The sequence below is a fragment of the Bradyrhizobium sp. B124 genome (genome assembly GCF_038967635.1).
Classification (GTDB): Bacteria; Pseudomonadota; Alphaproteobacteria; order Rhizobiales; family Xanthobacteraceae; genus Bradyrhizobium.
In genome coordinates, this window is record NZ_CP152413.1 from 1531140 (window position 1) to 1586466 (window position 55327).

Consider the following 55327-nt stretch of genomic DNA (forward strand, 5'->3'; position numbering starts at 1 on the left):
AGCAGTCCTCAAAGTCCTTCTTGATCAGCGTCCGCACCTTCTGCGCACGCAGATAATAGGCATCGTAGTAGCCGGCCGAGAGCACATAGGTGCCGATCAGCACGCGGCGACGCACCTCGTCGCCAAAGCCGTCGGCGCGGGAGTTCTCGTACATCTCGATGATGTTCTTGGCCGGCTCGCGCAGCCCATAGCGCACGCCGTCATAGCGCGCGAGGTTCGACGAGGCCTCCGCCGGCGCTACGATGTAATAGGCCGGCAGCGCGTATTTGGTGTGCGGCAGCGACACCTCGACGAGCTCCGCACCCGCGGCCTTCAGCCACTGCGCGCCCTCGCTCCAGAGTTTTTCGATCTCGGCAGGCATGCCGTCGAGCCGGTACTCCTTCGGGATTCCGATCTTCATGCCCTTCACGGACTTGCCGATCGCGGCCTCGTAATCCGGCACCGCGATGTCGACCGACGTGGTGTCCTTGGGATCGTGACCGGCCATCGAGCGCATCAGGATCGCGGCATCGCGCGTCGTGCGCGCGATCGGGCCGGCCTGGTCGAGCGAAGACGCGAACGCCACGATGCCCCAGCGCGAGCAGCGGCCGTAGGTCGGCTTGATGCCGACGGTCGCGGTGAACGCGGCGGGCTGGCGGATCGAGCCGCCGGTGTCGGTCGCGGTCGCGCCCATGCAGAGCAGTGCAGCGACGGCCGAGGCCGAGCCGCCGGACGAGCCGCCCGGCACCAGCGTGGTGTTGGAGCCTTCGCGCCGCCACGGGTTGGTCACCGGGCCGAAGCACGAGGTCTCGTTCGACGAGCCCATCGCGAACTCGTCATTGTTGAGCTTGCCGAGCAGCACCGCGCCGTCGCGCCACAGCTGCGAGGTCACCGTCGACTCGTAGGGCGGAATGAAATTGCCGAGGATCTTCGAGCACGCCGTGGTTCGGATATCGCGGGTCGCGAACAGGTCCTTGATGCCGAGCGGAATGCCGGCCAGCGGTCCGCCCTCGCCCTTTGCAATCTTCTCGTCGGCGGCCTTCGCCATGTCGCGGGCGCGGTCCGGCGTCTCGAGCACATAGGCATTGAGCACGCGCGCGGCCTCGATGGCGGCGAGATGCGCATCGGTCAGTTCGCGGGCGGTGAAGGATTTGCTCGCCAGGCCCTCGCGGGCCTCGGCGATCGTCAGCGATGTCAAATCGGTCATTTATTGATCGGGCTGCAGAAGAACGGAGACAGGGTCTTGTCGTTGGCGGGGTCGTCCTGCCGGGGGCTCATATTTCTCTGGGCATTTTCCTTGGCGCGGGCGGCATCGAGCGCCTCGAGATGGTCGAGCACGGCGTCCATCGCCGCATTGGGATCGGCGACCTTCCCCTTGCGCTCCATCGCATCGAGGAAGTCCATATAGGCCTTGTAGGCCTTCTCATCGTCGCAGAGCAGACACATTGGGACCGTCCCAGAACAGAGAACTACTCGACCACCTTCGGCACCAGGAAGAAGTGGTTGGTCGTATCGGGCGCATTGCGGACGATGTCGTCGGCGATTTCGCCGTCATTGACCACGTCGGCGCGCTTCTTCATCTCCATCGGCGTCACCGAGGTCATCGGCTCGACGCCGTCGACATTCACTTCCGACAGCTGCTCGACAAAGGCCAGCATCGCGTTCAGCTCGCCCTGGAGATGGGGAACTTCGGCGTCGCTGACCGCAATCCGCGCCAGGTGCGCGATGCGGCGGACGGTCGTGGCGTCGACGGACATTATATAGGGCCTCGGGTCTCAAAAGGTCAGCCCGCCGTATAGCAGAGGCCGGTTTTGCGCCGCAACCGCGCGAATCCCGCAGCCCCGGGGCTTCGGCACCCTGCCGGGCACCCGGGCGAGCCATTCCGGCGCGCATTCGGGCCGCAAAAGCCTGCGACGAAACCACTTTGCGGCTGCCACGAAGTGGTGCCGAAACATTCGGGGCGCCTACTCCCTCCAAATCAAAAAGTTCGGAGTGCGTCATGCAAACACTGGAAAACCGCCCCCGGCCGGAGGGCTGGGATCCCGCCCTGTGGTCGATCGGCACGGTGCTGGGGATTGCGATCCTCTACGTGGCCTGCCTGGTCTGAGCGAGGCGAGCGATGGCCAAATCCCAGGCAAAAGCTCTGCAGGAAAAGGCCGAGATGTTCGAGCGCCGCGCCGAGCGCGCCGCGGATCCGATCTCCCGGCAGCATTACAGGGAAATGGCCGCGCATTATCGCAGGCTCGCGACCGAGCATCTGGAGATCAACCAGAGCGAGCCCGCACGCCAGGCCTGAGAGTGCGATCCGGCCCGCCGCGGTCGGCTAGGCCTGCTTCGGCAGCAACGGCCGAAAGAACGACCGCTCATAGCGGACAAAGCAGCGCGTCTCCCTCGCGAAGGCGATCGCCTTCTGAACGTCCGGATCGAGCGCTGAATCCTTGCGGTACTGTTCGTAGGCCGCAAGGCTCGGAAAGCTGAAAATCGCCAACGCGACGTCGCTGGCGCCCTCGGACGGCAAGAAATAGCCGTGATGAATACCGCCAAACCGCGGCACCAGTTCCAGCCACATCGCACCATAGGCCTCGAATTCGGCGAGCTTGTCCGCACGAACTTCGTATCGCAGATAACAGGTGATCATGCCGTGGTGCTCCTGCGCCAATAGAACTGCCGCCTCTCGATACCCGGATATCGGAGGTGGCAGTCCGGGGGCATACACCGAAATTGCGCGGACGGAGGTGAAATCAGCCCGCCATCTTGCCCATCCGTGCCAGCGCGGCACCTGCCAGCGCGCGGGTCAGCTCGGCGGCCGGCATTTCCTTGCCCATCCGCACCGCCTGCCCGGCCCAGAGGTTGGTGAAATCGACCTTGCCCTGTTTTTCGGCAGCCGCCTTCAGCGGCCCGAGGGCGGTCGCCGCGTGCGGGAACGCCGGCGCGTCTGGTGAGATCGGGCCGACCTCGCGCATCACGCGGTTGGCGACACCCCGCGCCGGGCGGCCGGTCATCACATTGGTGATGACGGTCGATTCATCGCTCGCCTGCGCCAGCGCCACACGGCCCGCCGCGCCGACCTTGGATTCTGGACAGCGCAGGAACGCGGTGCCGATCTGCACAGCGGATGCGCCGAGCGCGAAGGCCGCCGCGATCCCCCGTCCGTCCGCGATGCCGCCGGCCGCCACGACCGGCACCTTCACCGCGTCGACCACCTGCGGCAGCAGCGAGAACGTGCCGGGCTGCTCGGCGATATCATCGGTCAGGAACATGGCGCGATGGCCGCCGGCGTCGGCGCCTTGCGCGATGACGACGTCGGCACCGTTCTCCTCGAGCCAGATCGCCTCCTTCACTGTCGTCGCCGACGACATCACGATGGCGCCCGCTGCCTTCACCCGCTGCAACAGTTTTGGCTCCGGCAGGCCGAAATGGAAGCTGACGACCTCGGGCTTCAGCTCCTCGACCACTGCGCAGAATGCCGCATCGAACGGCGCGCGGTTCGCCGCGTTGATCGGCGCATCCGGATCGAGGCCGTGTTCGCGATAGTAAGGCCCCAGTCGCTGCCGCCATTGCGCCTCGCGCGCCGGATCGGCGTCGACCGCCTTGTGGCAGAAGAAGTTGAGGTTGAGCGGCGCAGACACGCGCTGGCGGATGATGTTGACCTGCTCACGCGCCTTTTCCGCCGAGAGCATCGCACAGGGCAGCGAGCCGAGCCCGCCGCCCTGCGCAACCGCAATCACGAGCTCCGCATCCATCACGCCGGCCATCGGCGCCAGCACGATCGGGAATTCGGTCTTGAAACGATCGATCAATCGACGGTCCGGCCACATGGTCTGTCTCGCGCTTGTTCAGGACAAAGAGGAAAGAGAGTTGCGCCGGCCCTGCAACGTCTGCTCGGCCTCGGCGACAATGCGGCCGACGATCTCGGCCACGGGAACGATATCATGGATCAGCCCGACGGACTCGCCGGCAAACACCGCGGCAACATCGAAATTGGCCGCTTCCCTCGCAGCGGCGTATTCCTCCGCGATCTCGTCCGCGCGCTGCATCAGCTCGATCTCGCGGCCGCTCCAGCGCCGCAGATGGTCGTTGGAGAGCGAGCGCGCGGTGAACGGCGCCGGCCACATCAGCTTGCGCGACCAGTCCATCACCACGCCGCGCACCGTCTCGCCGCTCTTTGCCGCGCAGATCAGCTGCTTCGCCCGCTCGGGCGCATCGGCCTCGACGCTGGCATGGAAGCGCGTTCCCATCAGCACGCCGGATGCGCCGAGCATCATCATCGCCGCGAGGCCGCGGCCATCCGCGATGCCGCCGGCTGCGACGACAGGGACGCGCCCTGCCGCGAAATCGATGATCGCAGGCACGATGTCGAGCGTGGTGCGCGAAGCGCCGTGACCGCCCGCCTCCGTGCCCTGCGCGATCAGGATGTCGGCGCCGCAATCGAGCGCTTGTTGCGCCATCTCCTCGCTCTGCACCTGGCAGATCAGCAGCGCGCCCGCGGCCTTGATCTTGGGCGCGAACGGCGCGGGATCGCCGAATGACAGCATCACCGCGCGCGGTCGCGCCTCCAGCGCGATATTGATCAGCTCCGGCTGCTTCGCGAGGCTCCAGGTGATGAAGCCGATCCCGAATGGACGGCGATATCGCCTGAGCACCGCCGTCTCCGCCTCGAGCCAGGCTTTATCTCCATAGCCGCCGCCGAGAATGCCGAAGCCGCCCGCATCGCTCACCGCCATGACGAGCCGGCTTCCCGTGATCATCGCCATCGGCGCCGCCAGGATCGGATGCGCGATGCCCAGACGTGCCGTCAATTCGGTGCCGGTCGGCATGCGTTGCTCCCTGTTCTGGATTTGCTGTTCTGGACTCGCAGCCTAAGCGGGCCTAACATTCTCGGAAAATGAATACTAGAGAACGCTACCATCTCTAAAATGAAACGGTGGTCCCAGATGGAATTGACCGACCTGCTCACCTTTTCCACGGTCGCCCGGCTCGGCGGCATCACCCGGGCCGCCGACGAGCTGAACACCGTGCAGTCCAACGTCACCCAGCGCATCAAGGCGCTGGAGGCCGAGATCGGCACGCCACTATTCGAGCGTCACAGCCGCGGCATGTCGCTGACCGGCGCCGGCCGCCGCCTGCTGCCGTATGCGCAGCGCATGGCGGCGCTGTCGCGCGAAGCTGTGCTCGCCGCGCGCGACGATGGCGAGCCGAAGGGGCCGCTGTCGATCGGCTCGATGGAGACGACAGCCGCGGTGCGGCTGCCGACGCTGCTTGCCGAGTTTCATCGCCGCTATCCGGCGGTGCGCCTGACCTTGCGCACCGCGCCGACCGCCGACCTCGTCGCCTCCGTGCTCGACGGCTCGCTCGATGGCGCCTTTGTCGCCGGTCCGATCGAGCACGCCGAACTGTCGGCGACATCAGCCTTCACCGAGGAACTGGTGCTCGTCACCGCGCAGCGCTGGAAGTCGCTCGCCGCGTTGCGCGCCGGCACGCCGGAGTCGGGCCCCACTGCGCTCGTGTTCCGCACCGGCTGCACCTATAGGCAGCGCCTCGAACAGGTGTTCACCGAGTTCGGCTGGCCGTCGGCCGCCCGCTTCGAACTCGGCACGCTCGACGGCATGGTCGGCTGTGTCGCCGCCGACATGGGCGTCACCTTGCTCCCGCGCGCGGTCGTCGAGCGCGACCACGTCCAGCGCGACATCAAGATCCACAAGCTCAGTTCGCAGCATGCGCATGTCGAGACGCTGTTCATCCAGCGCCGCGCCACGCACCAATCCAGCGCGTTGCAGGGACTTGCCGCATGCCTTGGCGGCGACGATCGGGTCATCGCCGCCTGACCGGCGTTTTCGCATGGACGGCCGCCCGCCGCCGGGCTTTGCCTCGGCGCGCGGGTGCGTGCTAAGCGCAGGCCATGCCCGCCCCCATCCTCCCCCTGATCGAAGCTGCGCCGCACTGGCCCGAGCGCGGCGCGCTTGTTGGCCTCGACCTCGGTACCAAGACCATCGGCGTCGCCGTCTCCGATCCGGACCGGCGGCTCGCGACCGGCGTCGAGACCATCCAGCGCAAGCAGTTCAAGGCCGACGCCGCGCGGCTGTTCGCGATCGCGGCCGAGCGCAATGCCGTTGGCTTCGTGCTGGGCCTGCCGATCAACATGGACGGCAGCGAGGGCCCGCGCGCGCAATCGACCCGGGCCTTCGCCCGTAATCTCTCAAACCTCACCGCGCTTGCGATCGGGCTGTGGGACGAGCGGCTCTCGACCGCCGCGGTCGAGCGCGAGCTGATCGGGATGGACGTCAGCCGCGCCCGCCGTGCCGAGGTGATCGACGAGCACGCGGCGATCTTCATCCTGCAGGGCGCACTGGACCGGCTGGCGAAGCTGCGCGGAGACCGCTGACGATGGCCGTGGTGATCGCGGCGCTGCTGCCGGTATTTTTGCTGATCGTGCTCGGCTTCATCCTGAGACGCACGCTGATGCGGCTCGACACCCAATGGCATGGGCTGGAACAGCTCACTTACTACGTGCTGTTCCCGGTCCTGCTGGTGCAGACGCTGGTCAAGGCCGATCTGACCAAGGTGCCAGTCGCGGGCGTCGGCGGCGCGCTGCTGCTCGCCGCGCTCGTGATGTGCCTGCTGTGTCTTGCGCTGCGGGCCCCGCTCGCCCGCGCCGGGGTCGACGGCCCCGCCTTCTCCTCCATCTTCCAGGGCGCCACTCGCTGGCAGACCTATGTCGCGCTGTCGGTGTCGGGCAATCTCTATGGCAAGGTCGGACTTGCGCTGGCCTCGGTCGCGATGGTCGCGATCATTCCGCTGGTCAACGTCTTCAGCGTCGCCGTGCTGGCGAAATATGCCTCATCCGGCAAGCGGTCCGCGGGCGCCATCGGGATGACCGTCGTGAAGAACCCGCTGATCTGGGCCTGCGTCGTCGGGCTCGCCATCAACGTCACGCATGTCCCGCTGCCGAAAATCTGGCACGACGTCGCCGACGCGCTCGGCGGCTCGTCGCTGGCGATCGGGCTGCTCGTGACCGGCGCCGGGCTGCATCTGGAAGGTATCTTCCGTCCCAGCCTCGCCGCCAGTATCGCGCTGGTCCTGAAGCTGGTCGCAATGCCCGTCCTGACCGTCGCGCTCGCCGTATGGTTCGGCGTCACCGGCGCCAATCTCGCCATCGTCGCGGCCTGCGCCGCGGTGCCGACCTCGCCGTCAGCCTATGTGCTGGCGCGCCAGATGGGGGGCGACGCCCCCCTGCTCGCCCAGATCATCACGCTGCAGACGATTTTGGCCGCGATCACGATGCCGATCGTGATCGCCGTCGTTGGGCCGTAGACGTTTCCTGAGATCACCGCCTCCGCCTTGCCCTCGGTGAGCGACTCTGAGCGAGCGCGGATACGTGTCGGCGTTGGGCCAGGCTCACATGACGTGCTAGAAAAGAGAAAATGGAGAGGAAGCCAGTCTGGGCAGACTATGGATGAACGGCCGAAACCGTTAGAAGTTATCGTTGGCGAAAAGCTGAGTGCCGTCACTTTCGTGTTGGATTATTGGCAGCTGCAATTCGACGGACCAAGCATCAATGCTCTTACGCGTCTGGAAGTAAGCGCCGACGGGGTGGTCCTGCGCGACGGGAATGACCAGTTCAGAAATCTCATCTGTGGTCAAATCGGGAAAGTCGTCGTAAGCGTTGCGCTCACACGGCCGGAAGCCTTCACGATCACCTTTGAAGACCGATCCGAGATAAGAATCTCACTGAAATGGGAGGATTATCGAGGGCCCGAAGCGATGATCCTCTTTGGTCAGAACTCACCGACCGTGGTAGTCCGGACAAACAATTGAGGCCTGCTGCGCTATTTTCCGGACGAACCGGTGAACGCCGTATCGAGCACGTCACCGATCGGCTGCCAGCTGCGGCCGTCAAACTGGAGCAACCGCAATTGCTCGACCGGACGGAACTGACCGGTATTGATCTTGATGCCGGGGAGCAAGGCGGATGCCTGATAATCCCTGAGTGCCGCAGCCTGCTTCATGACGTTTTCGCGCGACAGGTCGTTGCCGCATTGCCTGAGCACCTGGACCAGCGTTTCGGCGGCCGCATAGCCGTAGACTGCAGCAGCGTCATCCTTGCCGCCGGCTTTCGTATACTTGTCGAGGAAGCTGCGCCAGGCGCCCTGCTCTTCCCTCCAGGCCGGATCACTTGCATCCTTCAGGAAGGCGGCAGTGACGACCCCGGTCGCATTCTCCGTGCCGGCCGGCTTGAGCACCGTCTCGATCGATGACGCCATCTGGTTCACGATGAACACCGGTCGCCAGCCGTGCTCGGCCGCGGCCCGGATCACCTTCGAGGCATTTTCCGGCACTCCGGCAAACACAAAGACCTCGGCCCCCGATTGCTTCAGGATCGAGATGTGGCCGTCCAGATGCTGATCGTCGACATCATAGGCGATGTCGACCCTGATATTGTGGGCGACGTCTCCCAGACCTTGCACCAATCCCTTGAACAATTCCCGGCCGAACTGGTCGTTCTCCCAGAGCGCCACGATCTTCTTTCCGGGATAGAAGGCCTGGATGTAATTGGCGTAGATGCGCCCCTCCTCGCGGTATGAGGGCTGCCAGCCCATGGTCCACGGATAGACCGATGGCTCGCTGAGGTCCTGATCGCCGGAGGCAACAAAAAGCTGGGGGACCTGCCGTTCGTTGAGATACTTCCGCGCGGCGAGATTCCCCGGCGCGCCAAACGAACCGAACATCAAAAGCACATTGTCGGTCTCGACCAGAATGCGCGTGAGGTCCATGGCGTTGGAAGCATCCGACAGATCGTCGTAGGACATGAAGCGGATCTTGCGGCCGCCGATTCCGCCGCGTTCGTTGATCATCTCGAAATAGGCGGCTTCCGCCTTGCCGATCTGGCCGAAGATCTCCAGCGCGCCGCTGTACGGCATCAGATTGCCGATGCGGATTTCGGTATCGGTCACGCCCTGGTCTCGGACCTGCTGCGTGATGGCGCCGAGAGACGCCAGCGCGACGACGCTGGCCAAGAGCGTTCGGATCAACCTAGCCATGACAAGAGCTCGCACGACGGCAGCCGCCGCTGCCTAGTTTCGGTCCGGCCCGCGCTCATTCATTGATCTAGATCATAGCACTCGAGAGGGACGCTGGCATCCCCTCCGTCAGCTTCCCGAGCGGACGCCTACGCGCCGCTACGGGTTCCGGACCATCATGCTGCAAACGATCACGGCGGCCATTGCGATGCCGATCGCGATTGACGCGGTTGGGCTTTGAGGCACTGCTTCACCAGATCATCGCGCGTCACCGCCACGCCACTCGACAATTGTGCTGCGCTCGTGAGGTGATGTTGCAAAGCGGGCCTTCAGATACCTCGCCTGCGTGCGCTCAACCCGCAAGCGATCCCCAATTGCGGCCCTGAGAACCTCATGCCTCTCGCGATCTTCCGGCAATGCAGGGTGAGATTCGACAGAGACCTCGCCCCGCGCAAATGCTGAGTTCCAGCGCAGCCAAATGTCCCAGTCTTCGAGGACGAGGGCGAAAAGGCCTTCGTCGACCGGCGAAACAAAAAAGTGTCGCCGTATTCTTCTGAACTGTGGTCGAACTCAGCCTCGTGGATGTGCGGCACGCCATCGACGTCTGCGAGCCCCAGGCGGGGCCCGTCATAATATTCGTTGATCGTGTGGACGCGGTCCCAAGCCATTGAACGCCTCGCCTGTATCAGCCCGCCAGCCACCAGGTCTGCAGCGTCGCCGCAAAATTGTTCAGCCCGTGCAGCAGGATGGTCAGCCAGGTCGAGCCGGTGCGGAAGCGCAGGTAACCGAACAGGAACCCGATCGAAAGCACCTCACAGAGGAAGAACCAGTCGTACTGCAGGTGCATGAAGGTCCAGACGATCGACGACAGCAGGATCGCGCCATAGGGGCCGAGCCGGGATTCCGACCAGCCGCGATAGAGCCAGCCACGCGCGAACAGCTCCTCCCAGAGCGGCGCGGCCACGGCGAAGGCGATCACCAGAAGCCACAGCGCGCTGTGCTCCTGCGCCGATTTCAGCACATCGCCCATGAAGCCCGGCGTCACCTCGCGGCCGGCGGCGCGGGACACCATGTCCCAGGCGCCGACCAGCACGACGAGCGCGACGACGCCGATGATCACGTTCTTCCACGACGTTCCGCGCAGCCCGAGGTAATCGGCGAACGGGATCCCGGTCCGGCGGATCGCGAACCACAGCACCAGCAGCACCATCGGCAGGCCGGCGAGCACCGAGAGCGAAATCGTCAGACCGTCGGCGACCACATGGGTGATGCCGGCCGCCGACAGTTCTCCGCCCTGCTCGATGATGCGGTAGATGACGACGGCAACCTGGCCGACGAACATTGCGACGAAGATCAAAAGGCCCCACAGCGCGGTGCCCCAGAACTTCCAGACCCGCGGTGGTGGCGGCGGTTCGATAGTGGCAGTCGCGTCGTGCGGCGTGAGAGAATCCATCAGCGAACCTCGGCTCTATCAATTCGTCATGGCCGGGCTTGTCCCGGCCATCCACGTCTTTTCTTGCTCCGCCGAAGCAAAGACGTGGATGCCCGGCACAAGGCCGGGCATGACGGTGGTGAATATGGTCATGGCAGCGCCCGCGCCAGCAGCGCGCGCTGATCGGTATCGGAGAGGTCCACCGCGCCGTACATGCCGGCGTGGCGTTCGGCAAGCCGTGTCGCCGCGAACAGTTCGGCATTTTTCGGCGAGACCTGGTTGAGCGCCGCAGTGGCAGCCAAGAGCGCCAGCTTCTCGACTGCAAGCCGTGCGATACGCTCGCTGTCCGGGCGGCGGAACGATTGTCCGATCGACGCAAGTGCCTCAACGGCGCCCGGCAGACCCCTGGTCTCGTCGGCGAGCGTACGCAGCACAGCGAGCGCGGCATCGGCCTCGCGGCCGAGTGCGCGCAACACGTCGAGGCACATCACGTTGCCGGAGCCTTCCCAGATCGCATTGACCGGCGACTCCCGGTAATGCCGCGCCAGAATGCCCTCCTCGACATAGCCATTGCCGCCGAGGCACTCCATCGCCTCATAGAGGAAGCCGGGTGCGCTCTTGCAGGTCCAGTATTTGATCGCCGGCGTCAGCAGCCGCATATAGGCAGCCTCGCCCGGGTCAGTGGGCGCTCGATCGAAGGCGCGGCACAGCCGCATCACCAGCGCGATCGACGCCTCGACATGCAGCGCCATGTCCGACAGCACCGCCTGCATCAGCGGCTGGTCGGCGAGACGCCTCTGGAACACGCTGCGATGCCGCGCGTGATTGAGCGCATGCGCCAGCCCCGAGCGCATCAGGCCTGCGGAGGCGATCGCACAATCCTGCCGCGTCAGCTGCACCATCTGGATGATGGTGCGGATGCCCTTGCCCTCGTCGCCGATCAATTCGGCATGGGCGCCGTGGAATTCGACCTCCGACGATGCGTTGGAGCGGTTGCCGAGCTTGTCCTTCAGCCGCTGGAAGTGGATCGCATTGACCGTGCCGTCGGGCGCAAAGCGCGGCATGAAGAAGCAGCTCAGGCCCGCGCTCGTCTGCGCCAGCACCAGGAAGGCGTCGCACATCGGCGCCGACATGAACCATTTGTGCCCGGTGATGCGCCAGGCATCGCCGTCGCGCTCGGCGCGCGTCATGTTGGCGCGCACATCGGTGCCGCCCTGCTTCTCCGTCATGCCCATGCCGAGCGTCATGCCGCGCTTGGTCCACCATGGCGCAAAGCTCGGGTCGTAGGCGCGCGTGGCGATGACCGGCATCGTCTTCGCCAGAATATCCGGCTGCGAGGCCAGCGCCGCGACCGAGGCGCGCGTCATCGTGATCGGGCAGAGATGACCGGTCTCGACCTGGGAAGCGAGATAGAACCTTGCCGCGCGCACCACCTCGGCCGCCCCGCCGGCCGGCTTGCCGTCGGCGGTCCAGGTCGAGTTGTGCACGCCGGCATGGGCCGAGTGCGCCATCAGCTCGTGATAGGCCGGATGAAACTCGACCTCGTCGCGGCGGTTGCCCCTGGCATCGAAGGTTCGCAGTTTCGGTGTGTTCTCGTTGGCGACGCGGCCGCGCTCCGCCATGACGGCCGATCCCCAATGCTTGCCGAAATCCACCAGCTCTGCGCTAGCCGCCGCCCCGCCATTGGCGGCGACCGCCGCGGCTAGCGGCGCGTCCGCCGTGAAGAGATCGACATCCCAAAATGGCGGCGACTGGTTGAAGACATCGTGGGTGGCGAACGGAGCCTGCGTCATGGTCTCCTCGGCGATTGGTCGCACTGCGCGCGATGCCCGGACAACGGTCTTCGTTGGTGGCAGCAGCGCCGTAATTGGAATCGGGGGATCATAAGCCTGCGAGCCGGCGCGGGGCAGCGAAAAGTACGCGTCCGCTAGATGCTTCCGTGCCTCGGAGCGTGGCGGCCGAGCCAGCGGTCGACCCAGTCGTTGGCGCGGGTCCGGTTCGCCTCCCTCCTGGACGCCTGGACCGGAAAGATGTCGCCGCGGTTCAGTTGCCGGTTATCGGGGTACTCGGCCAATTGCAGGTTCGATTCATGCGCGGCGCCGTCGACCGGAGAGATGTAGGCAAACCGGATCTCGATCTTGTGCTTGATGTCGGAGCCCTGCCATTTTGGATGATGACGCGCCAGAAGCTCGACAAGCTCGCAAGGCAACAGATCCGAGGTCGAGCTCCGATTGTCCTCGGTCTTCTCCATATAGCATTGCTCCTTGACGCTGCTGACGCGCGCGTCGATCGGCCGGAAGTTCACCCGCTTGTCGAACTCGATGTAGGCATAGAGGCCCGCGACGCCGATAGCGATCATCCCGTAGAGCCCCAGACGCATGGTCGAACTCCCATCCTGTCGGACCGCTGTGACGGTCAGATCATGCGCGTCTTGTCTGCCTTGGTCTTGGAGGCCAGTACCGGAAAAACCTCGCCGGCGCGCAGCGGCTTGCCGCTGGGGAAGTACGACATCTCCAGGCTCGACTGGTGCGAGACGCCATCGACCGGCGAGACATAGACGACGCGCACCTCGATTTTGTGCATCACGTGATAGCCCTGCCACTTCGGATGCTCCTTCCGCAGCAGCTCGGCGGTTTCGCAGCGAGTGAGGTCGGACGTGAACGTCGTCTTGGTGATGACGCCGCGCTCGACCTTTTCCAGATAGCACTGGTCATTGACGCTGCTGATGCGCGCATCGACGCGCTGGTAATTCGCGCCCTTGTCGTACTGGTCGTAAATCGCAATGCCGGCAGCGCCGACGACAATGATGGCAATGGCTCCGAAACGCATGCTTCGTGCTCCTGTAATGCCCGCACTTCAAACGGCCACAATTAAGGAGTGTTGAACGCGCGCCCAGCTACTTTTGCGATGGCAAGCCTTCTCTTGCCGAAATGCCTCGGATTTGAGGAAATTCCGTCGCGTCAGCGCGGCCGCGCGATTGGGAAATCATAGGCCGGCCCGCCGGCCTCCGGCAGCGAAAAGTGCCACCATTCCTTTGAATAGGTCACGAACCCCTGCCGGGCCATCGCCGCGACCAGAAGGTTGCGCCAGCGGCGCTGCGCCGGCGTGATCGCGCTGGCGGCGGTATGCCCCTTCACGTCGGAGCAATCGTAGCCGGTGCCCATGTCGACGCTGCCCTCCGGGGCACGCTCGGCGACCTGCGCGGTGCAGTCGGCATAGTCCTTGGCCGGATCGAACTTGCGCGAATTGTCCGCGGTCAGATCGACCAGCGTGAGATCGAGCGCCGCCCCGGTCGAATGACCGGAATGGGTGGCGATGTAACCGAGGCGGAACAGATCCGCCTTCGAGAACGCCGGGTTGTAGCGCCGCTCGGCGGCGGTCTCCTTGCCGTTCCGCGACCACGCCACCATGTCGGCGACAGCGCGGGCCGGCCGGTAGCAATCGAACATCTTCAGCGACAGGCGTTGCCGCGCCAGTTCCTGCTGCACAGCCTTGAGCCGCAGCCCCACCTCCCGCTTCACCACGCATTCCGCCGCGCCATAGCCCGCGATCGGCCGCCCCATGAAATTATTGGAGGTCGCGTAGCGGATGTCCTGGATGATGGTCGGATCGATGTCGCGCAGGAACGCGAAGTCGCCGGGCAGCTTCTGGGCGAAGGCAGACGAGATCGCCCCGAAGACCAGCAATGCGATCACGGCAATTTTCACGAGTCCCCGCTCCGCTGTCTTGCCTGCATGGCCGTCCAAGGGACCACCTCGCCTATGCTCCGCCTGAGCCCGGTCCTCCACGTCTTGTTCCGGAAAAACCAGCAAAAGCAAGGCGCGGACAGCTCGCAACAGGCCCAGGCACGATGGCGTAGAAACCCAGCCCCATCTTACTCGGGGAAAACTCCGCCTAGCCCTCTTCGCGCTTGCCCCACCGGCCATCCGCGCCTATAGCTCTCGCTTTAATGACCCCATCATTAAAATCGACTTTTGTCCTCGGTCACCGGCATCTGCTGGGCATCGAGGGCCTTTCCGCTGACGACATCACGGGCCTGCTCGACCTCTCCGAGGAGTATGTCGAGCTCAACCGCCAGGTCGACAAGAAACGCGCGAGTCTGCGCGGCCGCACCCAGATCAATCTGTTCTTCGAGGCCTCGACCCGGACCCAGTCCTCGTTCGAGATCGCCGGAAAACGCCTGGGCGCCGACGTCATGAACATGTCGGTGTCATCGATGTCGACCCGCAAGGGCGAGACCTTGATGGACACCGCGGTGACGCTGAACGCGATGCACCCCGATATCCTGGTGGTGCGCCACCACGCCTCCGGCGCGGTCGAGCTTTTGGCGCGCAAGGTTGACGGTTCCGTGATCAACGCCGGCGACGGCGCCCACGAGCACCCGACCCAGGCGCTGCTCGACGCGCTGACCATCCGCCGCAACAAGGGCCGGCTCGAGGGGCTGACGATCGCGATCTGCGGCGACGTGCTGCATTCGCGCGTGGCGCGTTCCAACATCTTCCTGCTCAACACCATGGGCGCCCGCGTCCGCGTGGTGGGCCCCTCCACATTGCTGCCGCGCGGCATCGAGCGGATGGGCGTCGAGGTTGCGCGCGACATGCGCGAGGGGCTGAACGGCGCCGACATCGTGATGATGCTGCGGCTGCAGCGCGAGCGCATGAACGGTTCCTTCGTGCCTTCGAGCCAGGAGTATTTCCACTATTTCGGCCTCGACCAGAAGAAGCTCGCTTACGCCAAGCCCGATGCGCTGGTCATGCATCCCGGCCCGATGAACCGCGGTGTCGAGATCGACACCTTCGTCGCCGACGGCGCGCAATCGCTGATCCGTGAACAAGTCGAAATGGGTGTGGCGGTGCGCATGGCAGTGCTCGAAGCGCTCGCCCGCAACCTGCCGAACGCGTGACGCCATGCTGACTGACCGCCGCCCCATCCTGCTCGCCAACGCCCGCGTCATCGATCCGTCCCGCGACTTCGACGGTCCGGGCGACGTCCTGATCGCCGACGGCGTGATCCGTGACGCCAAGCGCGGCATCGGCGCCGCCGGCGTCCCCGAAGGCACCGACATCGTCAATTGCGCCGGCAAGATCGTGGCCCCCGGCCTGATCGACATGCGCGCCTTCGTCGGCGAGCCCGGAGCCAGCCACCGCGAGACCTTCGCGTCCGCCAGCCAGGCCGCCGCCGCCGGCGGCATCACCACCATCATCTGCCAGCCCGACACCTCGCCGGTGATCGACAATTCGGCGACCGTCGACTTCGTGCTGCGCCGCGCCCGCGACACCGCGATCGTCAACATCCACCCGATGGCGGCGCTGACCAAGGGCATGCAGGGCCAGGAGATGACCGAGATCGGCCTGTTGAAGGCCGCCGGCGCGGTTGCCTTCACCGATGGCGACCGCAGCGTCACCAATGCCCAGGTGATGCGGCGCGCGCTGACCTACGCTCGCGATTTCGACGCGCTGATCGTGCATCACACCGAGGACCCGAATCTGGTGGGCGAAGGCGTGATGAACGAGGGCGAGTTCGCTACGCGGCTCGGGCTCGCCGGGATTCCGACCGCCGCCGAGTCGATCATGCTCGAGCGCGACATGCGGCTCGCGGCGCTGACCGGCGGGCGCTATCACGCGGCGTCGCTGACCTCGATCGAGTCGCTGGAGATCCTCAAGCATGCCCGCGACAACGGGCTCAACGTCTCGGCTTCGGTCTCGATCAACCACGTGACTCTGAACGAGAACGACATCGGCCCCTACCGCACCTTCCTCAAGCTGGCGCCGCCGCTGCGCACCGAGGAGGACCGCAGGGCGCTGGTCGCAGCGCTCGCCTCCGGCCTGATCGACGTCGTGATGAGCGACCACAATCCGCAGGACGTCGAGGTCAAGCGGCTGCCGTTCGCGGAAGCGGCGAGCGGCGCGGTCGGCCTGCAGACCATGCTGCCGGCGGCGCTGCGGCTGATCCACAATGGCGAGATGGAGTTCAAAACGCTGATCCGGGCGATGTCGACGCGGCCGGCGGAACTGCTCGGCCTGCCCGGCGGCACGCTGCGCGCCGGGGCCCCCGCCGACGTGATCGTGATCGACGCCGACACCCCCTGGGTGCTCGACCGCGACGACCTCAAATCGCTGTGCAAGAATACGCCGTTCGACGACGCCCGCTTCTCGGGCCGCGTGACGCGGACGATCGTCGGCGGACGGACGGTGTACGAACACGTCTAAATTGGCGTGGAACTCAGCGCGCCGCGAGTTGCGACATCGCTTCCATCGTCGTTCCAACGACGATGGCCGCGACGTAAACCACAAAGAAAACCTGCTCAAGCCGCCTGCGAACAGAAGCCATGATAAGCTCCCTCATTTCCAAGGCCATGGTGCGGATTGATGGTTAATATTTCATTGACGGAATTGGCAAAAATGGACCGGATCGACCGTCCAGGGAACCACCGCGATGTCTGCTGACGCGCTGCTGCTCGCCGCCTTCCTGATCGGCTATCTCCTGGGCTCGATCCCGTTCGGCATGATCCTCACCAGGCTCGCCGGCACGCAGGATCTGCGCACCATCGGCTCGGGCAATATCGGCGCCACCAACGTGCTGCGCACCGGCCACAAGGGCCTCGCCGCGGCGACGCTGATCGGCGACATGCTCAAGGGCACCGTCGCCGTCATCATCGCGGGCTCGATCGACGGCCCGAACGCGGCGATGCTCGCGGCGCTGGGCGCGTTCCTCGGCCACCTGTTCCCGGTCTGGCTCAGGTTTCGCGGCGGCAAGGGCGTCGCGACCTATATCGGCGTGCTGCTCGGCCTGTTCTGGCCCGCGGCGCTGATCTTCGCCGTGATCTGGATCGGCACCGCCACCACCACGCGCTACTCGTCGCTGTCGGCGCTGATCGCCGCGTTCGTGACGCCGCTGTTCCTGTGGTGGTTCGGCCACAACGCGCTCGCCTCGCTGTTCGCCGTGCTGACGCTGCTGCTGTTCTACACACACCGCGAGAACATCAAGCGACTGCAGGCCGGCACCGAAGGCAAGATCGGCGAGAAGAAGTGACGTCAGTCATTCCGGGGCATCGCGCAGCGATGAACCCGGAATCTCGAGATTCCGGGTCTGGTGCTTACGCACCATCCCGGAATGACGTTGCTACCGCCTCAGCGCATCCTCGACAAAGCTCGCCGCCGCCAGCGCCTTCGCGTCATCACCAAAACCCGAGATCACGGTCACGCCGACCGGCAATCCGCCCTCGGCGGTCAGCGTCGGCACGTTGACGCAGGGCACGCCCATCAAGGTCCAGAGCCGGTTGTAGCGGGGATCGCCGGTCGAGGCCAAGCCGTGGGGCGCGGCACCCGGCGCCGATAGCGTCAGCAGCACGTCGACCTCGCCAAAAATCGCTGACAGCGCCTGCCGCGCCCGCAGCGTGACGTCCATCGCCGCGTCGTACTCGGCGGGTGTGCCGCCCTTGCTCTCGTCGAGCCGGCCGCGCAGCAGCGGCGGCATCGCATCGTAGTTCTGGCCGTATTCCCAGGCGAACGACTGGTGCGCCTCGAACTCCTGCACCACCGGATGGATCCGCCACGCCTCCGCGATGATCTCCGGCATCGCGAGCTCGTGCACGATTGCCCCCGCGCGTTCCGCCGCCCGCGCGGCCTTCTGCAACGCCTCCGCGCCGGATGGTTCGGGCGCGCCGGCGAAGGCTTGCGTCACGACGCCGATGCGCGGCACTGCGAGCTCAGACGGCACGACAAGCTCGGGGCGCCTGGTCATCGCGGCCAGCCCCAGCGCTACGTCGCGCACACCGGCGCCGAACAGCCCCACCGTATCGAGCGTCCACGAAAAACACTTCACGCCGACGGTCGGCAGCAGCCGGTAGCTCGGCTTGATCGCGGCGACGCCGCAGAACGAGGCCGGCCGGATCACCGAGCCGCCGGTCTGCGTGCCCAATGCCAACGGGATCATCCCGGCGGCGACCGCAGCCGCCGAGCCCGACGACGATCCGCCCGGCGTGTGCGCATGATTGTGCGGATTGAGCGTTGCGGTCGGATCGTTCGCTGCGAACGCGGTGGTCGTGGTCTTGCCGATGATGGTCGCGCCGGCCTGCTTCAGCGCCATCACCACAGGCGCATCGGCGCGCGGCTGATGGCCGCGGTAGATCGCAGCCCCCATCTCGGTCGGGAACTCGGCGGTATCGATGATGTCCTTGATGCCGACCGCGATGCCGCGCAGCGGCCCGGCATCCTGCGCACGTGCCTTCGCGTCGTGGCGGACAAAGGCGCCGATCGTCTTGTCCTGCGCACCGATCGCCTGCAGCGATTGGTTGATGGCGGCCTCGGGCGACAGCGCGCCCTGTTCGATACGCGCTTGGAGGTCGGCAAGTGAGATCATGGGCGGCTTCCTCGAATTGGCGACCGCTTGTAGCGCGTCACGCCTACTCCGCCAATGTCGCGGTTGATCACAATCCCTGGTTGGGCGAAGCTAGAGCCCGCATGCATGACCGGTCACCCAGCACCACTGAACTCACCGACACCGAACGGCTTAGCCGGCTGCGGCTGATCCGCTCCGACAATGTCGGGCCGCGCACCTTTGCATCGCTGCTCCGCCATTTTGGCGATGCGGCGCACGCGCTGGAGCGCCTGCCGGATCTCGCGCGCCGCGGCGGCGCATCGGGACCCGGGCGCATCGCGAGCGAGGCCGATGCCGCCGCGGAGCTCGCGGCCTGCGCCAAGTTCGGCATCGATCTCGTCGCGCCGGAGGAAGCCCACTATCCGGCCCGGCTTGCCACCATCGACGACGCACCGCCGCTGCTCGGCGTGCGCGGCGCGCGCGACACGCTGATACGCCCGATGATCGCGATCGTCGGCTCCCGCAATGCGTCCGGCGCCGGGCTGAAATTTGCAGGCCAGCTGGCGCGCGATCTCGGCGACGCCGGCTTTGTCGTGATCTCCGGCCTCGCCCGCGGCATCGACCAGGCGGCGCATCGTGCGACCGTTGCAAGCGGCACGGTTGCGGTGCTCGCCGGCGGCCATGACCGCATCTACCCGCCGGAGCATGAGGATTTGCTGGTCGCCCTGCTCGCGCACGGCGCGGCGATTTCGGAGATGCCGCTCGGCCACGTGCCGCGGGCACGCGACTTCCCCCGCCGCAACCGGCTGATCTCGGGCGCATCGCTCGGCGTCGTGGTGGTGGAGGCCGCGCATCGCTCGGGCTCGCTGATCACGGCACGGATGGCCGCCGAACAGGGCCGCGAGGTGTTCGCGGTGCCGGGCTCGCCGATCGATCCGCGCGCCGCCGGCGCCAACGATTTGATCAAGCAAGGCGCCACGCTGGTCACCGAAGCCGCCGATGTCATCAACGCGGTCACGCCGATCATGGAGCGGCCCGTCATGCTGTCCGCGCGCGAAGACGACGAGCCGATGGATTTTGCCACCGATGCGTCCGATCGCGCCCGCATCATCAATCTGCTCGGACCGAGCCCGATCAGCCTCGACGATCTGATCCGGATGGCCGATGTCTCGCCCGCGGTCGTCCGCGCGGTGCTGCTCGAGCTCGAGCTCGCCGGCCGACTCGAGCGTCACGGCGGCGGCCTGGTGTCGATGATTTAGCGCGGGCCTCGCGGGATATTTCCTTGCCCCGTCATCCTGAGGTGCGAGCGGAGCGAGCCTCGAAGGATGCACGGCCCCGATGTCGCCGAGTTGAGAGAGCCGGGCCGTCGACCCTTCGAGACGCGCTGCGCGCTCCTCCAGCGACAAACGGCAAAGCCGTTGCGCGGGGGTGACGGATAACAGTCGTTACTCGTTGCGTCCGTCAAACCGTGTTCGCGCGCCCTCGATCTCGGGCAGATGCGCGAACGCCCATTCGCCGAGCGCCTTCACCGGCTTCGCCAGGCCGCGGCCGAGATCCGTGAGCTCGTAATCGACCCGCGGCGGAATGGTCGGAAACACCGTGCGCGTGACAAGGCCATCGCGCTCGAGCCCGCGCAAGGTGAGTGTCAGCATCCGTTGCGAGATGCCGTTGATCATCCGCTTCAGCTCGTTGAAGCGCTTCGGCCCCTCCATCAGCATCATGATCACGAACACGCTCCACTTGTCGCCGACCCGCGCCAGCACGGAGGCGACCGCACGGCAATCGCTGTGGTCGGGACTCGGCCGCGGCGGAGCAGTCACATGGATGTTCTCAGGTCTCATTGCTGTGCTCGGGTTTCAAAAATGTGCGTTCTTGCGGACATTTAAGCCGGTCACTCATATAGCGCCAGTTACAAACCTATACCAAAGGTGACCCCAGCCATGAAACTTCTGCACATCGACTCCTCGGTCCTCGGCTCCCACTCCGTCAGCCGCCAGGTTTCCGCCGCCGCCGTCGAGCGGCTGCGCCAGGCCAATCCCGGCCTGGTCGTGAGCTACCGCGATCTGACCCAGACCCCGCTCGCCCACCTCTCCGGCCTGCACCTCGCCGCCAGCCAGGGCGCGGCGCCGGACCCGTCGGTGCGCGACGACATCGCGACCGGTCAGGCGGTTCTCGACGAGTTCCTTGCCGCCGACATCGTCGTGATCGGCGCGCCGATGTACAATTTCACCATTCCTTCCCAGCTGAAGGCCTGGATCGACCGCGTCGTGGTCGCGGGCAAGACCTTCAAATACGGCGCCGCCGGCGTCGAGGGACTGGCCGGCAACAAGCGCGTCATCATCGCGATCTCGCGCGGCGGCTATTACGGCGCCGACACGCCGATGGCCGCGCTCGAGCACCTCGAGACTTATCTGCGCGGGGTGTTCGGCTTCATCGGCGTCAAGAATCTCGAGCTGATCCCCGCCGACGGCATCCAGGTCGGTCCCGAGCATCGCGAGAAGGCGGTCGCGGGCGCGCTGCAGGCCGCCGGCAGCCTGAACGCCGCCTGACGTGATCACACTCCTGCCGTCACCTCGGTGGCGGCAGGCCGCTTCGGGTGGATGAAGTCAGAACCAGGCGCCTTGAATGCCGAAGATGACGGCGACGAGCGAGATCAACAAGCCGATACCGGAAAACAGCGCGACCGTCACAAACTGCGCTGAGTCTGAATTTTCATTTTCGGACGTAGACGAAACCGGGATCGGCGTCGAAATGCGGGCTGCTTTCGGCATGAAGGAACTCCAAAATGATTCCGTGGTGAAAAAAAATCCCCGCCTATTCAGGAGTCCGGCGAGTACGTCAAAGGTTCAATACGCGTGATACTAGTAGCGTACAAAATCGGCCGGTGTGAAGTGCTTCACACCGGCCGATCGTTACAATGAGAAACGAAGTTTAGCCGCGATAGATCGGCGCGCCGGCGGGAGATGCCGTTGCACCGCCATCGATGAACAGTTCCTGCCCCTGCACATGCGCTGCGTCGTCGGACGCCAGGAACAACACCGTCTTCGAGATGTGATCGGGTTCACCGATACGTCCGAGCGGCGTGGACTTTCCGATCCGCTGCTCGAACGCCTTCTCGGCCTCGGGCGTTGCGATCGCGGCGCCCCAGATCGGCGTACGCACGGCGCCCGGAGCGACCACGTTGACGCGGATGTTGCGCGGCGACAGTTCTGACGCCATCACCCGCGCCATCGCGCGCACGCCGGCCTTGCTCGCGGCATAGGCCGAGTAGCCGGGATTGCCGAGCACCGAAATCACCGAGCCGTTGAGGATGATGGACGCGCCGTCGTTCAGATAAGGCGCGACCGCCTGCACGGTGAAGAACACGCCGGTGAGATTGGTGCGGATCACATTTTCGAATGCGGCGAGCGTGGTGCCGCCGACCGGCGTCTGGCCGGGAATGCCGGCATTGGCGAACAGCACGTCGTACTTGCCGAACTTCTCCGCGCCCTGCTTCACCGCGGCTTCCAGCGCCGCGACATCGGTGGCATCGGCCACCACCGCGAGCGCGTTCGGTCCAAGCTCCCGGGCCGCCGCCGCGAGCGTCTCCTTGTTGCGCCCGGTGATGACGACCTTGGCGCCTTCGGCGACGAACAGCCTTGCTGTCGCAAGCCCGATGCCGCTGTTGCCGCCGGTGATCAACGCCGTCTTGTTCGCCAATCTCACGTCCGCCTCCAGTTGGTTGCATTATTAAACTTATTTGCCTACCTAAGGCATCAGGTTTAATATTGCAACCACACAAGACCGTGATGGCCCAACTTTCGGAGCGTGCGTCGTGAAACGAACCAGCCTTGCAGGCGACAGCTGTCCGGTGGCCCGCGCGCTCGACGTGTTCGGCGACTGGTGGTCGCTCCTGATCATCCGCGACGCCAGCCTCGGCCGGCGCCGTTTCGGCGAATTCCAGGCCAGCCTCGGGCTTGCGAAGAACATCCTCGCCACCCGGCTGCGCACGCTGGTCGAGCGCGGCATCCTGAAGACGGTCCCCGCCTCCGACGGCAGCGCCTATCAGGAATACGTCCTGACGCCGAAGGGCCACGGCATCTTTCCGATCCTGGTCGCGCTCCGGCAATGGACCGAGGAATTCGACGAGCATCCGGACGAGATCGCGACCATCATGGTCGACCGCGACAAGGGCAAGCCGGTCAAGAAGCTCGCGCTGCTTTCGCAGGACGGACGCGTGCTGGGAGCGACCGATACGACGTTGAAGCCGCGGCCTGCGGCGAAGCGCGCGCGGCGCGTTATGACGACGTAGGCGCAGACCGCGTAGGGCGGATTAGCGAAGCGTAATCCGCCGCGACAGCACGTATCGCAGATTGGCGGATTACGCCTTCGGCTAATCCGCCCTACGGTCCCTGCTTTCGCAGGGACGACGATCGGGATGCAGGACGCACCACACATTCGGTGTCGTCCTGGCGAAAGCCAGGACGACGAGTGGAGAGCGCCCTGCGCACAAGGCCGGCCCTGTCATCCCGCAACATCCCTCACGACAACTTCCGCCGACTTCGCGCGCGCAATTGCTCGTCGGCCTCCAGGCGGGTCATCGCGAGCAGGTGGTCGAGGACTTCGAATTTGTGGCGCTGGGCGAGTTTGGCGAGCTCGGTCGCGGCCGCTGCGATCAGGACCAGGGCGTCATCCGGGCCGCCCTCCCCATTTGGCTCGTCGCCTTCCGCTCGCCGTCGGCCGGACGGCTTGGGCTTGCGCCCACCCCCTGTGCTGCTCAAAAGGCCTAATCCGATTCCCACCCTACATATAAAGAGATGCGCCGTTTCCGGCCGCAACTCTAGGACGCATTTTTCAACCCTTGGGATAGAAACTCCACAGCTTGGGCCCTGCCTTCAATATCTGGCGATTTGACAGGGACCGCCCCAACACCCATGTTCGCCCCGACACGGCGGGCCGCGAGTCTAGCGGAACCAGCCTTCAAGTTTTCCCGTAAGCTATTGGAATGACATGAATATCGTCATTGTGGAGTCGCCTGCCAAGGCCAAGACGATCAACAAATATCTGGGGTCCTCCTACGAGGTCCTGGCGTCGTTTGGCCATGTTCGCGACCTCCCGGCCAAGAACGGTTCGGTGAATCCCGACGCCAATTTCCAGATGATCTGGGAGGTCGATGCCAAGGCCGCCGGCCGGCTGAACGACATCGCCAAGGCGCTCAAGGGGGCCGACCGCCTGATTCTGGCGACCGACCCTGATCGCGAGGGCGAAGCGATCTCCTGGCACGTGCTGGAGGTGATGAAGGAGAAGCGCGCGCTGAAGGACCAGAAGGTCGAGCGCGTCGTGTTCAACGCCATCACCAAGCAGGCCGTCACCGACGCCATGAAGGCGCCGCGCCAGATCGACGGCGCGCTGGTCGACGCCTATATGGCGCGCCGCGCGCTGGACTATCTGGTCGGCTTCACGCTCTCGCCCGTGCTGTGGCGCAAGCTGCCCGGCGCCCGCTCCGCCGGCCGCGTGCAGTCGGTCGCGCTGCGGCTGGTCTGCGACCGCGAGCTCGAGATCGAGAAGTTCGTGCCGCGGGAGTACTGGTCGCTGGTCGCGACGCTGCTGACGCCGCGCGGCGAAGCCTTCGAGGCCCGGCTGGTCGGCGCCGACGGCAAGAAGATCGCACGGCTCGACATCGGCTCCGGCGCGGAAGCCGAGGACTTCAAGAAGGCGATCGAGGCCGCGCTGTTCAAGATCGCGACCGTCGAGGCCAAGCCGGCCCGGCGCAATCCGCAGGCGCCCTTCACCACCTCGACCCTGCAGCAGGAAGCCAGCCGCAAGCTCGGCTTCGCGCCGGCGCACACCATGCGCATCGCGCAGCGGCTGTATGAGGGCATCGACATCGGCGGCGAGACCACCGGTCTCATCACCTATATGCGAACCGACGGCGTGCAGATCGATCCGTCCGCGATCACCCAGGCCCGCAAGGTGATCGGCGAGGACTACGGCAACGCCTATGTGCCGGATGCCCCGCGCCAGTATCAGGCCAAGGCCAAGAACGCGCAGGAAGCGCACGAAGCGATCCGCCCGACCGATCTGTCGCGTCGCCCGGCCACCATCGGCCGAAGGCTCGATACCGATCAGGCGCGGCTCTACGAACTGATCTGGAAGCGCACCATTGCGAGCCAGATGGAATCGGCCGAGCTCGAGCGCACCACCGTCGACATCGAGGCCAGGGCCGGCGCTCGCGTGCTGGAGCTGCGCGCCTCCGGTCAGGTCATCAAGTTCGATGGCTTCCTCGCGCTCTATCAGGAAAGCCGCGACGACGAAGAGGACGAGGATTCACGCCGCCTGCCCGCGATGAGCCAGGGCGAGGCGGTGAAGCGCCAGAGCCTTGCCGTCACCCAGCACTTCACCGAGCCGCCGCCGCGCTTCTCGGAAGCATCATTGGTGAAGCGGATGGAAGAGCTCGGCATCGGCCGCCCCTCGACCTACGCCTCGATCCTGCAGGTGTTGAAGGACCGCGGCTACGTCAAGCTTGAGAAGAAGCGGCTGCACGGCGAGGACAAGGGCCGCGTCGTGGTCGCGTTCCTCGAGAATTTCTTCTCGCGCTACGTGGAGTACGACTTCACGGCCGATCTCGAGGAGCAGCTCGATCGCATCTCCAACAACGAGATCGCCTGGCAGCAGGTGCTGCAGGACTTCTGGCGCGGCTTCATCGGTGCGGTCAACGACATCAAGGACCTCCGCGTCGCCGAGGTGCTCGATGCGCTCGACGAGATGCTCGGCCCGCACATCTATCCGCCGCGCGCGGACGGCGGCGACGTCAGGCAGTGCCCGACCTGCGGCACCGGCCGGCTCAACCTCAAGGCCGGCAAGTTCGGCGCCTTCGTCGGCTGCTCGAACTATCCGGAATGCCGTTACACCCGCCCGCTCGCGGCCGACAGCGCCGAGAGCGCCGATCGCGTGCTCGGCACCGATCCCGACACCGGGTTCGACGTCACGGTGAAGGCCGGCCGGTTCGGCCCCTACATCCAGCTCGGCGAGCAGAAGGATTACGCCGAAGGCGAGAAGCCGAAGCGCGCCGGCATTCCCAAGGGCACCTCGCCTGCCGATGTCGACCTCCAACTGGCGCTGAAGCTGTTGTCGCTGCCGCGCGAGATCGGCAAGCACCCGGAGACCGGGCAGCCGATCACCGCCGGCCTCGGCCGGTTCGGGCCGTTCGTGAAGCACGAGAAGACCTATGCCAGCCTCGAGGCGGGCGACGAAGTGTTCGACATCGGGTTGAACCGCGCCGTCACGCTGATCGCGGAGAAGATCGCCAAGGGCCCGAGCGGCCGCCGCTTCGGCGCCGATCCGGGCAAACCGCTCGGCGACCATCCGACGCTCGGCGCGGTCGCGCTGAAGAACGGCCGCTACGGCGCCTATGTCGCGGCCGGCGGCGTCAACGCGACGATCCCGAGCGACCGCACCCCGGACGAGATCACGCTCGCGGAAGCGATCGCGCTGATCGACGAGCGCGCGGCCAAGGGCGGCGGCAAGAAGGCCAAGAAGGCGAAGGCGGAAAAGCCCGCCAAGGCCAAGAAAGCCAAGTCTGAAAAGGCAACGTCTGAAGAGACCGACGGCGACGCCGAGGCCAAGCCGGCCAAGAAGGCTGCGTCGAAGAAGGCCGCGGCGAAGCCGAAAACGGATGCGACCAGCAAGGCGCGCGCGCCGGTCGCCTCCGGTGCCAAGACCTCGCCTGCAAAGTCATCGGCACCAGCGAAAGCGCCCGCAAAGAAGAGCGCCGGCAAGGCAAGAGGATAAGTGAAACGAAAACCCGACCATGGCTTTCCGGGCCGGGACGCCATCGTCGCCTTCATCCGCGCCAATCCAGGCAAGGTCGGCACCCGCGAGATCGCGCGCGAGTTCGGCCTGAAGAACGCCGACCGCATCGAGTTGAAGCGGATCCTCCGCGAACTCGCCGACGACGGCACGGTCGCCAAGCGCCGCCGCAAGATCCACGAGCCGGCGGCGCTGCCGCCGACCCTGCTCGCCGACATCACCGGCCGCGACAGCGACGGCGAGTTGATCGCGACGCCCGCCGAGTGGGACTCGGATGACGGCGCCGCCCCGAAAATCCGCATCGAGATGCCGCGGCGGCCAAAGCCCGGCACCACCGCCGGCGTCGGCGACCGCGCGCTGCTCCACGTCGAGGTGACCGACGAGCACGACGGCACGCCCTATCGCGGCCGCGTCATCAAGGTGATCGATCACGGCCGCACTCGCATCCTCGGCATCTTCCGCAAGAACCCTGATGGCGGCGGGCGCCTGATCCCGGTCGACAAGAAGCAGGCCGGCCGCGAGCTCAACATCGCCAAGGCCGACAGCGGCGACGCCGAGGACGGCGACCTCATCAGCGTCGACCTGATCCGCACCCGCGGCTATGGGCTCGCCTCCGCCCGCGTCAAGGAACGGCTCGGCTCGATCGCCAGCGAGAAGGCGATCAGCCTGATCGCGATCAACACCCACGACATCCCGCAGGTATTCTCCGCCGCCGCCGTGCGCGAATCCGAGGAAGCAAAACCCGCGACCTTGCAGGGCCGCGAGGACTGGCGCGACGCGCCGCTTGTCACCATCGACCCGCCGGATGCCAAGGATCACGACGACGCCGTTCATGCCGAGGTCGATTCCGATCCGAACAACAAGGGCGGCTTCATCGTCCATGTCGCGATCGCCGACGTCGCCTTCTACGTGCGGCCCGGCTCGGCGCTCGATCGCGACGCGCTCCAGCGCGGCAACTCGGTGTATTTCCCCGATCGCGTGGTGCCGATGCTGCCCGAGCGCATCTCCAACAATCTCTGCTCGCTGGTGCCGGGCGAGCCGCGCGGCGCGCTCGCGGTGCGCATGGTGATCGGCTCCGACGGTCGCAAGCGCTCGCACACCTTCCATCGCGTGCTGATGCGCTCGGCCGCGAAGCTCGCTTACGCGCAGGCGCAGGCCGCGATCGACGGCAGGCCCGACGACACGACGGGTCCCCTGCTTGATCCGATCCTGAAGCCGCTGTGGTCGGCCTATGAACTGGTCAAGCTCGCACGCAACGAGCGCGACCCGCTCGATCTCGATCTGCCCGAGCGCAAGATCCTCCTGAAGGGCGATGGCACCGTCGATCGGGTGATCGTGCCGCAGCGACTCGATGCGCACCGGCTGATCGAGGAGTTCATGATCCTCGCCAACGTCGCTGCGGCCGAGATGCTGGAGAAGAAGGCGCTGCCGCTGATCTATCGCGTGCACGACGAGCCGAGCCAGGAGAAGGTGCACAACCTCCAGGAATTCCTCAAGACGCTCGACCTGCCCTTCACCAAGCAGGGCGCGCTGCGTCCCACGCAATTCAATCGCGTGCTGGCACAGGTTGCCGGCGAGGATTACGAGCCGCTGGTCAATGAGGTCGTGCTGCGCTCGCAGGCGCAGGCCGAATACTCCGCCGAGAACTACGGCCATTTCGGCTTGAACCTGCGCCGCTACGCGCACTTCACCTCGCCGATCCGCCGCTACGCCGATCTGATCGTGCATCGCGCGCTGATCCGCGCGCTCGACCTTGGCGAAGGCGCCTTGCCGACCGACGAGAGCGTGGAGACGCTGGCCGAGATCGCCGCGCAGATTTCCGTCACCGAGCGCCGCGCGATGAAGGCGGAGCGCGAGACCACCGACCGGCTGATCGCGCATTTCCTCGCCGATCGCATCGGCGCCTCGTTCCAGGGCCGTATCTCCGGCGTGACGCGCGCCGGCCTGTTCGTGAAGCTCGACGACACCGGCGCCGACGGCCTGATCCCGATCCGCACCATCGGCAGCGAGTATTTCAACTATGACGAAACCCGCCACGCGCTGATCGGCACGCGCAGCGGCGCGATGTATCGGCTCGGCGACGTCGTCGACGTGCGGCTGGTCGAGGCCGCGCCGGTGGCGGGCGCGCTGCGTTTTGAGCTATTATCCGAAGGGCAGGCAATTCCGCGCGGCAGAAAACGCGACGGCGTCGGAACCGAGCGCCGCCCCGCGGGATTTGGCAAGGGGCCGAATAAGGGATCCAGCAAGAAGGCGCACAAGGAACGGAAGGCACGCAAGAAGAGGGACCGCGCGCCGGCGAAGCCGACATCCGGCAAATCGAAGCGAGGCAAGTCATGGAAGTGACACCGCCCACGGTGGTCTGGACCAGCGACGCAGCTGAGCCCGAGAAGCGCGACGTGTGGACCGCGATGAAGCGCGGGTTCCTCAGCCGTTGTCCGCGCTGCGGAAAAGGCAGGCTGTTCCGCAAGTTTCTCAAATGCGACGGCCATTGCCCGGTCTGCGATCTCGATTTCACACCGCATCGCGCCGACGATCTGCCCGCCTATCTCGTCATCGTCATTGTCGGCCATATCGTGGTACCGACCGCGCTGTGGATCGAGACCAACTATTCGCCGCCGGTGTGGCTGCAACTTGCGATCTATTTGTCGTTCACGCTGTTCGCATCGCTGGCGCTGTTGCAGCCGGTAAAGGGAGCCGTGATCGGATTGCAATGGGCCCTGCGCATGCATGGCTTTGACGAGAATCCCCCTAGCGACATCCCGCAGGTCTAGCTAAACCGGCCCACAAGAAGAAATGAAAGGGATGAAATGACTGAAGCTGCCGCCCCTGCCGCCGTCGTCCACCAGGGCGAAAAGGAAGCCGATCATCACGCATACTTCCGGCCGAAGGATGCGGCGACGCTGATCCTGATCGATCGCTCCGGCGCCAAGCCGAAGGTCTTGGTCGGCAAGCGCCACGACAAGGTCGTGTTCATGCCGGGCAAATTCGTCTTCCCAGGCGGCCGCGTCGATAAGGCCGACAACCGCGTGCCGGTCGCAGCCCCGATCACGCCGGAGCTCGAAGCCAATCTGTTGAAGGGCAGCCCGAAGATCACGCCCGGCCGCGCCCGTGCGCTTGCCAATGCGGCGATCCGCGAAGCCTGCGAAGAGACCGGGCTCTGCCTCGGCCGCAAGGTCGAGAAGTCGCAGAAGCTCGATGGCCCGTGGGCGCCGTTCGCCGACGCTGGCCTGCTGCCCGATCCGTCCAGCCTGTTCCTGATCGCGCGTGCGATCACCCCGCCTGGCCGCGTCCGCCGCTTCGACACCCGCTTCTTCACCGCGGACGCCTCGACGATCGCGCATCGTGTCGAAGGCGTGGTGCATGCCGATGCCGAGCTGGTCGAGCTCGTGTGGGTCGAGATCGGCTCAGAGCCGCTCGCGGACGCGCACGCCATGACCAAAAACGTGCTCGCAGAGCTCGACCGCCGTCTCGCCACCGGCCCGCTCCGCCACGACGCGCCCGTGCCGTTCTTCCATTTCTCCGGCGGCAAGATGCACAAGGACGTGCTGGGGGCGTGATCATCCTCCCGTCATTCCCCGGCGCGCAATTGCGCACCTGAGGGCGCGACGCAGTCGCGAGCCCGGAATCCATCGGGCCGCAGAATCAATGGAGGAATGGATTCCGGGCTCGTCGCTTCGCGCCGCCCCGGAATGACGGCGTTGAGGAAGTGCCCAAAAACAAAATAATCTTCCCAATGGCGTGCCGCGAAACGCCTCACTATCTGTTCCGCTAACGACATCAGAGACGGAACGGGGCAATGGCGAAGCGTCAACTCAAGCTCGGCGCATTCATGCGGCCGATCAGCATTCACACCGGCGCCTGGCGCTATCCCGGGGCCTGGCCTGACGCCAATTTCAACTTCGACCACATCAAGACGCTGATCCGGAAGCTCGAGGCCGGCAAGTTCGACGCCTTCTTCATGGCCGACCATCTGGCCGTGCTGAACATGCCGATCAACGCGCTGAAGCGCAGCCACACCGTGACGTCGTTCGAGCCGTTCACCCTGCTCTCGGCACTCGCGGCCGTCACCGAGAATATCGGCCTGATCGCGACCGGCTCGACCACCTTCGACGAGCCCTATCACGTCGCCCGCCGCTTCGCTTCGCTCGACCACATCTCCGGCGGCCGCGCCGGCTGGAATATCGTCACCACGTCCAATCCAGACGCGGCGTTGAATTTCGGCCTCGACGATCACATGGAGCACGCCGAGCGCTACAAGCGCGCCCGCGAGTTCTACGATGTCGTCACCGGCCTGTGGGACTCCTTTGCCGACGATGCGTTCGTGCGCGATGTCGAGTCCGGGCTGTTCGTCGATCCCGACAAGATGCATGTGCTCAACCACAAGGGCAAATATCTCTCGGTGCGCGGCCCTCTCAACATCGCCCGCCCGGTGCAGGGCTGGCCGGTCATCGTGCAGGCCGGTGCCTCCGACGACGGCAGGCAGCTTGCGGCCGAGACGGCGGAGGCCGTGTTCACCGGCGGCGGCAGCCTTGCGGACGGACAGAAGCTCTATGCCGACATCAAGGGCCGCATGGAAAAGATCGGCCGCGATCCCGAGCATCTGAAGATCCTGCCCGGCGCCTTTGTCGTGGTCGGCGACAGCGTCGAGGAGGCCAAGGAGAAGCGCGCGCTGCTCGACAGCCGTGTGCATTACGACAGCGCGATCGCCTCGCTCTCGGTGATCCTCGGCACCGATGCGTCGGCCTTCGATCCCGACGGGCAATTGCCGCCGATCCCGGAAACCAATGCCAGCAAGAGCGGCCGCCAGCGCCTCGTCGATGTCGCCGCGCGCGACAAGCTGACCGTGCGCCAGCTCGCGCAGCGCGTCGGCGGCTATGGCGGGCTTGCCTTCGTCGGCACGCCGCAGACCATCGCCGACCAGATGGAGGAATGGCTGACCGGCCGCGGCAGCGACGGTTTCAACATCATGTTCCCCTATCTGCCGCAGGGCCTGTTCGAGTTCGTCGACAAGGTGGTGCCGGAACTGCAAAAGCGCGGGATTTACCGCACCGCGTACGAAGGTCGGACCCTGCGCGAGAATTTGGGCTTGCCGCGGCCCAAAAATCAGTTCTTCGGGGGCTAATCGGCCCGGATTCGGGATGGTTTTGGCTCGGAAATCCTTGACTTTGGGCGGTTTCTGGCTAGTTTCCCGGCCAAATGCGGGCCGATTTGGCCGGCTCCTGATATCCCTGCAGTTTCGAGGTTTTGCACATGGCCAAAGCGGTCACCATCAAGGTCAAGCTCGTGTCGACGGCCGATACCGGCTTCTATTACGTCGCCAAGAAGAATTCGCGCACCATGACCGACAAACTGGTCAAGAAGAAGTACGACCCGGTCGCGCGCAAGCACGTCGAGTTCAAGGAAGCCAAGATCAAGTAAGATCGCCTGCTTCTGATGTTTCAAACGGGGCCCTCGCGGCCCCGTTTTTGCTTTGTAGGCCTGCGTCATCCCGCATGATTCCCGAACAAAGTCCCGGGCACAGGGCTCAGATGATCGCAAGCTTGGACGAGGGAAACGCAGGCGGCTACTCGGTCGCCTACGGCCGCGAGGACATCTACTTTCCGGTCTATGTCACGGCCGCGCTGGCCGCGGTCTTCCTGACCGCGAGCTGGATCACCGGCGAGATCTATTGGCTGGCGCCGGCGGCTGCGGCGGGCGGCTTCACCTACTACAACATCCCCCTGCTGGAGGCCGGTCGTCCGACCATCGGAGCCAACCAGTACGGCATCTTCATCCAGGCCTTCGGGCTGATTCGCTGGCGCGCCATCACACGCATCGACCTCGTCGAGATCGCCGAGCGCGCGATGACCGTTCACGAATTGCAGATCGCGCTCAGCGGGCCGCTCGGCAGCGCGCTGGTGGCCGACTGGCGCAAGCGGCCGGCCTATCGGCTGCTGATGCGCTTGCCGTGGCGCATGGACCATCGTGGCGTGGTCCGCGTCAGTCTGGAGCCATTCGACCGGACGCCCGACGAGATCCACCGGACGTTCCTCAGGATGTGGCGCTACTACCGGAGCTAGCCCTTGAACGCCTCATCACGCAGATGCGCGTCCGCGATCTCTGCATCCGGATTGTGTGTGATGGTCATGAACCAAACGAGGCTGAAGAACAGCGACCACGCTGTGTTCCAATAGAACCAGTTCATCGGATCACCTCGAACAGCTTTGATCCGCGCCAGCCGGCGAAGATCGCCGGCTGAGCGGAACGCCGCCAAGTCTACTGCACGACCTCGCCGTGCAGTGCCAGATCCAACCCTTCGCGCTCGATGTCGCGCGTCACGCGAAGCCCGACGAAGAGATTGATCACGAACAGGATGATCAGGCTCACGACGGCATCATACACGAAAACCGTCGCGACGCCGATGCATTGATTGATGAACTGCCCGGGATTTCCCTCCAGAACGCCTGCCGTACCACCATACTGCTCGACCGCGAACACCCCGGTCAGCAGCGCCCCGACGATGCCGCCGAGGGCATGGACGCCGAAGCAGTCCAGCGCATCATCGTAGCTGAACAGGCGCTTCAAGCCGGTGCATCCCCAGTAGCAGCAGACGCCGGCGGCGATGCCGATGGCGAAAGCGCCGACCGGCCCGACGAAACCGGAGGCCGGCGTGATCGCGACGAGGCCGGCAACGGCACCCGAGCAGATGCCGACGACGGTCGGCTTGCCCTTCAGCGCCCATTCCACCAGCATCCAGGTGAAGGCCGCCACTGCCGTGGCGATCTGGGTCACCAGCATGGCCATGCCCGCCTGCATTCCCGCCGTGACGGCGGAGCCGGCGTTGAAGCCGAACCAACCGACCCACAGCAGCGAGGCGCCGATGAAGGTCAGCACCATATTGTGCGCCGGCCCCGTCTCGACGCGCTTGCCGAGCATGATGGCGCACATCAGGCCGGCCACGCCGGCATTGATGTGCACAACGGTGCCGCCGGCGAAATCGAGAACCTTGACATAGGCGGCATCGTTACCCGCCGAGAAGATCCCGTCAGGACCCCAGACCCAATGCGCGATCGGCGCATAGACGAAGATCGCCCACAGCCCGATGAACCAGAGCATCGCCGAGAACTTCATCCGCTCGGCAAACGCGCCGGCAATCAGCGCCGGCGTGATGATGGCGAACGTCATCTGGAAGCAGATGTAGACCGACTCAGGGATGGTCGCGGCAAGCGGATTGGGATTGCCGATGCCACCCTTGCCGATGTCGCTCAGGATATCCTTGAGGAACATGCGATCCAGGCCGCCGATGAACGGCGTGCCGGCACGAAACGCCAGGCTGTAGGTCAGGACGGCAAACAGGATCGTGACCAGGCAGGTGACGGCGAAACTGGTCATCACAGTGTCGCCGACGTTCTTCTTGCGCACCATTCCGCCATAGAACAGGCCGAGCCCCGGGATCGTCATCATCAGGACGAGCGCGACGGACGTGAGCATCCAGGCGGTGTCGCCGGAATTCGGTGTGCACTTCTCGAGAATCTTGCCGCCGCAGGCCGGCGGCGCCGCCGCATCCTCAGCCAGCGCGAGGTCGCTGAACAGCAGGCAAAGAACGGCCACTCCCAGCAAGGCAACCCCGATTCTCACGAGTTTCTGGCGCGTATATGTCCCAGACTCCATCATCGTCCTCCCTTCACAAGAAATGCTGCTGTTCGGAATGGGCGCGGCGCGTTCTGCGCGAGCGAAGGGCGACCTGCGCGCTCGGTTAGGGGGATGTCTCGAAGTGCCGCGGTCCGGGTGGCGGGATGCGGCGAAGTCGCTGCGGCATCAGGCCGGACATAAGGCACAAAGGCCATCTGCTCCGCGGCGCGGCGAACGCCGTGGTGCGCGGATGGCTGGAGAATGACGGCGACTAGCCTCATCGCGGCCAGCCCTTCCCATGGGTCCCCAGGCCGGAACCGAAGCAACGGCTTCCGGCACGATTCCTAGCCAAATTCTATCAAGATTCGTGCCACCGACGCGTGCGGCGTAACACATTGAAGACGCTGTGACTTTTATCCGAGCACGAAACGGCTTCGCGCTCCGCTGCACGTTCTCGCAGCAGGCTATCGATGGAAAAATAGGCAGCAACTGGCGACTGCCTTCGCACGGGGCAGTCGCCGTCTGGCCGGGATCGGAAGCTAGGCGGCTTTGAGCAGCGGCGGTTGCGCCGGCCGGATCAGCGCGAAGGCGACCTGGATGATGCCACCGGCAAGACCGAGCGCGACGCCGATCCGCCAGGCCATGGTGTAGGAGCCGAGCGAGTCGTAGATCACCCCTCCTCCGTAGGCGCCGAGGAAGCTGCCGACCTGGTGGCTCATGAAGGCAAGGCCCTGGATCATCGCCTGCCAGCGCAGACCGAACATCTCGGCCACCGCGCCCGCGACCAGCGGACCGACGCCCATCCAGAGGAAGCCCATGATGGCGCCGAACAGCAATGTCGAGCCCGGCGTCGCCGGCAGCATGAAGTACCAAGCGAGCGCCAGCGAGCGCAGGATGTAGATGCCGCCAAGCAGCGCGAGCTTGTTCCAGCGCTGACCGGCCCAGCCGAAGAACAGCGAGCCCAGCACGTTGAAGCCGCCGATCATGCCGAGCGTCTGCGCGCTCAGCATCGGATCGAGCCCGCAGATCGCCAGATACGACGGCAGATGCGTGGTGAGGAAGACGAGCTGCATACCGCAGACCATGTAGGCGCAGGTCATCACCACGAAGGACGCGTTGCCGAACGCGGTCTTCGCCGCGGTCGCCGCGGTGGCGTTGCCGATGTCATCGGCCGCGGGCTTCGGCAGCGGAATCTTGTCGACGCGACCGGCGTACAACGCGGCTGGAATCATCCCGATCGACAGGATGACGAATCCGGCAAGCCCGACACGCCAACCGAACCCTTCATTGAGCATCTGGCCGATCGGCGCCGACAGCAGTGCACCGAGCGAGCCCGCGGCGGAGACCATGCCGAGCACGGTCGAGCGGACCGTCTCCGACACCGCGCGCGCCGCGACCGACATGGCGATCGCATTCGCGGTGCAAGCGAGTGAAAGGCCGATCAGTACACCGGCGCCGATCATGATGGCGACGAGGCCATGCGCCGTCGTCATCAGCACAAGGCCCGCGATGTAGGCCAGCGCACCGACCACCATGATCGGGCGGAAGCCATAACGCACCGTCATCGCGCCCGCGAGCGGCTGCAGGAAGCCCCAGGCGAGATTCTGCACCGCCAGCGCCAGCGTGAAATGCGACACCGAGATGCCGATGTCGTGCGTCAGCGGCTGCATGAAGATGCCAAGGCTCTGCCGCAGCCCCATGCTCAGCGTGAGCATGATGGAGGCACCGATCAGGATGGGAAGCGTGGGACGCAGGACCTGCAACAGGGGCATTGTTCTTGTTCTCCCATGACGGCGCGGCACGAGTGCCACAGCCTGCGATTCACGCGTGTTTTGGTTACACAGACCTGTGTACTTAGGCTATACAGGGGGCGACCTGTCAAGCGAAGAGGATCACGGCCGGCGCATGGCTTCCCCGCCTCCCAAACAGACCATGAAAGAGCGGATCCTCGAGACCGCCGACAAACTGTTCTACCTGCAGGGCATTCGCGCCATCGGCGTCGACACCATCGCGGCCGAGATCGGCATCAGCAAACGCACCCTCTACAATCACTTCCCGTCGAAGGACGCGCTGATCGAGGCCTATCTGCAGCGCCGCTTCGTGCAGCCCCGCTCCTCCGACAAGCCGCCGGCCGAGCAGATTCTCGCAACCTTCGATTCGCTGGAGCGGCGCTTCTCGGCGAAGGATTTTCGCGGCTGTCCTTTCGTGAACGCGGTCGCCGAGCTCGGGCCGGACGACGAGGACCGCACCGTGCGCAATATCGCCGTGGGCTTCAAGGAAAGCCGCCGGGTCTGGTTTCGCGATCTGCTGCGGCAGCTCGGCGTCGCGGATGCCGAGGCACTTGCGACCCAGCTCACGCTCTTGGTCGACGGCTCGATCGCGCAGGACCTAGTGCGCGACGATCCGGCCATGGCGCGCGCGGCCAAGGAAGCCGCCCGTGTGCTGCTGGCGAATGCGGGGGTCAAGGTCGGCGGCGCCGCGCCTGCGGACAACAAGCGCACTGGATAAATCCGGTTGCGTACACAAGTCCGGTTTGGTTGGTAGCGTGACGGCATGCGACGGCATTCCCGATTGGATATTCCGTCCGGCGAGATTGACGACCGCGCGACAGCCTGCGGCACAACTGGGGAACAACCATGGAATATCTGAAGGTGACGGCCACCGGCTACGATTTCACGCCGGCGCGCGCCGCCATGCAGCGCTATATCGACAACAATCTGCTGTCCGGAATCTCCTGGTCGGTTCTGGTCGGGCGCGACATCGCCGACACGGGCTGCGTCGGATGGGCCGACAAGGAAGCGCAGACCCCGCTGCGCACCGACCACATCTTCCGGGTCTTCTCCAACACCAAGCTGATCACTTCCTGCGCGGCGCTATTGCTGTTCGAGGATGGCCGCTTCCAGCTCGACGATCCGATCGAGAAATTCATCCCGCAGCTCCGCAACCGCAAGGTCCTGCTGAAAGGCGCGACGTCGATCGATCAAACCGAGCCCGCGAAGAGTTCGATCACCATCCGCCAATTGCTCAGCCACAGCGCCGGCTTGAGCTACGGTTTCTTCGATCCCGGCACCGTCATTTTCAAGGCGCTCAACGAGCGCGGCGTGCACAATCCCAATACGACCCTGGCTGAAATGGTCGACGTACTGGCCGATTTGCCGCTGATCTATCAGCCGGGCACGTCGTGGGAATATTCGCTCGCGATCGACGTGGTGGCACGCCTGGTGGAAGTCGTCAGCGGCCAGACCTTCGACAAGTTCATCAAGGCGCGCATCCTCGATCCGCTCGGCATGGTCGATACCGGCTTCGTCGTTCCGGAAAAAGATCACGGCCGCCTTGTCGCGTACTACGCAGGTGCCGATCTGATGGAGCCGATGAAGCCGGGCCTCACCCGCACCGACGATGCGCCCTTCCCCGGCGCCTATCGGCGCCCGGTCGCAAGGCTCAATGGCGGCGGCGGGCTGGTGTCGACGATGCCCGACATGGTCGCGTTGATCCGCAGCCTGCTGCCCGGCGGACCGACGCTGCTGAAGCCGGACACGATCGCAATGATGATGTCCAACCAGCTGCCCGAAGGACAGTGGATCCGCTTCGCGATGATGGGCGAGCAACCCGGCAAGGCCCACGGACTTGCCGGCGGCCTGATCCTCAACCCGTCGCCGATCGATCATCCCGACGCGGCCGGCGAGTTCTACTGGGGCGGCGTCGCGGGCACACAGTGGTGGATTTCGCCCAAAACCGGCATGGCCGGCGTGATGATGGCGCAGCGCCAGATGGCGTTCGTCCATCCGTTCTCATTCGAGTTCAAGCGGCTGGCCTATGACGCGGTGAAGCGCGGGCGTTAAGGGTGCTTCGTAGCCCGGATGGAGCCAACGGGTCGCGCGAACGCGCGCCCCGTTGGCTCCATCCGGGCTACGAGAATTGACTACGCCGCCGCCGAGACCACGCGGTTGCGGCCGTCGTGCTTGGCGCGATAGAGCGCGGTGTCGGCGCGCTTGAGCACGTCGGTGACCTGCTCGCCCTTGCGCTCCAGCGTGGTGAGCCCGATCGAGATCGTGACCGTGATCCGCTTGCCGCCCTTCTCGACGGCAAACGGCTCGCCCGCGATCGAGCGGCGCAGCCGCTCGGCGACCATGCCGGCGACATGCAGATCGGTCTCCGGCATCACGATCACGAACTCCTCGCCGCCATAGCGGCAGGCGAGATCGATGCCGCGGATCGACTTGCGGATGCGAACGGCGAATTCGCGCAGCACGTCGTCGCCGGCGTCATGGCCGTAGGTGTCGTTGATCGCCTTGAAGTAGTCGATGTCGAGGATCATCAGCGCCAGCGGCTTGCCTCGGATCGAAGCCTGCTCCGCCAAGGTCGCGAGGTGGCTCTCCATGTAGCGCCGGTTATTGAGGCCGGTCAGCGCATCCGTGATCGCCATCTCGATCGAGTTCTGCACGTTGTCGCGCAGATGATCGGTGTAGCGGCGGCGGCGGATCTGGGTGCGCGCCCGCGCCAGCAGTTCGTTCTTGTCGACCGGACGCAGCAGGTAGTCGTTGACGCCGATCTCAAGCCCGCGCATCAGCCGCGCGTTGTTGTCGGCATCCGAGACCGCGAGGATCGGCACCTGGCGCGTACGCTCCAGCGAGCGGGCCTGGCTGCACAGCCGCAGGCCGTCAAAATTGTCGAGGCTGAGCGACACGATCAGGAGGTCGTAATTGCCCTCGGCGGCGTGGAACAAGGCTTCCGCTGGATTGGTTTCGACGTCGACGGTGTGCTCGGCGGAGAGGATCGGCGCCAGCTTCTCGTAGGACGACGGCCGGTCATCGACCAGCAAGATGCGGCCGCCCGTGCCCCGGTCGGCGATCGCGCTGCGCTCGGGCGCCTGCATGCCGATCTCGAGCGAGGTGATGGCGCGCATGCGCAGCTCATCGGTCATCATCTTCAGCCGCGTCAGCGAGCGCACGCGCGCGATCAGCACGACGTCGGACACCGGTTTGGTCAGGAAATCATCGGCGCCGGCCTCGAGGCCGCGCACGCGATCGGCGGGACTGTCGAGCGCGGTGACGATGACGACGGGAATGAAGTGGGTCGCCGGATTCGACTTCAGGCGGCGGCAGACCTCGAAGCCGTCCATATCGGGCATCATGACGTCGAGCAGGATGATGTCGCATTCGGCGCGCGCGCAGATGTCCAGCGCCTCGGTCCCGTTGGAAGCGGTCAGCACATCGAAATATTCGGCTGACAGCCGGGCTTCCAACAGCTTGACGTTCGCCGGAACATCATCGACGACGAGGATACGCGCGGACATGGCACCACAACTCCCCTATCCGATAAAGCGTCGGACAGTCTCAATAAATTTGCCGACCGAGATCGGCTTGGACAAATAGGCTTCGCAGCCGCCCTCGCGGATGCGTTCTTCGTCGCCCTTCATGGCGAAGGCGGTGACCGCGACCACCGGAATCGTGCGCAGCTCGGGATCGTCCTTGATCCAGCGCGTGACCTCCAGGCCGGAGACCTGGGGCAGTTGAATATCCATCAGGATGAGATCGGGACGCAGCTTGCGGACGAGATCGAGCGCTTCGAAGCCATTGCTGGTGCCCGAAGTCTGATAGCCATGCGCCTCCAACAGATCGCGAAAGAGCTTCATATTGAGCTCGTTGTCCTCCACGATCAGGACGGTTTTGGCCATCCCGTCCCTCCCAGACTTAGGAAACAGGCCCGACTGCGGCACCTCACGCACCGCGCGCGGAGCGCGTCGAAAATGTGAATTCAAACTAGCGCCAGAATCGCTCTAACCCGTTAACCCGTAGTGCAACTTCCGCAGCGTGGTTTCAGTTGCTTGAACACATGCGGAAGACTCGGGCATGATGGGCCTCTCATTAGAGACCATAAGTTAACGGAAAGGCAAACCGGCGCGTTGAAAAAGCCTGTTCACAACCCCCGGGAAGTCGCTGAAATCGTTGCGATTCAGGCGCTCGGCTTCATTGCCGGCGATCCCGAGCGGCTGGGCTTGTTCCTGGCCGAAACCGGAATCGGTCCGGAGACGCTGCGGAACGCTGCGTCCAATCCTCAATTTCTTGCGAGCGTGCTCGATTTCGTGATGCGCGACGATGCCACCGTGAAGGCGTTCGCCGCGGCCTCCGAACTGCACCCGACCAACATCGCTGCCGCCCACCAGGTGCTGGGCGACCCGAAATGGGAGCGCGACGTGCCGTGACGACGGCAGCGCCAGCTCCCGACGGCCCCCTCAGTTTCTGCCGAGACTGCCTCGGCGATCTCGATATCAAGGTGAAGCGATGCAGCCATTGTGGCTCGCCGCGGCTGGTCCGTCATCGCACCCTGCCCGCGTTGGCGCTGGCGCATATCGACTGCGACGCGTTCTATGCCACCGTCGAGAAGCGCGACAATCCTGACATCGCCGACCGCCCCGTCATCATCGGCGGCGGCAAGCGCGGCGTGGTGTCGGCTGCCTGCTACATCGCCCGCACCTACGGCGTCCGCTCGGCGATGCCGATGTTCAAGGCGTTGGAACTCTGCCCGGATGCTACCGTGATCCCGCCCGACATGGCGAAATATGTCCGGGTCGGGCGCGAGGTGCGCCAGGCGATGCAGGCGCTGACGCCGCTGGTCGAGCCGCTGTCGATCGACGAAGCCTTCCTCGATCTCTCCGGCACGCAGCGTGTCCACGGCATGATACCGGCCAAGGTGCTCGCCAAGTTCGCCCGCGACGTCGAGCGCGAGGTCGGCATCACGGTGTCGGTCGGGCTGTCCTGCAACAAGTTCCTCGCCAAGATCGCCTCCGACCTCGACAAGCCGAGGGGATTTGCCACGCTCGACCAGGACGAGGCGCGCGAGATGCTGGCCAGCAAGCCGGTCGGCTTCATCTACGGCGTTGGCCCTGCGACGCAGGAGAAACTCGTGCAGCGCGGCTTCCGCGTCATCGCCGACCTGCAACGCGCCGACGAGAATGAGCTGATGAAGCAGTTCGCGAGCGAAGGCCACAGGCTGTGGCGGCTGGCGCGCGGCATCGACGACCGCACGGTGGTGCCCGATCGCGGTGCCAAGACGATCTCGAGCGAGACCACCTTCGAGACCGACATCCGCGATTTTGCAATCCTGGAAAAACTGCTCTGGAAGCTGTCGGAGAAGACCTCGGCGCGGCTGAAGAGCAGCGACCTCTCAGGCTGCACCATCACGCTGAAGCTGAAGACCGCTGATTTCCGCCAGCGCACCCGTTCACAATCGATCCAGACGCCGACCCAATTGGCCGCAAAGATCTTTGCGGTGACGCGCGAGATGCTGGCCAAGGAGATCGACGGCACCGCCTTCCGCCTGATGGGCGCCGGTGTCAGCGCGCTGCGCCCGGGCTCCCAGGCCAACGATTCCGACATGCTCGACCGCCGCTCGGCACACGCCGAACGCGCGATCGACAATCTGCGCAAGAAGTTCGGCAACGCCGCCGTGATCCGGGGTATTGTCTATGAGGGGCCGGGGAAGAGCGCGGAGGACTAGAAGCTACTCAGTCTCACCGGCCGTCATTGCCAGGAGCGAAGCGACGAAGCAATCCATCGCTCCGCATATGCTGAAGCATGGATTGCTTCGCTTCGCTCGCAATGACGGGACACCGCCCTCAATCCGCGACGGCTACCGCCTCGATCTCGATCAGCCATTCCGGCGCCGCAAGCGCGGTGACGCCGACGAGCGTGGAGGCCGGCGGCTCCATGCCCTCGAAGAATGCCGAACGCGCCTTGCCGATGATCGGGCGAAGCTCCGGTCTGTAGCCGACGACGAAGGTCGTGATCTTGACGATGTTGGAATAGCTCGCTCCGGCGGCTTTCAGCGCCATGCCGAGGTTCTGCATCACCTGCGTCGTCTGCGCGGCGAGATCGCCGGCGCCGACCACCCGTCCCTCCTCGTCGACCGACACCTGTCCCGAAATGTAGATCGTGCGCGCGCCCGACGCGACGACGACGTGGGAGTAAGCCGGATTGTGATGCAGGCCGCTGGGGCGCAGATGGTCTGATTTGCTCATGATGTGCCTCCCTGACACGCGTGTTTTGGGAAGCGTACTCGTGTCTGATGGTTCCGGCCAGTGCGGTCTCGCAGAGGGTGGTGCAGGCTTGCTCTGTGTCGTCCCTGCGAAAGCAGGGACCCATAACCACAGGGAGCAGTTGTTGAAGCGCGCTGTAGCTCCAGCGCGGCACAACAATTGGCGGTCGTGGTTATGGGTCCCGGGTCGCGCTTCGCTTGCCCGGGACGACACGGAGTGGGTGGCGAAAGCCAACCCTCACTTGCAGGGTTTGGAATCCCTGACGTCGAACTTGTCCAACGCGCCCGAGATTACGAAATCGTTGTAGTCCAGTACCAGCGCACGGGAGACGCCGTTCTCGTAGAGCTCGAACGACATCGCGTAGACCGGCGTCTGCTCGCCATCCTTGGCCCGCGCGTCGCTGTCGTAGTAGCTCACCGTCACCGGCCAGCGCGTCATGGTCTTCATCGCATCGCTCGCGGTCGACGGATCAGGCGATGACGGCGCGCGGTCGCCGGCGATCGGCCGGCCGATCACGGTCAGCGTGTTGTAGACCTTCTCGCCATTGTCGGAGCCGTCATAGACAGTCTGCTCAAGCACCGATTTGCCGTCGCGGGCGGCGGCGATGATGTGCTGGATCTGCTCGGTCGGGAACACGATCTTGCCGTCGAGATTAAAGGTCTTCTTCACCGGCTGGGTCAGCTTCACGGTGATATGATCGCCCACGCGCTCGGCGATACCGTCGACCGGCGACGAGTCGCTGTCGTTCATCCGCGTATCGATCTTGAAGCGGTAGCTCTTGCCCGACGCGTCTTCCCAGGACGAGGAGCGCAGATCGGACAGCGTCACCTTGCCCTCGCCGCTGTCGAGTTCGGACACCTGGCGGAATTCGGAGGTGTAGCCTTCGCAGGAGCTGCCGGAGAAATTGTACAGGATGCGCCCGCGCGCATCGCTGACCGAATTGGAGCCGCGCGATTTCACGAGGCTCAGATCGTACAGCGCCTGATGCGCCAGAAACGGCCCGCCGGCCGCAGCCGCCGCCCCATGAACCAGGCCGGCTCCTGCGGCAACGGCGATCGTGAGCACCAGGGCACGCGACGGATTCCGAAACGGCAGGATCATGGTTTTTCCTCGAGGAGGCAGGGATTCGCCACAATAGTGACGGTGGTATTGCGCCGCAACTGGGGCAAGTCTGACAAAATAGCAATGCAAGGAGCGAGTTTGCTGTCATTTTTGACAGTTCTCCGTGCGATTCCGCACGTCACGGTCGCGCGGCCCTCACCTTACCGTCGCTTGCAACCGGCGGCACGATGCGCGAAACAATCGAAACAAACTTGGCCCTGACCGCGTTTCAGGCTTCGTGCAAATCCAATTGGGGAACAAAAATGGCGGGTACCGTCGAACAGAAACTGGCGTCACAGGGCATCACACTTCCCCAGCCGACCTCCCCGGTCGCGAACTATGTCCCCTTCGTTCGCAGCGGAAACCTGTTGTTCGTTTCGGGCCAGGTCTGTTTCAACGCCGAAGGCAAACTGATCGCCAAGGGCAAGCTCGGCGCCGGCGTCACGCTTGAGCAAGGCGTCGCCGCGGCGCAGGGCTGTGCGATTAACCTGCTCGCGCAGGTCAAGGCCGCCCTCGGCGATCTCGACAAGGTCGTGCGCGTGGTGCGGCTCGGCGGCTTCATCAACTCGGCGCCGGACTTCTTCGACGGACCGAAGGTGCTGAACGGCGCTTCCGACCTGATGGTCGCAGCCTTCGGCGACAAGGGCCGCCATGCCCGCACTACCGTCGGCGTCGCCTCGCTGCCGGCGGACGCCGCCGTCGAGGTCGAAGGCGTGTTCGAAGTCTCCTGATCGATGCGCGCCCCTGATTGGTTGACGAAGCGGCCGGTCGCCCATCGCGGCCTGCATGATGCCGCACGCGGTATCATCGAGAACATGCCGGCCGCGGCCAACGCCGCGGTATCAGGCAATTTCGCGATCGAGTGCGATATCCAGCTCACCGCCGACGGCGAGGCGATGGTGCATCACGACGATGCGCTCGGCCGCCTCACCGAGGGTTCCGGCCTGCTGTCGACCAAGACCGCAGCCGAGCTGAAGGCGGTGAAATTCAAGAACACCGCCGAGCAGATGATGACGCTCGGCGATCTCTGCACGCTGGTCGCCGGCCGCGTCCCGCTGGTGGTCGAGGTGAAGAGCCATTTCGACGGCGACCGCAAGCTGGTTCGGCGGATGGCCGAGGTGCTGTCGTCCTATTCCGGCCCTGTCGTCGGCATGTCGTTCGATCCCGACCAGGTGCTGGCGTTGCGCGAGACCATGCCGAACCTGCCGCGCGGCATCACCGCCCAGCGCACCTATGACGACAGTTCCTGGACCAAGCTGACGCCGGCCCAGCGCGACGGCATGCTGTATCTGCGCCACGGCTTCAAAACCGAGCCGCATTTCGTTGCCTTCTGGGTCAACCAGCTGCCGGCGCCGGCGCCCTGGATCGCCCGCAACGTGTTCGGCTGCCCGCTGCTGGCCTGGACCGTGCGCACGGCGGAACAGCGCGAGCGCGCGGCCCGCTACGCCGACCAGATGATTTTCGAGGGGTTTGTGCCGGGAACCTGACATGTCGTCGGCAGTCTTGAACTCGTCGCTGCGACGCACGATCTTGGCAAGGGTTGGTCAAAGCGTTGGTCGTCATCGGCGATGGCGGAATGCGGAGCATGATCCGGAAGTGGAGCCAGCTGTTCCGGAAAGATCATGCTCAAAAGAGGCACCGGTCTTCACTCTCGATGGCGTCGTCTGAAATCACCCTAGAGGCTGTAGCTGACATCGGCGGCATTCCGTCCGCCGAATGGGACGCCTGCGCCAATCCGAAGGCGGAAGCGGACAGCATTCACAGCCTCGACACGCTGGCCTCGCCCGCAGCCGCAGGCGATTGCCAGACGACTGCAGGTTCGAGCTATAACCCCTTCGTTTCCCATGCCTTTTTCGCCGCAGCCGAGGCCTCCAATTCGGCCTGCCCGCGGACCGGCTGGGGACCACGGCATCTGATTGCAAAGCTCGACGGCCGGATCGTAGGCGTCGTGCCGTGTTACCTGAAATCGCACTCGCAGGGCGAATACGTGTTCGACCGCGGCTGGGCCGAGGCCTATCACCGCGCCGGTGGCAGCTATTATCCGAAGCTGCAGGTCTCCGTCCCCTTCACGCCCGCGACCGGGCCGCGGCTTCTGATCCGCGACGGCGTCGACCGCGAGGCGATCGGCTCGGCGCTGGCGCGGGGCCTGCGCGCGCTCTGCAACGCCACTGAAGCCTCCTCCGTGCACGTCACCTTTGCCCGCGAGGAGGAGGCAAAATTCCTCGGCGCACACGGCTTCCTGCAGCGAACCGACCAGCAGTTCCACTGGCACAATCAAGGCTACAAGAGCTTCGACGATTTTCTGGGATCGCTGAACTCCCGTCACCGCAAGGGCATCAAGCGCGAACGCCGTGAGGCGGTTACCGCCGGGATCACCATCCACTGGCTGACCGGCTCCGATATCACCGAGGACGCGTGGGACGCGTTCTTCGAGTTCTACATGGAGACCGGTTCGCGCAAATGGGGCCGGCCGTACCTCACCCGCGAATTCTTCTCGCTGATCGGCGAGAGCATGAGCCGGGACGTGCTGCTGGTCATGGCCAAGCGCAACGGCCGCTGGATCGCGGGCGCGATCAACTTCATCGGCTCCGATACGCTGTTCGGCCGCAACTGGGGCGCGATCGAGCACCACCCGTTCCTGCATTTCGAGGTCTGCTACTACCAAGCGATCGATTTCGCGGTTCAGCGCGGCCTCAAGGTGGTCGAGGCCGGCGCGCAGGGCGAGCACAAGCTGGCGCGCGGCTACCTGCCGCAGACCACCTATTCGGCGCATTTCATCGCCGATCCCGGCTTGCGCCGCGCGATCGCCGATTACCTCAAGCGCGAACGCGACTATGTCGCCGAGGTCGGCCGCGAGCTGACCGAGGCCGGCCCGTTCCGCAAGACCGTCGACGACGACGCTTGACGTTTGCCTCGCGACCGAGAAATTAGATTTTCAGATACAGACTTGCAAAATCCAGGGAGCCGCCGCCATGCCCGCCGCCTATGACAACAACAACCCCTTCGCAAAAATCCTGCGCGGCGAGTTTCCGTCCTACAAGGTCTACGAGAACGACCACGTGCTCGCCTTCCTCGACATCATGCCGCGCTCGCCCGGGCATACGCTTGTGATTCCGAAGGCCCCTGCCCGCAATATCCTCGACGTCACGCCCGACGACTACGCCCATGTCGCACGCGCCGCCCACAAGATCGCCGCCGCCGGAATGAAGGCGTTCGAGGCCGACGGCATCACCGTGCAGCAATTCAACGAGCCTGCCGGCGGCCAGGTCGTGTTCCACCTCCACATGCACGTGATGCCGCGCAAGGACGGCGTCGCGCTGTTGCCGCCTGCCAGCCACAAGGAAGACGGCAAGGTGCTGGAGGCGAATGCGGCGAAACTGATCGCGGCGTTAAGATAATCCCACCGCCGTCATTCCGGGGCGCGCGAAGCGCGAGCCCGGAATCCATTTCACTACGAAACGCGCGGCCCGATGGATTCCGGGCTCGCGCTGCGCGACGCCCCGGAATGACGGTGGAGAGGTCTCACTCCGTCTCGAAATCGCCCGCCTGCGGCGGAGCCAGCGGGGTGAACTCGCAGCGGTCGGGCTTGACGTCGATCAGCGGCGTCTCGTCAAGGCAGTCGAGGCCGCGCACGAGGATGACATTGCCCTCGACTCCGACCAGCTTGACGATCGAGGTCCCGATCGGATTGGGGCGCACCGGCGAGCGCAGCGAGAAGGTGCCGCGGGTGTTGCCGTTGTTCTTCGGGCTTTGCAGCACGATGTCGCGGCGCGACTGGTGCAGCCAGTACAGCACTTCGAGGTTCGAGTAGAAATCGACGCCCTTGATCGCGGCGACCCAGGGCTCGAAGATCTCGAGCCGGCACACCGGGCCGTCATGCCGCCCCTGCCGCGGCGTCGCCAGCCGCGAGGTCCAGGGTGTGCGGATGCGGCCGATGAAGACGAGCCCGGCGTCGCGTGCCGTCGGCATATCGACGGCGACCTCGCCCTGGCGCAATTCCATTTCACGTACCATGTCTCAGTCCAACGATATGTTCAGCGCCTTGACCACGCCCGCCCACCGCGCGCGATCGGTGTCCACAAATCTGTCGATCTCGGCCTGGCTCTTTACGCGCAGCGGCGGGAAACCGATCCTGACCAGCGAAGCGCGAAACGCCTCGTCGTTCAAGGCCCGGTCGAGGCTCGCCTTGATCTTGCCCGCGATCTCGTCAGGCACCTTCGACGGCGCCGCAATACCATACCAGACGCTGACCGCATAATCGGGATAGCCGCTCTCGGCAATCGTCGGCAGATCGGGCAGATCGGGGACGCGTTCGGTCGAGGTGACGGCGAGCGCGCGCAGCATGCCGGACTTGACCGGCGGCAGCGCGGTGCCGAGCGTGTCGAACATCAGCTGGATGTTGCCTGACAGCAAATCCTGCAGCGCGGGTCCGGCGCCCTTGTACGGCACATGGGTCATCTCGACGCCGGCCATCTGCTTGAACATCTCGCCGGCGAGGTGAACCGTGCCGCCGGTGCCGGCCGATCCGAAATTGAGTTTCCCGGGATTCTTCTTCGCGTAGGCGACGAACTCCGCGATCGTCTTGGCCGGCACGGAGGGATGCACCTCCATGATCATCGGCGCATCCGTGATCACCGACAGCAGGCGGAAATCCCGGGCCGGATCGTAGGGCAGCTTCTTGTAGAGCAGCGGATTGAGCACGAAGATCGAGGCCGCCGTCACGAACAGCGTGTAGCCATCGGGATCGGAGCGCGCCACCGCCTCGGCGCCGATCGCGCCCTGCGCGCCGGCCTTGTTCTCGACCACGACCACCTGCTTGAGGTCGCGCCCGAGATATTCGCCGACGATGCGGCCGAGCACGTCGGTCGGGCCGCCCGCGGCGTAGGGCACCACGAGCTTGATCGGACGTGACGGATAGTCCGCGGCACGCGCCGGCAACGCCGCCGCCAGCATGGCAGCCAAAGCAACAATGAATGCCGATGATGCGCGCCGCTGCATGACGTTCCCCCGTTATTGTTTTCTTGGAGAACGAGAGTAACGGATAATGCGGTTGCCGCAATCAGCCCAGCCAGTATTTGCCCGACAGCATGACGATTTCGCCCACGATCACGCCGGCAAAGATCGATTTCCTCGCCAGCATGAATGCCACAAAGCCTGCGGCAACGGCGCCGTAACGCAGCCAGTCCGGCACGCTGGCGAGCGCGCCCGGCGGCTGCACCACGATTTGCGCGATGATACCGGCGAGGATCGCGGTGGCGACCGCCCTCACCCAGGCCAAAAGCTCCGAGTTCTCGTCGATGCCGCCGCCGAACCACAGGCCGAGCATGCGCCAGATCTGGTTGGGGATGACGCCTGCCACGAACAGGATCGCGAGCGCGTGCCAGTCGCCGATGAAGCTACTCATGCGCCCGCCCTCACGATGCCTGCCCTCGCCCGGTGCACGCCGTAGGCGACGGTTCCCGCGACGACGCCGCTGACCAGGATGTCGACGCCGCTGTTCAGCATCGCCGCGAGCGGAAACAGCAAGAGCCCAAGCACCAGCGCGATGACGTCGGCGAGCTCGCGGCAGTTGCGCGCGGTGGAGAACAGGAACGCGAGCGGCGTCAGCATCAGCATGCCGGCGGCGAGCAGCGGCGTGAGGTTGGCCGCGAGCGTGTAGCCGATCGTGTTCGCGATCAGGCAGACCAACACCAGCCCGCACCCGAGCCCGTGGATGAAGGCGATCCGCCGGTTGCGCGGCACCTGGGGCAGGAAGCGGAAGCACTCGACCCACAGCGTCACCGCCGTGAGATGCGCCACCAGGATCAGATGCCGCCGCTTGGTGTCCTCGGTGCGCATCATCGGCAGCACCGACACCACCATCGGAAACAGCCTGATCGCGCTGACGGTGACCGCGATCGCCGATTGCAGCACGGTGGCGCCGGAGCCGAGCGTCGTGATCACGATGATCTGCGCGGGACCCGCCCAGACGAATGCCGTGCTCGCCAGGGTCCAGCCCAGCGAGAAGCCGCTATCATGCGCCAGCGCGCCGATGCCGAGATAGGTCGCAAACAGCACCAAGGTCAGCACGGTCGCGCCGATCGACCGCGCGCCCCACAGGAAGGCGCGGAACGAGGTCTGCCATTGCGGAGAATCGAGCGGAGGAAGCGCCACGGGGAGCCGGATGGATTTGCAATGTCGGCGGCTTAGGGCGCTGACAACGCAGGGTCAAGCAAGCGGCTGCACAGCGCTGCTATGCGCCTTGGTAGCCCGGATGAAGCCAACGGGTCGCGCGAACGCGCGCCCGATGGCTTCATCCGGGCTACTGCAGCTACGCAATCACGCCCTGTTCTTTAGAACAAAACACGCCCCGCCCGCCTTGCGGATGCGACTGCACAGGCCGTCGGCCTCGGGGCGCGTGTCGGCGCCGATGCGCACCTGGTAAAACATCGCGCTGCCGCGGCTGCGCAGCCGCGAGCCGAGCAGGCTCGGATCCTGATCGCCGATCACGTTCGACAGCCGCTTGATGGCACGGGCATACATCGCAAGCGCCTTGTCGCGGCTGAAGCCGGCGGCGAGCTGCACGCCCCAGACCTTGGCCGCCGACAGCGTGATGTGCTGCTCGAGCCCGGCCACGAACGGATTCGGCGCGCGCTTCAACAGCGCCATCAGCTCACGGCAGCTCGCGGTCGGCGCACGCTGCGGCATCTTGCCGTTGCGGCCGGCGGCAGCCCAGTCGTCGACGCTGGAGCCGGTGATCGCGGAGACATAGTTGCGCGTCTCCTGCGGCATGTAGCCGGAGCCGGCGAGCCAGTCCTGGATCCGGCGCGGGCCGGCATTGTAGGCCGCGGCCGCGAGGCCGAGATTGCCGAACTGGCTGCGCAACTCGCTGAGGAATTCGGCCGACTTCGGCAGCGCCTGCACCGGATCGAGCGGATCGAGAAGCCCTCGCTCGCTTGCGGTGCCCGGCATGAACTGCGCGATGCCCTGCGCACGCTGGCCGCTGCGGGTCACAGGACCAACCGCATCGGCCTGGAAACGGCTCTCCTGCCAGATCACGCGCGCGAAGAATTCGAGCGGCAGATCGTTCGCCCGCGCCGCCGACTCGATCATCAGGCACATCGCCTCGCGGGTGTCGCTCTCGCGCGCGTCATCCGCGGGCTTGTCGGCAGCAGCCGCCGGCTTCTCGGCAGGCGCAGCGGGTGTCTCCGCCGGGGGTGCAGCAGGTTTCCCGGCTGATGGCGCGGCCTGCTCTCCCGGCGGTGGCGCTGGCTGCTCCGCCGGCGAGACCGCGGGTTTCTCGGCGGGCTTGTCCCCGGGCGGCGTTGCGGGCTGCTCGGCACTCGGCGTCGTCGTCGGAGCTGCGGCAGGCGCGTCCTCCGCGCCGGCGCCGGCCGGCGGCACCAGCAACACAAGCATGACCCATGCGGCGCAAAGACCTGTTCGCATCGCAAATCTGTTCCCGCGCGGCGCGGCTTGACACCGCAAGCTCGTGGTCTAGCTATGGACTGAAATGATGGCGCGCAAAAGGGAGCGCAAAATGGCCGCAGCTTCAGACGATCAACTCGGCTTTGCCCCCGACGACGACGCCCCGATCGGCTACATGAAGCGGACCCGCGATTATTACGCGGCAATCGGCTACACAACCCCCTACCGCTGGGCGCATTACACCTCAGCCCCGTTCCAGCCGCTGCAGAAGCCGCTGAGCCAGTCCCGCGTCGCCATCATCACGACCGCGGCGCCGTTCGATCCCGCCAAGGGCGACCAGGGCCCGGGCGCGAAATACAATGGCGGGGCAAAATTCTATGCGGTCTATGACGGCGACACGTCGCAGCAGCACGATTTGCGGATCTCGCACATCGCCTACGACCGCATCCACACCACGGCGACCGACAGCGGCACCTGGTTCCCGCTGGCGCAACTGAAGCGCCTCGCCGCGGCGGGCAAGATCGGCGAAGTCGCGCCGCGTTTCTTCGGGGCTCCAACCAATCGCAGCCACCGCGTCACCATCGAGACCGATGCGCCCGAAATCCTCAAGCGCTGCCGCGACGACAAGGTCGACGCCGCAGTGCTGGTGCCGAACTGCCCGGTCTGCCACCAGACCGTCAGCCTGGTGGCGCGGCATCTCGAAGCCAACGGCATCCCGACCGTCGTGATGGGCTGCGCCAAGGACATCGTCGAGCACGCCGCGGTGCCGCGCTTCCTGTTCTCCGACTTCCCGCTCGGCAACTCCGCCGGCAAGCCGCATGACGAGGCCTCGCAGGCCTTCACGCTGGAGCTCGCGCTGCGCGTGCTGGAAACTGCGCCCGGCCCGCAGACCACGGTGCAGTCGCCGCTGCGCTGGAGCGAGGACGCGTCCTGGAAGCGCGACTACAGCAACGCCGACGCGCTGAGCGCCGACGAGCTGGCGCGCCTGCGCCGCGAGTTCGACGCGCAGAAGGAAATCGCGAAGGGGCTGCGCGTGGCGTAAGGCGAGCGTGAAGACCCTTCGCCCACCTCACTAACAGTGTCATCGCCCGGCTCGACCGGGCGATCCAGTATTCCAGAGACATCAGTCAGTCACGGAGAAGCCGCGGCGTACTGGGTCCCCCGGTCAAGCCGGGGGACGACAGCGGAGGCACAGCCTCCACTCAGTGCGTTTCGACCAGCACCCGGACAGCATCATGTGAAGTGGCCTCCTCACCCCCCGCATAACGGCGCGCCAGCGCGGCGCAGGTCATGAGCTGGATCTGGTGGAACAGCATCAGCGGCAGCACGATCAGGCCGACCGATTGCCCGGCGAGCAGCACGCTCGCCATCGGAAGACCGCTCGCGAGACTCTTCTTCGAGCCGCAGAACATGATGGCGATGCGGTCGGCGCGCGAGAAGCCGAGCAGCTTGCTGCCGAAATTGGTGATCAGCAGCACGACCGCCAGCAGCAGCGCATCGAGGCCGAGCACGATCGCCATCTGGGTGGCGTTGACCTGGTGCCAGATGCCGTGGCTGACGCCGTCGCTGAACGCGGTGTAGACGATCAGGAGGATCGAGCCGCGGTCGACCAGGCCGAGCATCGCATGGTGCCGCTCGACCCAGCGGCCGATCAGCGGCCGCGACAATTGCCCCGCCACGAACGGCAGCAGGAGCTGCACGACGATGTCGAGCGCGGCATTGCCGGAGAACCCGCCATGGCTGGACAGAAGGAAGCCGGCCAGCAACGGCGTCGCGACGATGCCGAGCAGATTGGAGGCGGTCGCCGAGCACAGCGCCGCCGACACATTGCCGTGCGCGATCGAGGTGAAGGCGACCGACGACTGCACGGTCGACGGCAGGATGCAGATCAGGATCACGCCCGCCCACAGCGCCGGCGTCAGCAGATGCGGCGCCAGCGCATGCGCCGCAAGCCCGAGCAGCGGGAACAGGGCAAAAGTCGACAGGAAGATCACGAGATGCAGTTTCCAGTGCCGGGCACCGACCAGCGCCTCCGTCGTCGACAGCCTGGCGCCGTGGAGGAAGAACAGCAGCGCGATCGCGGCATCAGTGGCGTAGCCGCCGATCACGGTGCCCTGCCCGTGCAGCGGCAGCAGGGTGGCGAGGCCGACCATGCCGACGATGGCGGCGATGTAGGGGTCGACGGGCACGAATGATCGCAGGCGACTGATGGTCATGGTGGCTTCCTTTCCTTGACCCGAAAATGGCCCTCCCCATGCCGATTGTGAACCGCGCTTACCGATGTTATTGTCATTACGTAATGTAATTACGGACGCTGCCATGCTCGACCCGGTCCAGCTCGAAACCTTCCTGACCGTGGTGCAGACCCAGAACTTCACCGAGGCCGGCCGCCGCCTCGGCCTGAAGCAGTCGACCGTGAGCCAGCACATCCGCAAGCTCGAGGCCGCGGCCGGCCGTCGCCTGTTCGTGCGCGACACCCATTCGGTCGTGCTCACTGCCGACGGCGAGGCGATGACGGGCTTTGCGCGCCCGATCCTGGAGGCCAATGCCCGCGCCCGCGATTACTTCGCGGGGTCGCAGGTCCGCGGCAAGGTCCGGTTCGGTGCCGCGGAGGATTTTGCCAGCTCCCGCCTGCCCGATCTGCTGCGCGACTTCGTCCGCCGCCATCCGCAGGTCGATCTCGAGCTGACGATCGGCCTCAGCGCCGTGCTGTACCAGCAACTCGACGCCGGCGAGCTCGATCTCGTGCTGGGCAAGCGCCGGCCCGGCGACGCGGCGGGGCAATTGGTGTGGCAGGACCGCCTGGTATGGACCGCCGCGCCGGGCATGCGGCCCGATCCCGGCGAGCCGCTGCCCCTGATCCTCTACGCGCCGCCGAGCGTCAGCCGCAGCGTGGTGCTGGAGGCGATGGAACGGTTCGGACGGCCCTGGCACATCGTCTGCTCCAGCGGCAGCTTGAGCGGCCTGCGCGCCGCGGCGCTCGCCGGTCTCGGCATCACCCCGCAGGCGCAGGGCCTGATCCCGGACGGCCTGGAAGCGATGCCGGCGTCAGGCCTGCCGCCGCTCGGCGACGTCGAGTTCGTGGTCCGCACCGCCCGCCGGACCAAACGCGGCCCGGCGGTCGAACTGGCGCAGGCGATCACGGAACGCGGCGGTCGGCTGCGGCCGTAGAAGTTTGGCTAGAACGGTCTGACGCCGCGGCCCTTCGGCTCAAGCGCTGCGGTCTCTGGAATACTGGATCACCCGCATGCGCATGCGCGGATGATGACACTGAACGAGCTATTTGACAGGTTGAACGAGGGCCATCCTCATCGTCGTCCTGGCGAAAGCCAGGACCCATTACCCCAAATGAGAATTGTTGCGCGATGCTGGGGGCGCGATCCCGTCCATCATCAAATACGGTGGTTATGGGTCCTGGCTTTCGCCAGGACGACGATGGTGTGCGAGGCCCCCGCACCGTCATCGCCCGGCTGGAACCGGGCGATCCAGTACGCCGCAGCCTCTCGGCTCAAGCACAGACAATACTGGATCACCCGCCTACGCCTACGCGGGTGATGACACTGAGCAAGCTGAGGGCGCCGGCACGATTTCGGAATAATAGAAAGCTACCGCTGAGTTGCCCGACGAGTCAAGTTGCCGCGTCCGCCGGCCGCCGCCGGCTACTTTGCATGGGGTTGTTTTCGATATTTTTGGCAGTGCGCCCCTGCTCGGACCAGGCGCCCCGCGTCAGGAGGATAGCGCGGCCTCCACCTGCACCGCGCCCAGCATGCCAGTCCGTTCGTGACAGCCGAGGTACTCGAAGAACTGCTCGTCGGCCGCGGCAACCGTGACCTCGTGATACAGCCTGAGCTTCGCGGCCGGTCCCAAGGTCGACAGATACTTCATCGCCGCGCCGAAGATCCGGACATGGGTCGGATGCGATTCCGCCCAGCGCTCCAGCGCCGCGAGGCTCTTCCACCAGCTCTGGCCGTAGGACTTTTCCGTCAGTCGTCCATCCACGTCGACGACGCGCATGTAGCGGTTGGCGTAGCAGCCGATCGGCACGCCATCGTCGCGCAGGAAATCCATGCCCTCGCGCAGCACCGGCTCGACATCGTCGAGATACATCTTGCGCTCCGACGCCTCGGTGTCGCTCCAGTCCTGGCCGGAGCGGATCAGGCAGAGATTGTCATGCGCGACCACGCGGATTCGCGCGCCGTCGCGGATCACGCGCGGCTCGCCGCCGGGCGTCATCGCGTCGGTCTGCGACAGCGGGATGCGGTCGCGCATGCCGCCCCAATAGGCGTGCTCCTGCACCTCCCCGCTCATGCCGTCGGCAAGGACCGCGACGCCCTCGGGGCGGCCGAGCGACGAGAACAACGTCTCGTAACGCTCGACATGCGGCCGTAGCACTTCGATGAAGCGGCCGACGCCATTTGCTGCGCCACTGCCGGTCCAGGCCTCGCGCGCGCCGGCGAACCAGGCATCGAAACGCCCGGCGTCGTCCCAATAGGCGACCGAGACGACGTTGGTGAAGCCGGCTTGGTCGACATATTGCGCGCGATCCCAATGCGTCGGGCCGTTGTCGCCAGCAAAGCGTTTTGCGATCGATGCCAGCGCCTCGGCCACTGCTGCGTTCGGCTCGTCGCGATATTG

59 protein-coding genes (2 of these 59 only partly in view) are annotated in these 55327 nt (G+C 65.5%); 28 read left to right on the top strand and 31 right to left on the bottom strand.

Annotated elements, in window-relative coordinates; translation table 11 throughout:
- The 3 genes in view from gatA to gatC are tightly spaced (at most 23 nt apart) and all read right to left on the bottom strand, a layout consistent with a single transcriptional unit that may run on beyond the window.
- A protein-coding gene (gene gatA / locus AAFG13_RS07220; RefSeq protein WP_342711586.1) for an Asp-tRNA(Asn)/Glu-tRNA(Gln) amidotransferase subunit GatA crosses the window boundary here: on the bottom strand, positions 1–1186 show its 5' portion. It extends 290 nt beyond the left edge of the window; only the first 1186 of its 1476 coding nucleotides appear in the window; it begins with the start codon at positions 1184–1186; its stop codon lies off the left edge, out of view.
- Positions 1183–1425 carry a hypothetical protein gene (locus AAFG13_RS07225; protein ID WP_173642511.1) on the bottom strand — a complete coding sequence of 81 codons (243 nt, stop codon included), beginning with the start codon at positions 1423–1425 and terminating at the stop codon, positions 1183–1185. Before AAFG13_RS07225 ends, gatA begins: the two co-directional genes overlap by 4 nt.
- 23 nt (positions 1426–1448) lie before the next feature.
- The gene (gene gatC / locus AAFG13_RS07230) at positions 1449–1736 is read right to left on the bottom strand and encodes an Asp-tRNA(Asn)/Glu-tRNA(Gln) amidotransferase subunit GatC (RefSeq protein ID WP_207829947.1); all 288 of its coding nucleotides are present in this window, start codon (positions 1734–1736) and stop codon (positions 1449–1451) included.
- A gap of 362 nt (positions 1737–2098) precedes the next feature.
- On the opposite strand from gatC, the gene AAFG13_RS07235 reads away from it, so the two are divergent.
- Positions 2099–2275, top strand: coding sequence for a hypothetical protein (locus AAFG13_RS07235; protein ID WP_212318696.1), 177 nt, complete (start codon positions 2099–2101; stop codon positions 2273–2275).
- A 27-nt stretch (positions 2276–2302) separates the two neighbouring features.
- Here the strand turns inward: AAFG13_RS07235 and AAFG13_RS07240 are convergent, their stop codons facing one another.
- The 3 genes from AAFG13_RS07240 to AAFG13_RS07250 form a co-directional block, all read right to left on the bottom strand.
- Positions 2303–2617: an NIPSNAP family protein gene (locus tag AAFG13_RS07240; RefSeq protein ID WP_212318694.1), complete on the bottom strand. Its 315-nt coding sequence runs from the start codon at positions 2615–2617 to the stop codon at positions 2303–2305.
- A 103-nt stretch (positions 2618–2720) separates the two neighbouring features.
- A complete protein-coding gene (locus AAFG13_RS07245; protein ID WP_342711587.1) occupies positions 2721–3797 on the bottom strand; it encodes a nitronate monooxygenase family protein in 1077 nt (358 codons plus the stop codon).
- Positions 3798–3815: 18 nt separating this feature from the next.
- A complete protein-coding gene (locus tag AAFG13_RS07250) occupies positions 3816–4817 on the bottom strand; it encodes a nitronate monooxygenase (RefSeq protein ID WP_342713566.1) in 1002 nt (333 codons plus the stop codon).
- A 96-nt stretch (positions 4818–4913) separates the two neighbouring features.
- Between AAFG13_RS07250 and AAFG13_RS07255 the strand changes: the two genes are divergently transcribed.
- From AAFG13_RS07255 to AAFG13_RS07270, 4 genes are all read left to right on the top strand, one after another.
- Positions 4914–5804 (top strand): LysR substrate-binding domain-containing protein, encoded by an 891-nt coding sequence (locus tag AAFG13_RS07255; RefSeq protein WP_342711588.1) that lies wholly within the window; start codon positions 4914–4916, stop codon positions 5802–5804.
- A 74-nt stretch (positions 5805–5878) separates the two neighbouring features.
- Entirely contained in the window at positions 5879–6361 is a 483-nt protein-coding gene (gene ruvX / locus AAFG13_RS07260; protein ID WP_212318685.1) for a Holliday junction resolvase RuvX, read from the top strand.
- A 2-nt stretch (positions 6362–6363) separates the two neighbouring features.
- Positions 6364–7290: an AEC family transporter gene (locus AAFG13_RS07265; RefSeq protein WP_342711589.1), complete on the top strand. Its 927-nt coding sequence runs from the start codon at positions 6364–6366 to the stop codon at positions 7288–7290.
- Positions 7291–7428: 138 nt separating this feature from the next.
- Positions 7429–7794 carry a hypothetical protein gene (locus AAFG13_RS07270; protein ID WP_342711590.1) on the top strand — a complete coding sequence of 122 codons (366 nt, stop codon included), beginning with the start codon at positions 7429–7431 and terminating at the stop codon, positions 7792–7794.
- Positions 7795–7805: 11 nt separating this feature from the next.
- On the opposite strand, the gene AAFG13_RS07275 is transcribed toward AAFG13_RS07270, so the two are convergent.
- The 6 genes from AAFG13_RS07275 to AAFG13_RS07300 all read right to left on the bottom strand — a co-directional run bounded on the left by AAFG13_RS07275 (position 7806) and on the right by AAFG13_RS07300 (position 14135).
- On the bottom strand, positions 7806–9017 hold the full coding sequence (locus tag AAFG13_RS07275; RefSeq protein WP_212318681.1) for an ABC transporter substrate-binding protein: 1212 nt from the start codon (positions 9015–9017) through the stop codon (positions 7806–7808).
- Positions 9018–9681: 664 nt separating this feature from the next.
- Positions 9682–10449, bottom strand: coding sequence for a CPBP family intramembrane glutamic endopeptidase (locus AAFG13_RS07280; protein WP_212318679.1), 768 nt, complete (start codon positions 10447–10449; stop codon positions 9682–9684).
- Between the two features lie 128 nt (positions 10450–10577).
- The gene (locus AAFG13_RS07285) at positions 10578–12221 is read right to left on the bottom strand and encodes an acyl-CoA dehydrogenase family protein (RefSeq protein ID WP_342711591.1); all 1644 of its coding nucleotides are present in this window, start codon (positions 12219–12221) and stop codon (positions 10578–10580) included.
- A gap of 134 nt (positions 12222–12355) precedes the next feature.
- Positions 12356–12808 carry a hypothetical protein gene (locus AAFG13_RS07290; protein WP_212318675.1) on the bottom strand — a complete coding sequence of 151 codons (453 nt, stop codon included), beginning with the start codon at positions 12806–12808 and terminating at the stop codon, positions 12356–12358.
- A 35-nt stretch (positions 12809–12843) separates the two neighbouring features.
- Positions 12844–13257 (bottom strand): hypothetical protein, encoded by a 414-nt coding sequence (locus AAFG13_RS07295; RefSeq protein ID WP_342711592.1) that lies wholly within the window; start codon positions 13255–13257, stop codon positions 12844–12846.
- Positions 13258–13388: 131 nt separating this feature from the next.
- The gene (locus tag AAFG13_RS07300) at positions 13389–14135 is read right to left on the bottom strand and encodes a M15 family metallopeptidase (protein WP_312011635.1); all 747 of its coding nucleotides are present in this window, start codon (positions 14133–14135) and stop codon (positions 13389–13391) included.
- A 242-nt stretch (positions 14136–14377) separates the two neighbouring features.
- Here AAFG13_RS07300 and AAFG13_RS07305 point away from each other — a divergent pair, with 242 nt between their 5' ends.
- From AAFG13_RS07305 to plsY, 3 genes are all read left to right on the top strand, one after another.
- On the top strand, positions 14378–15331 hold the full coding sequence (locus AAFG13_RS07305; protein WP_173642499.1) for an aspartate carbamoyltransferase catalytic subunit: 954 nt from the start codon (positions 14378–14380) through the stop codon (positions 15329–15331).
- A 4-nt stretch (positions 15332–15335) separates the two neighbouring features.
- Positions 15336–16637: a dihydroorotase gene (locus tag AAFG13_RS07310; protein ID WP_212318670.1), complete on the top strand. Its 1302-nt coding sequence runs from the start codon at positions 15336–15338 to the stop codon at positions 16635–16637.
- Between the two features lie 226 nt (positions 16638–16863).
- Positions 16864–17460: a glycerol-3-phosphate 1-O-acyltransferase PlsY gene (gene plsY / locus AAFG13_RS07315; protein ID WP_342711593.1), complete on the top strand. Its 597-nt coding sequence runs from the start codon at positions 16864–16866 to the stop codon at positions 17458–17460.
- A 90-nt stretch (positions 17461–17550) separates the two neighbouring features.
- On the opposite strand, the gene AAFG13_RS07320 is transcribed toward plsY, so the two are convergent.
- Positions 17551–18789, bottom strand: a complete 1239-nt coding sequence (locus AAFG13_RS07320) for an amidase (RefSeq protein ID WP_342711594.1) — start codon at positions 18787–18789, stop codon at positions 17551–17553.
- Positions 18790–18890: 101 nt separating this feature from the next.
- Between AAFG13_RS07320 and dprA the strand changes: the two genes are divergently transcribed.
- Positions 18891–20006, top strand: coding sequence for a DNA-processing protein DprA (gene dprA / locus AAFG13_RS07325; RefSeq protein WP_342711595.1), 1116 nt, complete (start codon positions 18891–18893; stop codon positions 20004–20006).
- Positions 20007–20192: 186 nt separating this feature from the next.
- On the opposite strand, the gene AAFG13_RS07330 is transcribed toward dprA, so the two are convergent.
- A complete protein-coding gene (locus AAFG13_RS07330) occupies positions 20193–20588 on the bottom strand; it encodes a helix-turn-helix domain-containing protein (protein WP_342711596.1) in 396 nt (131 codons plus the stop codon).
- Between the two features lie 99 nt (positions 20589–20687).
- Between AAFG13_RS07330 and AAFG13_RS07335 the strand changes: the two genes are divergently transcribed.
- Entirely contained in the window at positions 20688–21296 is a 609-nt protein-coding gene (locus AAFG13_RS07335) for an FMN-dependent NADH-azoreductase (protein ID WP_212318661.1), read from the top strand.
- A 57-nt stretch (positions 21297–21353) separates the two neighbouring features.
- On the opposite strand, the gene AAFG13_RS07340 is transcribed toward AAFG13_RS07335, so the two are convergent.
- Both AAFG13_RS07340 and AAFG13_RS07345 read right to left on the bottom strand, forming a co-directional pair.
- A complete protein-coding gene (locus AAFG13_RS07340) occupies positions 21354–21518 on the bottom strand; it encodes a hypothetical protein (protein ID WP_097673623.1) in 165 nt (54 codons plus the stop codon).
- Between the two features lie 160 nt (positions 21519–21678).
- On the bottom strand, positions 21679–22452 hold the full coding sequence (locus AAFG13_RS07345) for a glucose 1-dehydrogenase (protein ID WP_342711597.1): 774 nt from the start codon (positions 22450–22452) through the stop codon (positions 21679–21681).
- A 109-nt stretch (positions 22453–22561) separates the two neighbouring features.
- On the opposite strand from AAFG13_RS07345, the gene AAFG13_RS07350 reads away from it, so the two are divergent.
- Positions 22562–23038, top strand: a complete 477-nt coding sequence (locus tag AAFG13_RS07350) for a helix-turn-helix domain-containing protein (protein WP_212318657.1) — start codon at positions 22562–22564, stop codon at positions 23036–23038.
- Positions 23039–23267: 229 nt separating this feature from the next.
- On the opposite strand, the gene AAFG13_RS07355 is transcribed toward AAFG13_RS07350, so the two are convergent.
- The gene (locus tag AAFG13_RS07355) at positions 23268–23507 is read right to left on the bottom strand and encodes a hypothetical protein (RefSeq protein WP_342711598.1); all 240 of its coding nucleotides are present in this window, start codon (positions 23505–23507) and stop codon (positions 23268–23270) included.
- A 229-nt stretch (positions 23508–23736) separates the two neighbouring features.
- Between AAFG13_RS07355 and topA the strand changes: the two genes are divergently transcribed.
- From topA to AAFG13_RS07390, 7 genes are all read left to right on the top strand, one after another.
- Complete coding sequence (gene topA, locus AAFG13_RS07360) at positions 23737–26517, top strand: type I DNA topoisomerase (RefSeq protein WP_342711599.1); 2781 nt, start codon at positions 23737–23739, stop codon at positions 26515–26517.
- Entirely contained in the window at positions 26518–28878 is a 2361-nt protein-coding gene (rnr, locus tag AAFG13_RS07365) for a ribonuclease R (RefSeq protein WP_342711600.1), read from the top strand.
- Positions 28869–29306 (top strand): DUF983 domain-containing protein, encoded by a 438-nt coding sequence (locus AAFG13_RS07370; protein WP_342711601.1) that lies wholly within the window; start codon positions 28869–28871, stop codon positions 29304–29306. The genes rnr and AAFG13_RS07370 overlap by 10 nt, the downstream gene beginning before the upstream one ends.
- Before the next feature lie 36 nt (positions 29307–29342).
- Positions 29343–30092 (top strand): NUDIX hydrolase, encoded by a 750-nt coding sequence (locus AAFG13_RS07375; RefSeq protein WP_342711602.1) that lies wholly within the window; start codon positions 29343–29345, stop codon positions 30090–30092.
- A 239-nt stretch (positions 30093–30331) separates the two neighbouring features.
- Positions 30332–31657 carry an LLM class flavin-dependent oxidoreductase gene (locus AAFG13_RS07380; protein ID WP_342711603.1) on the top strand — a complete coding sequence of 442 codons (1326 nt, stop codon included), beginning with the start codon at positions 30332–30334 and terminating at the stop codon, positions 31655–31657.
- Positions 31658–31785: 128 nt separating this feature from the next.
- A complete protein-coding gene (gene rpmG / locus AAFG13_RS07385) occupies positions 31786–31953 on the top strand; it encodes a 50S ribosomal protein L33 (RefSeq protein WP_018271988.1) in 168 nt (55 codons plus the stop codon).
- A gap of 122 nt (positions 31954–32075) precedes the next feature.
- Positions 32076–32594 carry a hypothetical protein gene (locus AAFG13_RS07390; RefSeq protein WP_249132380.1) on the top strand — a complete coding sequence of 173 codons (519 nt, stop codon included), beginning with the start codon at positions 32076–32078 and terminating at the stop codon, positions 32592–32594.
- On the opposite strand, the gene AAFG13_RS07395 is transcribed toward AAFG13_RS07390, so the two are convergent.
- From AAFG13_RS07395 to AAFG13_RS07405, 3 genes are all read right to left on the bottom strand, one after another.
- Positions 32591–32788, bottom strand: coding sequence for a hypothetical protein (locus AAFG13_RS07395; RefSeq protein WP_212318646.1), 198 nt, complete (start codon positions 32786–32788; stop codon positions 32591–32593). The genes AAFG13_RS07390 and AAFG13_RS07395 overlap by 4 nt on opposite strands.
- 2 nt (positions 32789–32790) lie before the next feature.
- On the bottom strand, positions 32791–34188 hold the full coding sequence (locus AAFG13_RS07400; RefSeq protein WP_342711604.1) for an ammonium transporter: 1398 nt from the start codon (positions 34186–34188) through the stop codon (positions 32791–32793).
- Positions 34189–34685: 497 nt separating this feature from the next.
- Entirely contained in the window at positions 34686–35918 is a 1233-nt protein-coding gene (locus AAFG13_RS07405; RefSeq protein WP_342711605.1) for an MFS transporter, read from the bottom strand.
- Positions 35919–36051: 133 nt separating this feature from the next.
- On the opposite strand from AAFG13_RS07405, the gene AAFG13_RS07410 reads away from it, so the two are divergent.
- Both AAFG13_RS07410 and AAFG13_RS07415 read left to right on the top strand, forming a co-directional pair.
- Entirely contained in the window at positions 36052–36654 is a 603-nt protein-coding gene (locus AAFG13_RS07410) for a TetR/AcrR family transcriptional regulator (protein ID WP_342711606.1), read from the top strand.
- Between the two features lie 128 nt (positions 36655–36782).
- The gene (locus AAFG13_RS07415) at positions 36783–37988 is read left to right on the top strand and encodes a serine hydrolase domain-containing protein (RefSeq protein WP_342711607.1); all 1206 of its coding nucleotides are present in this window, start codon (positions 36783–36785) and stop codon (positions 37986–37988) included.
- Positions 37989–38068: 80 nt separating this feature from the next.
- Here the strand turns inward: AAFG13_RS07415 and AAFG13_RS07420 are convergent, their stop codons facing one another.
- Together AAFG13_RS07420 and AAFG13_RS07425 are read right to left on the bottom strand one after the other, a co-directional pair.
- Positions 38069–39442, bottom strand: coding sequence for a PleD family two-component system response regulator (locus tag AAFG13_RS07420; protein WP_212318641.1), 1374 nt, complete (start codon positions 39440–39442; stop codon positions 38069–38071).
- 15 nt (positions 39443–39457) lie between these two features.
- On the bottom strand, positions 39458–39823 hold the full coding sequence (locus tag AAFG13_RS07425) for a response regulator (RefSeq protein WP_057845669.1): 366 nt from the start codon (positions 39821–39823) through the stop codon (positions 39458–39460).
- Positions 39824–40051: 228 nt separating this feature from the next.
- Here AAFG13_RS07425 and AAFG13_RS07430 point away from each other — a divergent pair, with 228 nt between their 5' ends.
- Together AAFG13_RS07430 and AAFG13_RS07435 are read left to right on the top strand one after the other, a co-directional pair.
- Positions 40052–40351 (top strand): DUF3572 domain-containing protein, encoded by a 300-nt coding sequence (locus tag AAFG13_RS07430; RefSeq protein WP_050425563.1) that lies wholly within the window; start codon positions 40052–40054, stop codon positions 40349–40351.
- A complete protein-coding gene (locus AAFG13_RS07435; protein ID WP_342711608.1) occupies positions 40330–41646 on the top strand; it encodes a DNA polymerase IV in 1317 nt (438 codons plus the stop codon). Before AAFG13_RS07430 ends, AAFG13_RS07435 begins: the two co-directional genes overlap by 22 nt.
- 118 nt (positions 41647–41764) lie before the next feature.
- Here AAFG13_RS07435 and AAFG13_RS07440 read toward each other — a convergent pair whose 3' ends face one another.
- The gene (locus AAFG13_RS07440) at positions 41765–42166 is read right to left on the bottom strand and encodes a RidA family protein (protein ID WP_212318637.1); all 402 of its coding nucleotides are present in this window, start codon (positions 42164–42166) and stop codon (positions 41765–41767) included.
- Positions 42167–42421: 255 nt separating this feature from the next.
- On the bottom strand, positions 42422–43285 hold the full coding sequence (locus AAFG13_RS07445; protein WP_212318636.1) for a cell envelope integrity EipB family protein: 864 nt from the start codon (positions 43283–43285) through the stop codon (positions 42422–42424).
- 263 nt (positions 43286–43548) lie between these two features.
- Here AAFG13_RS07445 and AAFG13_RS07450 point away from each other — a divergent pair, with 263 nt between their 5' ends.
- The 4 genes from AAFG13_RS07450 (at position 43549) to AAFG13_RS07465 (ending at position 46683) form a co-directional block, all read left to right on the top strand.
- The gene (locus AAFG13_RS07450) at positions 43549–44016 is read left to right on the top strand and encodes a RidA family protein (protein ID WP_212318634.1); all 468 of its coding nucleotides are present in this window, start codon (positions 43549–43551) and stop codon (positions 44014–44016) included.
- A gap of 3 nt (positions 44017–44019) precedes the next feature.
- Positions 44020–44772: a glycerophosphodiester phosphodiesterase gene (locus AAFG13_RS07455; protein ID WP_342711609.1), complete on the top strand. Its 753-nt coding sequence runs from the start codon at positions 44020–44022 to the stop codon at positions 44770–44772.
- A 167-nt stretch (positions 44773–44939) separates the two neighbouring features.
- On the top strand, positions 44940–46190 hold the full coding sequence (locus AAFG13_RS07460) for a GNAT family N-acetyltransferase (protein WP_212318629.1): 1251 nt from the start codon (positions 44940–44942) through the stop codon (positions 46188–46190).
- Between the two features lie 67 nt (positions 46191–46257).
- Positions 46258–46683: an HIT family protein gene (locus AAFG13_RS07465; RefSeq protein ID WP_342711610.1), complete on the top strand. Its 426-nt coding sequence runs from the start codon at positions 46258–46260 to the stop codon at positions 46681–46683.
- 124 nt (positions 46684–46807) lie between these two features.
- Here AAFG13_RS07465 and tsaA read toward each other — a convergent pair whose 3' ends face one another.
- The 5 genes from tsaA to AAFG13_RS07490 form a co-directional block, all read right to left on the bottom strand.
- Entirely contained in the window at positions 46808–47299 is a 492-nt protein-coding gene (gene tsaA, locus AAFG13_RS07470; protein ID WP_074128941.1) for a tRNA (N6-threonylcarbamoyladenosine(37)-N6)-methyltransferase TrmO, read from the bottom strand.
- Positions 47300–47302: 3 nt separating this feature from the next.
- A complete protein-coding gene (locus tag AAFG13_RS07475; RefSeq protein WP_342711611.1) occupies positions 47303–48283 on the bottom strand; it encodes a tripartite tricarboxylate transporter substrate binding protein in 981 nt (326 codons plus the stop codon).
- 61 nt (positions 48284–48344) lie between these two features.
- A complete protein-coding gene (locus AAFG13_RS07480) occupies positions 48345–48689 on the bottom strand; it encodes an AzlD domain-containing protein (RefSeq protein ID WP_342711612.1) in 345 nt (114 codons plus the stop codon).
- Positions 48686–49438 (bottom strand): AzlC family ABC transporter permease, encoded by a 753-nt coding sequence (locus AAFG13_RS07485; protein WP_342711613.1) that lies wholly within the window; start codon positions 49436–49438, stop codon positions 48686–48688. The genes AAFG13_RS07480 and AAFG13_RS07485 overlap by 4 nt, the downstream gene beginning before the upstream one ends.
- 165 nt (positions 49439–49603) lie before the next feature.
- On the bottom strand, positions 49604–50683 hold the full coding sequence (locus tag AAFG13_RS07490) for a lytic transglycosylase domain-containing protein (protein WP_342711614.1): 1080 nt from the start codon (positions 50681–50683) through the stop codon (positions 49604–49606).
- 121 nt (positions 50684–50804) lie between these two features.
- Here AAFG13_RS07490 and AAFG13_RS07495 point away from each other — a divergent pair, with 121 nt between their 5' ends.
- Positions 50805–51734, top strand: a complete 930-nt coding sequence (locus AAFG13_RS07495; RefSeq protein WP_342711615.1) for a glycine/sarcosine/betaine reductase selenoprotein B family protein — start codon at positions 50805–50807, stop codon at positions 51732–51734.
- A 160-nt stretch (positions 51735–51894) separates the two neighbouring features.
- On the opposite strand, the gene AAFG13_RS07500 is transcribed toward AAFG13_RS07495, so the two are convergent.
- Positions 51895–52908, bottom strand: coding sequence for a bile acid:sodium symporter family protein (locus tag AAFG13_RS07500; RefSeq protein WP_342711616.1), 1014 nt, complete (start codon positions 52906–52908; stop codon positions 51895–51897).
- Between the two features lie 103 nt (positions 52909–53011).
- On the opposite strand from AAFG13_RS07500, the gene AAFG13_RS07505 reads away from it, so the two are divergent.
- Positions 53012–53863: a LysR substrate-binding domain-containing protein gene (locus tag AAFG13_RS07505; RefSeq protein WP_342711617.1), complete on the top strand. Its 852-nt coding sequence runs from the start codon at positions 53012–53014 to the stop codon at positions 53861–53863.
- 555 nt (positions 53864–54418) lie between these two features.
- On the opposite strand, the gene AAFG13_RS07510 is transcribed toward AAFG13_RS07505, so the two are convergent.
- A protein-coding gene (locus AAFG13_RS07510) for a phenylacetaldoxime dehydratase family protein (protein WP_342711618.1) crosses the window boundary here: on the bottom strand, positions 54419–55327 show its 3' portion. Its footprint extends 144 nt past the window's final position; the window shows 909 of its 1053 coding nt (coding positions 145–1053); the start codon falls outside the window, past its right edge; the stop codon is at positions 54419–54421.

Coding starts and splice junctions, on each gene's coding strand:
- AAFG13_RS07370 (WP_342711601.1), top strand. CDS start 28,869: ATGGAAGTGACACCGCCCACGGTGGTCTGGACCAGCGACGCAGCTGAG.
- gatC (WP_207829947.1), bottom strand. CDS start 1,736: ATGTCCGTCGACGCCACGACCGTCCGCCGCATCGCGCACCTGGCGCGG.
- AAFG13_RS07480 (WP_342711612.1), bottom strand. CDS start 48,689: ATGAGTAGCTTCATCGGCGACTGGCACGCGCTCGCGATCCTGTTCGTG.
- AAFG13_RS07450 (WP_212318634.1), top strand. CDS start 43,549: ATGGCGGGTACCGTCGAACAGAAACTGGCGTCACAGGGCATCACACTT.
- AAFG13_RS07225 (WP_173642511.1), bottom strand. CDS start 1,425: ATGTGTCTGCTCTGCGACGATGAGAAGGCCTACAAGGCCTATATGGAC.
- AAFG13_RS07305 (WP_173642499.1), top strand. CDS start 14,378: ATGACCCCATCATTAAAATCGACTTTTGTCCTCGGTCACCGGCATCTG.
- AAFG13_RS07235 (WP_212318696.1), top strand. CDS start 2,099: ATGGCCAAATCCCAGGCAAAAGCTCTGCAGGAAAAGGCCGAGATGTTC.
- AAFG13_RS07265 (WP_342711589.1), top strand. CDS start 6,364: ATGGCCGTGGTGATCGCGGCGCTGCTGCCGGTATTTTTGCTGATCGTG.
- AAFG13_RS07400 (WP_342711604.1), bottom strand. CDS start 34,188: ATGATGGAGTCTGGGACATATACGCGCCAGAAACTCGTGAGAATCGGG.
- AAFG13_RS07415 (WP_342711607.1), top strand. CDS start 36,783: ATGGAATATCTGAAGGTGACGGCCACCGGCTACGATTTCACGCCGGCG.
- AAFG13_RS07475 (WP_342711611.1), bottom strand. CDS start 48,283: ATGCAGCGGCGCGCATCATCGGCATTCATTGTTGCTTTGGCTGCCATG.
- AAFG13_RS07505 (WP_342711617.1), top strand. CDS start 53,012: ATGCTCGACCCGGTCCAGCTCGAAACCTTCCTGACCGTGGTGCAGACC.
- ruvX (WP_212318685.1), top strand. CDS start 5,879: ATGCCCGCCCCCATCCTCCCCCTGATCGAAGCTGCGCCGCACTGGCCC.
- AAFG13_RS07295 (WP_342711592.1), bottom strand. CDS start 13,257: ATGCGTTTCGGAGCCATTGCCATCATTGTCGTCGGCGCTGCCGGCATT.
- AAFG13_RS07340 (WP_097673623.1), bottom strand. CDS start 21,518: ATGCCGAAAGCAGCCCGCATTTCGACGCCGATCCCGGTTTCGTCTACG.
- AAFG13_RS07445 (WP_212318636.1), bottom strand. CDS start 43,285: ATGATCCTGCCGTTTCGGAATCCGTCGCGTGCCCTGGTGCTCACGATC.
- rpmG (WP_018271988.1), top strand. CDS start 31,786: ATGGCCAAAGCGGTCACCATCAAGGTCAAGCTCGTGTCGACGGCCGAT.
- AAFG13_RS07425 (WP_057845669.1), bottom strand. CDS start 39,823: ATGGCCAAAACCGTCCTGATCGTGGAGGACAACGAGCTCAATATGAAG.
- AAFG13_RS07495 (WP_342711615.1), top strand. CDS start 50,805: ATGGCCGCAGCTTCAGACGATCAACTCGGCTTTGCCCCCGACGACGAC.
- AAFG13_RS07280 (WP_212318679.1), bottom strand. CDS start 10,449: ATGGATTCTCTCACGCCGCACGACGCGACTGCCACTATCGAACCGCCG.
- plsY (WP_342711593.1), top strand. CDS start 16,864: ATGTCTGCTGACGCGCTGCTGCTCGCCGCCTTCCTGATCGGCTATCTC.
- AAFG13_RS07405 (WP_342711605.1), bottom strand. CDS start 35,918: ATGCCCCTGTTGCAGGTCCTGCGTCCCACGCTTCCCATCCTGATCGGT.
- AAFG13_RS07380 (WP_342711603.1), top strand. CDS start 30,332: ATGGCGAAGCGTCAACTCAAGCTCGGCGCATTCATGCGGCCGATCAGC.
- AAFG13_RS07240 (WP_212318694.1), bottom strand. CDS start 2,617: ATGATCACCTGTTATCTGCGATACGAAGTTCGTGCGGACAAGCTCGCC.
- AAFG13_RS07420 (WP_212318641.1), bottom strand. CDS start 39,442: ATGTCCGCGCGTATCCTCGTCGTCGATGATGTTCCGGCGAACGTCAAG.
- AAFG13_RS07410 (WP_342711606.1), top strand. CDS start 36,052: ATGGCTTCCCCGCCTCCCAAACAGACCATGAAAGAGCGGATCCTCGAG.
- AAFG13_RS07460 (WP_212318629.1), top strand. CDS start 44,940: ATGGCGTCGTCTGAAATCACCCTAGAGGCTGTAGCTGACATCGGCGGC.
- tsaA (WP_074128941.1), bottom strand. CDS start 47,299: ATGGTACGTGAAATGGAATTGCGCCAGGGCGAGGTCGCCGTCGATATG.
- AAFG13_RS07255 (WP_342711588.1), top strand. CDS start 4,914: ATGGAATTGACCGACCTGCTCACCTTTTCCACGGTCGCCCGGCTCGGC.
- AAFG13_RS07285 (WP_342711591.1), bottom strand. CDS start 12,221: ATGACGCAGGCTCCGTTCGCCACCCACGATGTCTTCAACCAGTCGCCG.
- AAFG13_RS07465 (WP_342711610.1), top strand. CDS start 46,258: ATGCCCGCCGCCTATGACAACAACAACCCCTTCGCAAAAATCCTGCGC.
- AAFG13_RS07320 (WP_342711594.1), bottom strand. CDS start 18,789: ATGATCTCACTTGCCGACCTCCAAGCGCGTATCGAACAGGGCGCGCTG.
- AAFG13_RS07330 (WP_342711596.1), bottom strand. CDS start 20,588: ATGAGACCTGAGAACATCCATGTGACTGCTCCGCCGCGGCCGAGTCCC.
- AAFG13_RS07500 (WP_342711616.1), bottom strand. CDS start 52,908: ATGACCATCAGTCGCCTGCGATCATTCGTGCCCGTCGACCCCTACATC.
- AAFG13_RS07245 (WP_342711587.1), bottom strand. CDS start 3,797: ATGTGGCCGGACCGTCGATTGATCGATCGTTTCAAGACCGAATTCCCG.
- AAFG13_RS07435 (WP_342711608.1), top strand. CDS start 40,330: ATGGGAGCGCGACGTGCCGTGACGACGGCAGCGCCAGCTCCCGACGGC.
- AAFG13_RS07375 (WP_342711602.1), top strand. CDS start 29,343: ATGACTGAAGCTGCCGCCCCTGCCGCCGTCGTCCACCAGGGCGAAAAG.
- AAFG13_RS07270 (WP_342711590.1), top strand. CDS start 7,429: ATGGATGAACGGCCGAAACCGTTAGAAGTTATCGTTGGCGAAAAGCTG.
- AAFG13_RS07440 (WP_212318637.1), bottom strand. CDS start 42,166: ATGAGCAAATCAGACCATCTGCGCCCCAGCGGCCTGCATCACAATCCG.
- AAFG13_RS07335 (WP_212318661.1), top strand. CDS start 20,688: ATGAAACTTCTGCACATCGACTCCTCGGTCCTCGGCTCCCACTCCGTC.
- AAFG13_RS07275 (WP_212318681.1), bottom strand. CDS start 9,017: ATGGCTAGGTTGATCCGAACGCTCTTGGCCAGCGTCGTCGCGCTGGCG.
- AAFG13_RS07455 (WP_342711609.1), top strand. CDS start 44,020: ATGCGCGCCCCTGATTGGTTGACGAAGCGGCCGGTCGCCCATCGCGGC.
- AAFG13_RS07490 (WP_342711614.1), bottom strand. CDS start 50,683: ATGCTTGTGTTGCTGGTGCCGCCGGCCGGCGCCGGCGCGGAGGACGCG.
- topA (WP_342711599.1), top strand. CDS start 23,737: ATGAATATCGTCATTGTGGAGTCGCCTGCCAAGGCCAAGACGATCAAC.
- AAFG13_RS07310 (WP_212318670.1), top strand. CDS start 15,336: ATGCTGACTGACCGCCGCCCCATCCTGCTCGCCAACGCCCGCGTCATC.
- dprA (WP_342711595.1), top strand. CDS start 18,891: ATGCATGACCGGTCACCCAGCACCACTGAACTCACCGACACCGAACGG.
- AAFG13_RS07290 (WP_212318675.1), bottom strand. CDS start 12,808: ATGCGTCTGGGGCTCTACGGGATGATCGCTATCGGCGTCGCGGGCCTC.